At 47.5% G+C, this 47,378-nt stretch carries 40 protein-coding genes and 1 tRNA gene; 20 read left to right on the top strand and 21 right to left on the bottom strand.

All coding sequences use genetic code 11. The annotated features are described in order from the left end of the window. Positions 1 to 223: 223 nt before the first annotated feature. Both RM811_RS13370 and RM811_RS13365 read right to left on the bottom strand, forming a co-directional pair. Complete coding sequence (locus RM811_RS13370; RefSeq protein WP_402525081.1) at positions 224 to 418, bottom strand: hypothetical protein; 195 nt, start codon at positions 416 to 418, stop codon at positions 224 to 226. Positions 419 to 493: 75 nt separating this feature from the next. After that, the gene (locus RM811_RS13365; RefSeq protein WP_402525079.1) at positions 494 to 781 is read right to left on the bottom strand and encodes a hypothetical protein; all 288 of its coding nucleotides are present in this window, start codon (positions 779 to 781) and stop codon (positions 494 to 496) included. 232 nt (positions 782 to 1,013) lie between these two features. On the opposite strand from RM811_RS13365, the gene RM811_RS13360 reads away from it, so the two are divergent. Then, on the top strand, positions 1,014 to 4,109 hold the full coding sequence (locus RM811_RS13360; protein ID WP_402525076.1) for a DUF3427 domain-containing protein: 3,096 nt from the start codon (positions 1,014 to 1,016) through the stop codon (positions 4,107 to 4,109). 46 nt (positions 4,110 to 4,155) lie between these two features. Here the strand turns inward: RM811_RS13360 and RM811_RS13355 are convergent, their stop codons facing one another. The 5 genes from RM811_RS13355 to RM811_RS13335 form a co-directional block, all read right to left on the bottom strand. Then, entirely contained in the window at positions 4,156 to 4,572 is a 417-nt protein-coding gene (locus RM811_RS13355) for a (deoxy)nucleoside triphosphate pyrophosphohydrolase (protein ID WP_402525073.1), read from the bottom strand. A gap of 641 nt (positions 4,573 to 5,213) precedes the next feature. Continuing rightward, positions 5,214 to 5,597, bottom strand: coding sequence for a RidA family protein (locus RM811_RS13350; protein ID WP_402525070.1), 384 nt, complete (start codon positions 5,595 to 5,597; stop codon positions 5,214 to 5,216). A gap of 130 nt (positions 5,598 to 5,727) precedes the next feature. Further along, a complete protein-coding gene (locus RM811_RS13345; RefSeq protein ID WP_402525068.1) occupies positions 5,728 to 7,290 on the bottom strand; it encodes a BCCT family transporter in 1,563 nt (520 codons plus the stop codon). Positions 7,291 to 7,341: 51 nt separating this feature from the next. After that, on the bottom strand, positions 7,342 to 8,361 hold the full coding sequence (locus tag RM811_RS13340) for a membrane dipeptidase (protein WP_402525065.1): 1,020 nt from the start codon (positions 8,359 to 8,361) through the stop codon (positions 7,342 to 7,344). A gap of 14 nt (positions 8,362 to 8,375) precedes the next feature. Continuing rightward, positions 8,376 to 9,821 carry an aldehyde dehydrogenase family protein gene (locus RM811_RS13335; RefSeq protein WP_402525062.1) on the bottom strand — a complete coding sequence of 482 codons (1,446 nt, stop codon included), beginning with the start codon at positions 9,819 to 9,821 and terminating at the stop codon, positions 8,376 to 8,378. Between the two features lie 93 nt (positions 9,822 to 9,914). On the opposite strand from RM811_RS13335, the gene RM811_RS13330 reads away from it, so the two are divergent. From RM811_RS13330 to RM811_RS13320, 3 genes are all read left to right on the top strand, one after another. Beyond that, the gene (locus RM811_RS13330; RefSeq protein ID WP_402525059.1) at positions 9,915 to 10,808 is read left to right on the top strand and encodes a LysR family transcriptional regulator; all 894 of its coding nucleotides are present in this window, start codon (positions 9,915 to 9,917) and stop codon (positions 10,806 to 10,808) included. A 329-nt stretch (positions 10,809 to 11,137) separates the two neighbouring features. Further along, the gene (locus RM811_RS13325; RefSeq protein ID WP_402525057.1) at positions 11,138 to 12,898 is read left to right on the top strand and encodes a hypothetical protein; all 1,761 of its coding nucleotides are present in this window, start codon (positions 11,138 to 11,140) and stop codon (positions 12,896 to 12,898) included. After that, a complete protein-coding gene (locus RM811_RS13320; protein ID WP_402525054.1) occupies positions 12,895 to 13,644 on the top strand; it encodes a DUF3726 domain-containing protein in 750 nt (249 codons plus the stop codon). Before RM811_RS13325 ends, RM811_RS13320 begins: the two co-directional genes overlap by 4 nt. Before the next feature lie 319 nt (positions 13,645 to 13,963). On the opposite strand, the gene RM811_RS13315 is transcribed toward RM811_RS13320, so the two are convergent. Together RM811_RS13315 and RM811_RS13310 are read right to left on the bottom strand one after the other, a co-directional pair. Continuing rightward, a complete protein-coding gene (locus tag RM811_RS13315; RefSeq protein WP_402525052.1) occupies positions 13,964 to 14,125 on the bottom strand; it encodes a transaldolase family protein in 162 nt (53 codons plus the stop codon). Further along, positions 14,125 to 14,316 carry a GIY-YIG nuclease family protein gene (locus tag RM811_RS13310; RefSeq protein WP_402525049.1) on the bottom strand — a complete coding sequence of 64 codons (192 nt, stop codon included), beginning with the start codon at positions 14,314 to 14,316 and terminating at the stop codon, positions 14,125 to 14,127. Before RM811_RS13310 ends, RM811_RS13315 begins: the two co-directional genes overlap by 1 nt. A gap of 520 nt (positions 14,317 to 14,836) precedes the next feature. On the opposite strand from RM811_RS13310, the gene RM811_RS13305 reads away from it, so the two are divergent. Together RM811_RS13305 and RM811_RS13300 are read left to right on the top strand one after the other, a co-directional pair. Beyond that, positions 14,837 to 15,139, top strand: a complete 303-nt coding sequence (locus tag RM811_RS13305; RefSeq protein ID WP_402525047.1) for a response regulator — start codon at positions 14,837 to 14,839, stop codon at positions 15,137 to 15,139. A 475-nt stretch (positions 15,140 to 15,614) separates the two neighbouring features. Continuing rightward, positions 15,615 to 17,477 carry a hypothetical protein gene (locus RM811_RS13300; protein WP_402525045.1) on the top strand — a complete coding sequence of 621 codons (1,863 nt, stop codon included), beginning with the start codon at positions 15,615 to 15,617 and terminating at the stop codon, positions 17,475 to 17,477. A gap of 533 nt (positions 17,478 to 18,010) precedes the next feature. Here the strand turns inward: RM811_RS13300 and ychF are convergent. The 3 genes from ychF to trpR all read right to left on the bottom strand — a co-directional run bounded on the left by ychF (position 18,011) and on the right by trpR (position 20,948). Further along, on the bottom strand, positions 18,011 to 19,102 hold the full coding sequence (gene ychF / locus RM811_RS13295) for a redox-regulated ATPase YchF (protein WP_402525043.1): 1,092 nt from the start codon (positions 19,100 to 19,102) through the stop codon (positions 18,011 to 18,013). 259 nt (positions 19,103 to 19,361) lie between these two features. Beyond that, positions 19,362 to 20,624, bottom strand: coding sequence for an amino acid permease (locus RM811_RS13290; protein WP_402525041.1), 1,263 nt, complete (start codon positions 20,622 to 20,624; stop codon positions 19,362 to 19,364). Positions 20,625 to 20,675: 51 nt separating this feature from the next. Beyond that, positions 20,676 to 20,948, bottom strand: a complete 273-nt coding sequence (gene trpR / locus RM811_RS13285; protein WP_402525039.1) for a trp operon repressor — start codon at positions 20,946 to 20,948, stop codon at positions 20,676 to 20,678. Positions 20,949 to 21,334: 386 nt separating this feature from the next. Between trpR and RM811_RS13280 the strand changes: the two genes are divergently transcribed. Next, the gene (locus tag RM811_RS13280; protein WP_402525037.1) at positions 21,335 to 22,555 is read left to right on the top strand and encodes a hypothetical protein; all 1,221 of its coding nucleotides are present in this window, start codon (positions 21,335 to 21,337) and stop codon (positions 22,553 to 22,555) included. Between the two features lie 245 nt (positions 22,556 to 22,800). On the opposite strand, the gene pth is transcribed toward RM811_RS13280, so the two are convergent. From pth to RM811_RS13240, 8 genes are all read right to left on the bottom strand, one after another. Continuing rightward, positions 22,801 to 23,400, bottom strand: a complete 600-nt coding sequence (gene pth / locus RM811_RS13275) for an aminoacyl-tRNA hydrolase (protein ID WP_402525035.1) — start codon at positions 23,398 to 23,400, stop codon at positions 22,801 to 22,803. Between the two features lie 21 nt (positions 23,401 to 23,421). Then, positions 23,422 to 24,039, bottom strand: a complete 618-nt coding sequence (locus tag RM811_RS13270; protein ID WP_402525033.1) for a 50S ribosomal protein L25/general stress protein Ctc — start codon at positions 24,037 to 24,039, stop codon at positions 23,422 to 23,424. Positions 24,040 to 24,556: 517 nt separating this feature from the next. Next, on the bottom strand, positions 24,557 to 25,390 hold the full coding sequence (locus RM811_RS13265; protein WP_402525030.1) for a hypothetical protein: 834 nt from the start codon (positions 25,388 to 25,390) through the stop codon (positions 24,557 to 24,559). Positions 25,391 to 25,521: 131 nt separating this feature from the next. Further along, a complete protein-coding gene (locus tag RM811_RS13260; RefSeq protein ID WP_402525027.1) occupies positions 25,522 to 26,463 on the bottom strand; it encodes a ribose-phosphate pyrophosphokinase in 942 nt (313 codons plus the stop codon). Between the two features lie 156 nt (positions 26,464 to 26,619). Next, positions 26,620 to 26,694 (bottom strand) — tRNA-Gln (locus tag RM811_RS13255). A 118-nt stretch (positions 26,695 to 26,812) separates the two neighbouring features. After that, positions 26,813 to 27,754, bottom strand: a complete 942-nt coding sequence (ispE, locus tag RM811_RS13250) for a 4-(cytidine 5'-diphospho)-2-C-methyl-D-erythritol kinase (protein ID WP_402525025.1) — start codon at positions 27,752 to 27,754, stop codon at positions 26,813 to 26,815. Between the two features lie 119 nt (positions 27,755 to 27,873). Further along, positions 27,874 to 28,470 carry a lipoprotein insertase outer membrane protein LolB gene (gene lolB, locus RM811_RS13245; protein ID WP_402525022.1) on the bottom strand — a complete coding sequence of 199 codons (597 nt, stop codon included), beginning with the start codon at positions 28,468 to 28,470 and terminating at the stop codon, positions 27,874 to 27,876. 73 nt (positions 28,471 to 28,543) lie between these two features. Continuing rightward, positions 28,544 to 30,388, bottom strand: coding sequence for a tetratricopeptide repeat protein (locus RM811_RS13240; RefSeq protein ID WP_402525019.1), 1,845 nt, complete (start codon positions 30,386 to 30,388; stop codon positions 28,544 to 28,546). A 270-nt stretch (positions 30,389 to 30,658) separates the two neighbouring features. Between RM811_RS13240 and hemA the strand changes: the two genes are divergently transcribed. From hemA to RM811_RS13175, 13 genes are all read left to right on the top strand, one after another. After that, positions 30,659 to 31,993: a glutamyl-tRNA reductase gene (gene hemA / locus RM811_RS13235; RefSeq protein ID WP_402525016.1), complete on the top strand. Its 1,335-nt coding sequence runs from the start codon at positions 30,659 to 30,661 to the stop codon at positions 31,991 to 31,993. Between the two features lie 46 nt (positions 31,994 to 32,039). Then, complete coding sequence (gene prfA / locus RM811_RS13230) at positions 32,040 to 33,125, top strand: peptide chain release factor 1 (protein WP_402525014.1); 1,086 nt, start codon at positions 32,040 to 32,042, stop codon at positions 33,123 to 33,125. Between the two features lies 1 nt (position 33,126). Next, complete coding sequence (prmC, locus tag RM811_RS13225) at positions 33,127 to 33,999, top strand: peptide chain release factor N(5)-glutamine methyltransferase (RefSeq protein WP_402525012.1); 873 nt, start codon at positions 33,127 to 33,129, stop codon at positions 33,997 to 33,999. 214 nt (positions 34,000 to 34,213) lie between these two features. Further along, a complete protein-coding gene (gene nhaA / locus RM811_RS13220) occupies positions 34,214 to 35,389 on the top strand; it encodes a Na+/H+ antiporter NhaA (RefSeq protein WP_402525010.1) in 1,176 nt (391 codons plus the stop codon). A 221-nt stretch (positions 35,390 to 35,610) separates the two neighbouring features. Next, the gene (gene hemH, locus RM811_RS13215) at positions 35,611 to 36,633 is read left to right on the top strand and encodes a ferrochelatase (RefSeq protein ID WP_402525008.1); all 1,023 of its coding nucleotides are present in this window, start codon (positions 35,611 to 35,613) and stop codon (positions 36,631 to 36,633) included. Positions 36,634 to 37,070: 437 nt separating this feature from the next. Next, on the top strand, positions 37,071 to 38,621 hold the full coding sequence (locus RM811_RS13210) for a 2-isopropylmalate synthase (RefSeq protein ID WP_402525083.1): 1,551 nt from the start codon (positions 37,071 to 37,073) through the stop codon (positions 38,619 to 38,621). A gap of 104 nt (positions 38,622 to 38,725) precedes the next feature. Next, positions 38,726 to 39,637 carry a hypothetical protein gene (locus RM811_RS13205; RefSeq protein ID WP_402525005.1) on the top strand — a complete coding sequence of 304 codons (912 nt, stop codon included), beginning with the start codon at positions 38,726 to 38,728 and terminating at the stop codon, positions 39,635 to 39,637. Positions 39,638 to 39,697: 60 nt separating this feature from the next. Then, positions 39,698 to 40,168: a ribosomal protein S18-alanine N-acetyltransferase gene (gene rimI / locus RM811_RS13200; RefSeq protein WP_402525002.1), complete on the top strand. Its 471-nt coding sequence runs from the start codon at positions 39,698 to 39,700 to the stop codon at positions 40,166 to 40,168. 255 nt (positions 40,169 to 40,423) lie between these two features. Beyond that, a complete protein-coding gene (locus tag RM811_RS13195; protein ID WP_402525000.1) occupies positions 40,424 to 41,410 on the top strand; it encodes a hypothetical protein in 987 nt (328 codons plus the stop codon). 598 nt (positions 41,411 to 42,008) lie between these two features. Beyond that, the gene (locus RM811_RS13190) at positions 42,009 to 43,316 is read left to right on the top strand and encodes an NCS2 family permease (RefSeq protein ID WP_402524998.1); all 1,308 of its coding nucleotides are present in this window, start codon (positions 42,009 to 42,011) and stop codon (positions 43,314 to 43,316) included. A 93-nt stretch (positions 43,317 to 43,409) separates the two neighbouring features. Further along, positions 43,410 to 44,507 carry a tRNA (uridine(54)-C5)-methyltransferase TrmA gene (trmA, locus tag RM811_RS13185; RefSeq protein ID WP_402524995.1) on the top strand — a complete coding sequence of 366 codons (1,098 nt, stop codon included), beginning with the start codon at positions 43,410 to 43,412 and terminating at the stop codon, positions 44,505 to 44,507. A gap of 149 nt (positions 44,508 to 44,656) precedes the next feature. Beyond that, the gene (locus RM811_RS13180; RefSeq protein ID WP_402524993.1) at positions 44,657 to 45,769 is read left to right on the top strand and encodes a hypothetical protein; all 1,113 of its coding nucleotides are present in this window, start codon (positions 44,657 to 44,659) and stop codon (positions 45,767 to 45,769) included. A 188-nt stretch (positions 45,770 to 45,957) separates the two neighbouring features. Next, positions 45,958 to 46,629, top strand: coding sequence for a vancomycin high temperature exclusion protein (locus tag RM811_RS13175; protein ID WP_402524991.1), 672 nt, complete (start codon positions 45,958 to 45,960; stop codon positions 46,627 to 46,629). Positions 46,630 to 46,635: 6 nt separating this feature from the next. Here the strand turns inward: RM811_RS13175 and RM811_RS13170 are convergent, their stop codons facing one another. Beyond that, positions 46,636 to 47,343, bottom strand: a complete 708-nt coding sequence (locus tag RM811_RS13170) for a CpsD/CapB family tyrosine-protein kinase (RefSeq protein WP_402524989.1) — start codon at positions 47,341 to 47,343, stop codon at positions 46,636 to 46,638. Positions 47,344 to 47,378 lie beyond the last annotated feature (35 nt).

The following is a 47,378-nucleotide window of genomic DNA, read 5'->3' as shown; positions in this document are numbered from 1 at the left end:
ATAAAATGTCCATTTGCCAGTAGATTGCGGCGCCCGGGAGTACCGTAATTCCGGCTAAACTCTCCGCTGTCATTGTGTACAGGGATTGTACACAATCCATCTGGCAGGGATAGCCAACTATCGGCAGTCACCTCCCTGTGGATGGATCCTGTACAATCCCTGTACAGGATGACAGCGGAGTTGGTTGGTAATAATGGCTATTTTTCCAAATGTGGATTTTATTTCAGGACAAATCCTTATCTGCTCGCTCATCAATTAACCGGTAAATCTCCCATAAATCCTGTGTTGCGCCATACCAGTGAGCAAGTAACTCTTGCTCGTCACCACCACAAATAATATCTGCTGCGCTGACTCCGTAGACTCTATTGGCATACTCATCAGCAATTTTCAGCCAGTGCTTTTTGGTCATCAGCCTCACGATTGATGTCAGAATATTTATAAAAGTATTAGAGAAGATGGGACTAACACTTACGAGGTGACAGGTTTTTATTATTCACAAGGAAGCAAGCACACAGGTTACTTTTTCTGGCGAATCCGTCTCCAGAATTCTATGGCGGCATTCCCCCTGAATATGAAGTTCAAGCGTGTATCGTTGACTCTCCAGGTATTCCCTTTTTTCAGGCGCTTCAAAATCGACCCATAAAACAATCACTCTCCCTCCGCCACGGCAGTAAACAAAGCACGGACACACATCATTTTTATAGCTCTGATCTGCGAAAAAATCCGGAATAACAATACCCGGGTCGAACGCACTCCCAAAAGCTTTCTGATACAACAACACACTTATTATTCCTGCTCAACGCTCCCTGCTCAGTTTATTTTTATCGGCTTCAGGCTAGTTCAAATTTTTCCAGTCGTCCAAGTGAATACCATAGAAATTTATTCCTGGTACTATGCTGCTTTGCAAACAACACCTTTGAGTCCCTCCCCTGTCCATCTCTGAAGAACTTCAGGCAGAAAGCAAACCCTATCCAGAAAACCATCGTACGTTTAAGGTGCCTGCAAACGCCTATATGGCAGCGCTCACCCAGTACATCAGCAGTCGGCTATCGGAGAAACTCAACCATTTTTCAAATCAAGACCAGTTTGAAGACAGTATTAAGCTGGCACAATTAATTGCTGACACAATAGAACCAGGCGCGGAAACATTAAGCTTGCCTCTGAGGAGGATACTTTTTTCCCGGGATGAAACCATCCAGCTACCCCTGTGTGAAGACTTCTCTTTAGCGTCTCCCTCCCTGATCACCAATGATAAAACGGCCAAAACCAACTTTTTCAAAAATCTGAAATTTGAACTGCAAACCACCGACAGCTTCCACTTTATGGTCAGTTTTATTCGAGCTTCAGGGCTACAGCTCCTACTTAATCCGCTGGAGTCCTTTCGTTTGCGTAACAAGCGTGGCCGTATTCTGACCTCGGTTTATATGAACATCACCCAACCGTCGGCACTGAGAAAACTGCTTGAGCAGGAACATATCGAGACAAAAGTGTACGTGACCACCAGAGAATCCTTCCACACCAAGGCTTATCTTTTTGAGCGAAAAAAGCACAGTAACAGCTGTGCATTAATCGGCTCATCAAACCTATCCCAGGCGGCCCTGATCAGTGGTGAAGAATGGAGTGTCAAAGTACCACGTTCCAATTCCTCAGAAATCTATGACCGGGCCATCAGTCGTTTTCAGACGTTATGGGAATCGGAGCAAGCCGTACCACTGACCGAATCATTCATTGAACAATATGAAGCGTATTTAGAAAACCGACAGGTTGATGAAGTCAAAATAAAAAAAACCTTTGATTTTCTGAACCAAAGTCATCAGCAAAAGAGCACTGAGGACGAACTGACCCTAGCGCCCAATAGCATGCAGCAGCAAGCACTGGATAACCTGACCACCACACGGCAAAAAGGCGAAACGCGCGCTGTCGCTATTGCCGCCACCGGAACAGGGAAAACCTTTCTTTCAGCCTTTGATGCCCACCAGTTCAAAGCCAAACGCGTGTTATTTTTAGCTCATCGGGATGAACTGTTAGAAGGCGCTATCGAAACATTCTCAGCAGTGTTTGAGTCCCGGGATCTGTGCGGAAAATTAACCGGTAAAAGCAAGGATACCAACAAACGTTTTCTGTTCAGTACCGTACAAACCCTATCCCGGGAAAACAACCTGCGGAATTTTGCCCCGGATACATTTGACTATATGGTGGTGGACGAGTTTCACCATGCCCAGGCCGATAGTTATCAACGAGTGATTAACCATTTCACCCCTGAGTTCCTGCTGGGTATGACGGCCACCCCGGAACGCATGGATGGACGAGACGTATTAAAACTCTGTCACTACAACATCGTCTGTGATATCCGTTTGAGAGAGGCTCTGGCACTGGGGTTATTGGCCCCCTTCCATTATTTCGGTGTCGCTGACGAAACCGTCGATTATGACCAGATTGAAAGGCAATCCGGCGGTCAATTTGTTGAAGCCAAACTGGTCAATCGTCTCAATACCATTGAACGCGTTGATTACATCATCGAACAAATGAACAAGTACGGCTTTCATGGGCAGCAGCGTTGCACTCTGGGTTTCTGTGTCAACCGTGACCATGCTGCTTTTATGAACCAGTCTTTCAATGACAAAGGGATTACCAGTACGGTATTAACCGGTCTTTCAGATCCCCGGGAACGCCAGGCCGAAATTAGAAACTTGCAAGATCCCGATCACCCGTTAGAAGCCATTTTTACCGTGGATATCTTCAATGAAGGTGTCGACATACCCCGGTTGAATTTATTGCTATTTCTGAGGCCAACGGAATCGTCAACGATCTTCATTCAACAGCTTGGCCGTGGATTGAGAAAATCAGAAGGCAAAGAGTACGTTACCGTGCTTGATTTCATTGGGAACCATCAAAACTCCTACATGGTGCCTTTGGCGCTGAGTGGTGAAAGTGGCCGCAGAGACTTTGATAAAGATACCCTCAAACGGGCGGTTAGCCATGAATTTGCTGACCTGCCTGCTGGCTGTTACGTAGAGTTGGATGAAATCACCAAAGACAAAATTCTGACAAAACTCGACAGCATCCGCCTGGACAAGACTGAATACCTGAAGCAACTGTATGCACAGTTCAAAAAAGATCTGGGCAGCTCGCCGGAAATACTGGACTTTTTTACTGCAGAAAACGCCCCAAATCCAAACTTCTTTTTCTCAAAATTTGGTTCCCTGTATAACACCAAAATCAAATGTTATGACCAGGAAGGAAACCCGGCAGAGCTACAGGAAAATCCGTACCTGCAACAGGTGGCAGAGAGGCTGGAGGCCATGTGCCCGATAAAATGGCCTTATGAATTCATCCTGTTGCTGATGGCAGTTGAGCAACAACGGACCATAATCAGTGTGCTGGATATTGAGCAGCAGTTAACCCGTTACTTTAATCAGACCATCGACAGCCACCAGCATAAGCCTTTGATTCTATCAGCCATGGCATCGTTGACTTTACCTCATCGTAATATGCCATGGGCTTTCGGCTCTGTGGAAAAGGAAGCGTTCCATGTAGACCAGAAATTCATCAAGCTGGTACAAACTAGCAAATTCGCGAAGAATCACATCAGTGATCGTGTCAGTTACGGACTGAAACTCTTCCGGCGACACTTCAAACCGGCAGCTTTCCTGGGTAACGGAGAGCGCTTTATTCTCTACCAAAATTACACCCGGAATGATATTCAGTTTCTGTCGGAAGATACCGCCATGCGTGGTTCATGGCGCGAAGGGGTAAAACGGGTTGACCATGACTACTTTCTTTTTATTAACCTGAACAAGGATAAGGCTGTCGATGCCCACCTCCACTACAAAGACTACTTTATGGACCCTCGCACCTTCCATTGGCAGAGTCAGAATCAGACTTCACACAGCTCCAGTGTTGGCCAGCATTTCGTGCACCACAAAAAGCAAAACTACCGCATTCATCTTTTTGTGCGAAAACAGGTGAAGCAATACAACATCACCCTGCCGTTTATGTATTTGGGATCGGTGGATTACGTTAGCAGCTCCGGAGACAAACCCATGAGCGTAGTCTGGAAACTGCACGACGCTGTACCTTTAGATATTTTTGAAGATCTGACCGAATAAAGACTGAATCTGTGCCTGGCTCTAAGAAAGTAGCCAGGCAATGGATTCAGGCTGATACGGTGATTTCAGTTTGTGCTGCCATTATATGCTGAACCGCTGGAATATCGGCCGGAGCCCAAACCAGGCTCTGCAAACTCGTTACCGGCAACCAGAGCAACGCAGCATGCTCAGCCGGGACGGGTTTATCCGCGACAATCCTGGCGTGGTAGGTACGCAGATTGATGATCACGTTGCCATAGTCGTAGCTGGTATCCTCCACTAAATCGAACACTTCTATATCACAGCCCAACTCTTCCTGAATTTCACGACGCAGTGTTTCTTTTGGCTGTTCACCTTCTTCAATCTTCCCGCCGGGAAACTCCCAGAGATTAGGCAAACTCATCGTATTTGAGCGCAGGGCACAGAGAATGTCATTGGCTTCGTTATGAATAATGGCTCCTGCCACTTTAATGGTTTTCTTCACTTTGGCATGCTCCTACCTAAAAGGGGCTGAATATTGAAAGTGATTGGGCATGGTGTAATCTGCATTTTTTTACAACACTCCAGATTTATTTGCCAAACTTCAGAACTCACGATGAAGTAAGGAAAGTGGCATTGCAAAAAGTACCGGTTGATTCTCTACACTATCATTCCGTACAGGGATTGTACGGAATCCACCGGGCAGGGTTAGCCAGTTGCCAGAGCGTTCACATCCCTTTGAAATGGATCCTGTACAATCTCGGTAATTGCTCCTGCATACTCTATCTCCTGCATCCATGCAGTCGCCTGTACAGGTTGACAGCGGAGTTGGTCGGTAAATGTTTATGCTACTTCCCTTACCGGTATATTCTCCTCTGCGACTTCCCTAAGACAAGAGCTAAAGTTGCTCAAAAAATACCTTCTGTCCGAATTTGAAAAAGAGGGGCTGCTTAGTTGGGGGATTGATCCTATAGCTTTTCTTACTATGAAAAAAGCGGGAGGTGGTGCCTTACAGGCATCACCTTATTGAAAATTGAAGTCATTTATTTCTTGGAGTCCTTGCCATACTCTCCTGATGATGCCGTGTGTCCGCGCCCACCAAACCCTTGAACCAGCTGCTCTTGATGATCTAAATGTACTCTTGATTTAAGCCGCCCAAGGCACCGCTGCGTACGCAATAATCTCGCACAGCATCTCCTCACGGGCCAAACCCGCAACAATCATGACTGCCCGATTTGGAAAAGGTGCTTCAAAGTATTCAGCGTATACCTTGTTGAATACCGGAAGTTGATCACGGTGAGTAACATAAATCAGAACCTGTGTCACATCCGCCATGGATAACTCAGCGGATTCGATTGTATGTTTGAAGTTATTCATGGTCTGCCGAGCCTGAGCTTCAATACCACCTTCAACAACATGACCTTCCGCGTTAATTGGAATTTGTGCTGTAGACAGTTGGCCGTTAGCAATCACAGCCCATTCTAGAGGAGCTTGTGAGGCAAACAGTTGAGTTTTTACAGATCTTTTCATGGTATTTACTTTATAGGTTTGAGTTTGAGTTTGGGTTTTCTGGTTTCTTGAAAGTCAGGTCTTTCTTGAAAAATATAATTTCTAGTGCAGGGGAGCAGATCGTATTGAGATTTGCTCCCGAAGATTGGTTTTAGAGTCCCTGTTCGTTAGCCATTTTTCTTGCGATTTGTGGTGCATTCCACAGGGATGGTAAGAGAACCAGTGAGACAGGAACAGCAGTCACAACGATAAACGACTGCAGAGCAGAGATACCGCCGGAGCCGATGGAGATTAGCAGAGCTGCGGTGATACCCATCATAATGCCCCAGAAAACGCGAACCGGCGTTTGTGGATGATCGGTTCCGGTCATCACCATGGAAACGGCGTAGGTCATGGAGTCCCCGGTGGTTGCCACAAAGATCGTTGTCAGAATCAAAAATAGCACTGAGATAACAAAACCCATGGGCAGCTGTTCGGTGATGGCGAGCAGTGCAGCTGGCATGTTGAAACCGGTGAACGCTTCAGAGATGACGCCCGGGTTGGCAATTTCGAAGGCTAGCCCACTACCACCAACAATGGTGAACCAGAAAGTGGTAATAATGGGTGCGATAATCGATATCATCAAAACCATTTCCCGAATAGTACGGCCACGGGAAATTCGTGCGACGAACATAGCCATCAGCGGGCCATAACCCAGGAACCAACCCCAGAAAAAGACTGTCCACCAGTCCAGCCAGCCTGGATTAGCACGGAACGTTGCCATGGGAATAAACTGATCCAGATAAATGCCAAATGATTGCAGATAACTATCAAAGATAAAGGCAGTTGGGCCAAATATCAGGATAAACAATATCAGGATAACAGCGAGGATGGTGTTAGCAGAGCTGAGCATTTGAATGCCACGGGTTAACCCACTGACAGCGGATATCGTATAAATGCCTACAAGAGCGACAAGGATGGTGACTTGAGTTGCGTAGGTATCAGGAATGCCAAACAGCTTTTCCAGGCCAAAGCTGACCTGTAAACCCAGAAAACCAATAGGGCCGACAGTCCCGGCCACTACCCCTAATACGCAGCTAGTGTCCACGATAATACCTAACCAGCCTTTCATGACTCTATCGCCAAAGACTGGGTATAAAAGAGTACGTGGCTTCAGGGGCAGCCCTTTCTCGTAGTGCAGGTACATCAGCACGATACCGGTCAGACTACCCAAAATCGCCCAGGCAAGGAATCCCCAGTGCATGAAACTTTGTGCAAGGGCATTGTAGGCGGCATCGATAGTACCGGTTTCACCCCCGAACAGGGGCGGTGGTGAAATGAAGTGGGCCATGGGTTCAGCAGCAGCCCAGAACACACCACCACCGGCCAGCAGTGTACACATGATGATTGAAACCCACTTGAATCGACTTATCTCGGGTGTTTTCAAACCACCAAGGACAACTTTACCGGTACGGCCAAAAGTCAGAGCGAGACCGATAAAGAACGTAAGCAATAATAAAATCTGCCAGTAGGCACCAAACAGTTTGGTGGAAGTAGCAAAAGCGGTGTTAACCCAAGATGATATGAGATTTATGTCGTACATTGCCAGAATGGCAAATAAGCCAACGCCACCACCACTCAATACAAATACCGGCATATCAACGCCGGATAACAAGCTGGTTCGTGACGTATTCACTTCATCCGAAGGTGGCATGACATGGGTTGTCTTTATCATAAATTAAGCTCCTGATAAATCTTTATAGTTATTGGAATCAGGGGGCCGCTATCAGTGTGCGACCTTTTGTTCAGAGTTTGCTGGCAAAGCGTCCTCCAGAAAGTTTAGCCAGTTTAATCCCATAATTCGGGCGACATCATCCGCAGTAAAACCCCGGGCAAGGAGCCCGGTGGTTATATTGGGAAAGTCACGGCTGTCTTTAAACCAGGGCAGTGACTGCGGCCAGCTGGCATTATTTTTGGAGCCTTCGCCATAATCCATTGCTTTTGACCAGCGTCCGTTGCGCATCCATTCCAGAATATCAACCGGTTGGTCCTGGCATAGATCAGTACCTATGCCGATCTGTGTAACCCCCATCAGTTCTGCTGTGCGTGCGACCATGTCGCAGAAGTCATCGAGCGTACAATCAGAGCCATTTTTCAGATGAAATGGATAAAGGCTGAAGCCCAGCAGCCCACCGGAATCACCCAGTTCTTTCAGGACGGTGTCAGACTTGTTGCGCTTGGCTGCATGAAAACTTGTGGGGTTGGCGTGAGATATAACAATGGGACGCTCTGATATTTCAATGGCCTCCAGAGTGCTGCGTTCACCGCTGTGGCTCATGTCTACCACCATGCCTACACGATTCATCTCGGCAATGGCCTGCCGCCCGAATCGGGTCACGCCACTGTCTTCTGCTTCATAGCAGCCACAGGCTAACAGGCTCTGGTTGTTATAAGTTAGTTGCATGATCATCAGGTTCAGTTCACGCATGATTTCAATCATGCCAATGTCGTCTTCTATGGAAGAGCAGTTTTGTGCGCCGAACATAACGCCTACCTTACCCAGCTCCTTGGCACGGCGAATATCCGACGTACCCTTCACGGGCATAATCAGATCCCCGTTGTTTTCGAAGTGACGATTCCATTGTGCTATTCGCAATAAGGTTTCACGAATCTGTTCATGGTAAACGATGGTGGCGTGCACCATCGTTACGCCACCTGCATGCAGCTGTTCAAAGATTTCCCGGTTCCAGTTAGAGTACTGGAGCCCATCAATGACAATCAGCTCGTTATGCAGTGTTTGACTCATAAACCTGCTCCCTGTTAAGCCCGGATGTAGGTGGTTTTCACAATGGTGTAGAACTCTTTGGCATAGGTTCCCTGTTCACGAGATCCGAAACTGGAATCCTTGCGGCCGCCAAACGGTACGTGATAGTCGGTACCGGCAGTTGGCAGGTTGACCATTACGCAACCGGTTTTGGCATTACGTTTGAAGTCAGAAGCATATTTCAGGGATGTGGTGCAGATGCCACCTGTCAGACCAAAATTGGTGTCGTTTAAAGTGGCCAGTGCTTCGGCATAATCTTTCACTTTGATAACACAGGCTATGGGGGCAAAAGCCTCTTCACGGTTGATGGTCATGTTGTTGGTTGTGTCGGTGAACAGTGCCGGTTGCATATAGTAGCCTTCGGTCTCTTCGGTCAGTACTTCACCGCCATAAATGAGAGTGCCGCCTTCTTTTTTGGCAAGCTCAAGATAGACAAGGTTCTGTTCCATCTGACGGGCATCGGCCACTGCGCCAATGTGAACGCCTTCTTTTAGAGGGTGACCGATCACCAGCTGCTTCATGCGATCAATAACGGCTTCGACAAAACGGTCGTGAATAGCTTCTGTTACTATCAGGCGGGAAGATGCTGTGCATTTTTGGCCTGTGCCTCCGAAGGCACCGCTAACTGCACACTCAACAGCGATGTCGAGATCAGCGTCGTCCAATACCACCAGAGCGTTTTTGCTACCCATTTCCAGCTGGCATTTCACCAGGTTTGCAGCCGTTGCAGCGGCCACCTTGCGGCCAGTTTCCAGAGAACCAGTAAACGTCAGGGCATTGATGTCGCGGGAGTTAATCAGGGTGTCGCCTACTTCAGCACCCGGCCCCATCACCAGATTGAAGGTGCCTGCAGGTAAATCCTGACGGGAGATTATTTCAGTCAAAGCCCAGGCAGAGGCGGGAACCTGATTGGCCGGTTTCCAGACCACGGCATTACCGAAAGCCAGGGCCGGAGCAATTTTCCAGGCTCCGGTTGCGGTTGGAAAATTCCAGGGGGTGATAATGCCAACAACACCCACCGGCTCACGACGTGTTTCAATCTCAACACCCGGACGAACAGAATCCGCAGTCTCACCCATCTGGCGTAAGACTTCAGCCGCATAATAACGAAAGAACTGGCCGGAACGGTAAGTTTCACCGACACCTTCTGCCAGGGTCTTACCTTCTTCCCGGGCCAGAATGGCACCCAGTTCATCTTTACGGGCAATCAGTTCATCACCAATCGCCATCAGCACTGAGTAGCGTTGTTCAAGACCGCTCTTTTCCCACTCAAGCTGCCCGGCCTTGGCGGCAGTAATCGCTGCATGGGTTTGTTCCTGATCGGCCTGGGCGTAATGGCCTACAACGTCAGTGATGTCAGCGGGACTGATATTTGCAATAGGTTTTTTATTTCCCGCTACCCACTGGCCCGAAATATAATTTTTGAAAACTGAGTCGGACATAGTCACCTCCACAAAATTGCTGCTTGTATCATAAAAGCGATCAACTAATAATAAAAATTAATAAATTATATTATCTGATAAGAGTTACTTATTATGCCTCTGAACTTCAAAATCACACAGTTACGTCATTTTATCTGGGTTGCAGAACTGAAAGGGTTTCATGCCGCAGCAAAAAAAGCTCACCGATCACAACCGGCCATCTCCTTATCGGTTCAGGATTTGGAAAATAAACTGGGTGAATCATTGTTTGAAAAACGTAATGCTCGTACAGCAAAAACAGAGCTGACGCCGTTCGGTTGTGAATTTATACCTAAAGCGAAGGATCTGGTTGCTCATCATGACCGGCTGGCACAAGATATGGCGTTATTAGCCAGACATAAAACCGGCCATTTGCGTCTTGCCTGCGTACCATCAATTGCCAGTCAGGTACTACCTGAAATTCTGGTACGATTTGTGGCTGAGGCACCTGACTTGCATATCAGTTTTTATGATGATAATTCCAATGCCGTATTAAAAATGGTGGAAAAACAGCAAGTCGATTTTGGTATCTGTAATCAATTTCCTCCTAATGAACATGCAGACAAGCAGTTCACTCCTATCTGGAAAGACCATATTGGTGTTGTCTGCCCGAAGGACCACGCAATCGCTAAAAAGGATAATTTGCACTGGCAGGAATTGTGTGAGCATCGTCTGATTAATAATGGAACATCACAGTTATTGCAAAATACCGAAGCAGCATCCTTGTTGCAGGATTCACAGTTCTACATATCTAATATGATTTCGCTGGTCGCTATGCTGGAGGCTGGCATGGGTATTACCACTTTGCCACGCTATGCGTTTCCTGATGGTAATAAAAAACTGTGTTTTGTGCCTTTAACCTCACCGGATATTTTGCGGTGCACTGGTATTGTACAGCTCAGTCATAAGTCCCTGAGTCCTCCCGCTCAGGCCCTGATCAATGTCATTCTGGACGTTGTTGGTAGCTGACGTTAGTTGCCTGATAGATAATCGAGCCTATTAAGCTGCATGTTTCTGACGGATATGGCGAAAAAGCAATACTGCATCAAGCTTCGATAAGTTTATCTTATCAAGATATATAACCTTTTGATTTGAGTATCCCTGCCGCTTTCGACGATGATAGCTCCGTAAGATGGCTCGATAATTATCAGTAAAAATGACTTCTCTATTACGTCCTTGTGTCCGCTATAGCATAAGGATGCACAGATACAGGACTAAAAATTCATCGCACATCCACGTCTATAAGGATTGATACCGGATTTCAGCATTATATTCGCCGATAATTGAGGATAATAACAATGATTACATCTGCATATATTCATGCTTCTTTGCGAGGCGATAATACTCTGCCATTACGTCCAGTTAGCCAGGTCATGGATCTGGAACGTCTTGGAGCCATGCACCAAAGTCGTTTGAGTTTTATGCGGTCACTGATTCGTAAAATTATGCGGGAACGCTGGCAGATTGCTCTTTCCCGCTTTGAACTGGATCAGGATGGATATGGTACTGTCATTTATCAGGTGAAAGCACCCCATGGGCTGTTCAGCTTCGTTTTATTCTCGACCCACCTAAGCCCGGAAGCGCGTAACGATCGTGTCATTGCCGAACAGTGGGATTTGACCATGGCACTGGTGGCTGGTGAGATCGATGATCACTATCTGGAAACACTGCGGCAAAATGTTCCGAGGCAGGAAGCAGGTCGTGTGGATGCCCGTGTTTTTGTTTTATCTCGTGCCAACCGGAGCGTCCGCAACTTCGATTACGTTGTTAATACGCTGGCAGCAGGACAGCAACCTGATGTGCAGAAAATTGCTGACGTTGGTTACCTCTACAGAACAACGGCCGTTTATGGCAGTGGCAAACTGGGGATGGCGGATTGGGAAAAAGTACAATCCCGCTGGCCGGATTTTGCCCGCCCATTCTCCGCCGAGATGTTTGTTTGCTTTATGTTGCGAGACTTTAGCCTGTTCCAGGCAGAACATATCGCGCGCCACCGGTCTCCCGAAACGTTTACCACCATGGACTCCGATATTAAACGATATGTTGGTATTGGTAACTCCACTGGATTGGGCATGGCACCCTTCTTGATCCACCATCCGCTGCTGATCAATCAGTGGATAGAAATGCGTGAACTGGCACTAGCACGGGTCAGAGTACTGGGAAATATTGATGCTCAAGTGCAGCGAAAGTTCAGGGAACTGCTTGATCGCTGCATGCTTCATACCCGGCAGATCGTTACTGAAGATGTATGGCAAGGGGCTAATAATAAGCAGGTGATAAAAGATCTGAAGGGATTGTATCAACAGGTGGGTGATCCTGTTGATAACTGGGATGCCCTGATTCACTGGAGTGAACAGCACTGTTCATTACAGGGACAGGAGTTGCTGGTGTCTGTTTTGTTGGAGTTATATCCGGAACTGGTGGACGAACTTGAAGATTATTGCTCAGCGGAAGAATTTTTGGACCTTGACCCATTAATGCCGGTACAGACTCTGAAAGCTGTTATTGAAGAGCGTTACGATTGGGCCTTGAAGTTTGATTTTCGTGCGGAAGGTGCCCGGGATATTTTCTGGTATCGCTCGGAAGAAAAAATGGAGCCTCGCCTGGGTAACGCTTTGGAAGAAAAGGGCAAAGAAAAACAAATGGCTTTGGGGGTGGGTTATGCGGTGCGTAAATGTTATGACCAGCTGATCGGCTATATTGCCGAATTTCCTGATCATAATACTGCGCGGTTGATGGTGGCGCAGCCGAAGCTGCGAGGTATTGTACGTCGGATTCAAAGCATGAACCGCTGTCTTTACGGCGATATTCAGGCCAACCTGTTGCATCGGGATATTTTGCCCATGCACCTTCTACGTGCCAAGCTGGCTTTCTTTGGAGTCAGTAAATTTGATCCGCGCTCTCGCTTGTGGGTGCGTAATACCATGTACCAGGGAGCACCATTGCTGGAGGATATTGGCAAAGCGTTTAACGACAACTGGTTTATGCCACTGACTCCGCAACAAGCTACGGGAGTTATAAAAGTTACAGAAGCGACAGAAGAAGGCGCTGCGCTATGAATATTTCAATGAATGAACTGAAAACCGGACTGTATCGCTGCTTTGAAGCCAGTGGCTATTTTGTGGGTAACTATGAAGACGCTGCCAACATGATTTTGTGGCTGGAAAAGCATGGATTGTCCGGGCTGCGCGAGCTTAAACAGGCGCTGGGTTATATTAGATCCGACCGCGATAAAGCAATGAGCGTCGTAGTGTATGAGGACAGCACTTCGGCGATCATCGACAGTAATGGCCGTAGTGCACTGAACTGTATTGCCGCTTCGGTGGACCTGGCACACGGAAAAGCACTGGAAGCAGGTATTTCAACAATCACAGTACATAATTGTCACAACCGTATGTTTATCCTTAAAGCCCTGACTGATTGTGGTCGCCGAGGTATCAGTGTTGCGGCTTATTGGCAGAATGGCAGCACAACAGTGACAGAACATACTGCCGCCATTAAAGCAGGTGCACGCTATCCGAGTTATAGCGAATCCACAACAGATATGTCATCGAACGATGCGGGTGACAAACAAAGCATCACGATTATCTGTAGTTCCAGGGTCGACTTCACAACCTCTTTGCAATATTCATCTGGCAATCATAATAGCCGTTATATTAGTGCAGAACAGGTTGCTGTAAATAAAGAATACACGGTTGATCATGGTATCGAAATAGACAGTGAGCTCTGGGCCGAAATCAAGCGTATCGGTGCGGACGTATTGGTAGAAAGTAGCGCTCGTTCGCGCCAAGGCGCAGGAGATTAGCGGGATTAGTTTTGTTTGTTGGGATATTTTGGGTATCCGTATTTGATGATTGGTAAGGGACCTATTTGATCCCTTATTTTTATATCAGCTGGTGTTGATCCGAATAGTCTACGAATGTATATGCTTGTGGTTGATTATCTCGTACAAATTCAAAGATTATTTATTCTTGGCGGAACCACCTTTTGCTTTACCATATTAAATTTTCTAGAATTTTTTCAAGTTTGGTTTGGTCTAAAGCAAAAAGCCTGATGCCTTCGGCAAGTTTTTCCGTAGCCATGGCATCATCATTATGATGCCCAGCGGAAGTAGGCTTCTGAAATTACCTCGGGCTTTTTATCAGTTGTACTGGTGAATTACGTAGTTTATGAGCAAGAGGCTGATGGCTTTGGCTTAACTCATCCAATAAAGGAGAGGCTAACGTCAGGCAGTCACAGCCAGCCAGTTGTCGTATTTCATCTATATTCCTGAAGCTGGCTCCCATCACTGCTGCTTTGTAGCCGTATTGCTTGTAATAATTGTAAATGCAAGTATAAATGCAGTCGGTACACCAGTCGCCGCTGATAGTTCTTGGGCTCTTTCGTCTGGAGAACGCTCCGTTTTTCCAACCTGTACCATATCCAATATTTTCGGTATTGATGGATTTATCATCACATACACAAATCCTTTGCCCATACTCCAAACCCGAATACCCAAAGATCTAAATATAGTAATTTTTAGCAGTATTCATGACTATTTTGATCAGTTATTCTGATGATATGATAAAAACAACGACTGATCTGGAGTGGTGCAGGTTATGGATAGACTAAGAAAATGGGAAATGTCAGTTTCCGTAGATCAAGACTTACCTATCATACTCGGTGAGTATCAAGTCAACAGCTTCAAGACGAAATGCAACCATTGTGGCCAGGATATAAAACACGGATTACTAAGAGGTGTCCTGACCAAATCAGATTCTGAACTTCATCTTGACGGTGATGGTGCATGCTTCAGATGTAAAGTTCTAACACATTACGACCTAACTCTGTCTTTGGATAATGAGTCAGGCAGCATTGTTAAAGAATGCTTTATCGAGGGTAAGCCTCACCAGGATAAGTTAGCTCCATGAATCTTCGTCAGGCCAAGAAAAACTGGGGTCAAGTCTTGATTCTTGAATTCTCTCCTGAGCCCAGTTTTCTGATATTTTAAACGACTAATGACTTTCAAAAGGAAAGACCTGACCCCAGCTTTCCCTATTGAGCTGATAAAGCATGAATCCGTGGATCTGGTGTTAACGGATATATTGATGCCGGAAATGGAAGGTAATGCCCTGGCCGCAAAATTGAGTACTCTCTGCCCGGGGTTACCCATTATCGGAATGACGGGCGGTGGCCGCACGGGTGATCCGGAGCGAGTGAAAACAGTTTGCCTGCCCAAAATGTTCTGTACCATCCTGAGCAAGCCTTTTTTGGAAGAAGAACTTTACAGTGCGATTAATCGGCATATAAAGATAGGCTGATTACTTCAGAGGCACACATTCACGTGCCTTTATAACTCGCTTTAAAAGCGCTTCTCAGGAATTACCCCAGAATAAAATCGACATTTTATTTTTCCTCAGCCCTGAATCCGGGACTGCCGTAACCGATACCGCAAAAATCTGAGCTAATTTCTGAAAATAAAACAATCATACGAATAGTATTTCGTCGAAAGCAGTATAACTGCTCATAGCTCGAAACTTCAGTGGTTTTGATCGTACTAAATTTGATGTCTGGAGTTTTTCTTTTTTTCTTAAATTACTTTTATAAATATCCGTGTATGGAAAGCTCCAAACTCGAGCTGTATAACAAGTCATACGACGTATTATACAGCAATCACAAGTTTGACCCACCACCTACCTTCTACAGTGTAGTTCTATCAAGGAAGACTTTTAGTCTACACTCGTGTGGGCGATTGAAATCTCAGATGTTCTTTCATCATAAAGCTACGAATTCAAGATGAAAGCAAACCAAAGTCACTACCACTTAATTGACGCTAAAAAACCGAAGAGAATTCAAATAATGTATGATCTCAGTACCTCCTTAAATACGGATTCACGTGGGTTATCTGGCAGGCCTGACCAACCCCAACAACCCCAAGTTAAAAGCACTTCTCAGGGGCGCAATGTTTACGCTGTAAATAATCAAGAGGTGATATCTACTGTCCACCCCGGAGTTAAAGCGGAAAGATCGGAAACCAGCTCTGAGCAGGGAACTTATGCCTCAGCATCCACAGGTCGCTGGAGACTGATATCAGACATGGTCATTAACAAAGTCGCCTCCCCGCTTGCTGCCACAGCAAAACGCTATTTATCAAATGTCAGCAGAAACATTGCTGGAATTGCGAACCAGGTAATACAGTGTCCCGAGACACTCTGTTGTAAATTAGTGATAATTGGTGGATGCCTGATGGCTTATGGAACCAAGCTGGCTAACAGCGAAGATGCATGCCTTCCAATTGCTCTGACTGACATGACCTATCAATATCTGTCGCGTCAGTATCAAGGCGACAAAATAAGTATACTCAGAGCGACTTCTGCTAACATTGGTGAGACTGCTAATCATATCTTTTGCGATAATTATCGTAATATAGATACGGTCATAACAATAAACGAACGTGACTATAAAATCAGTGTTTACGTACCTAAGGTTGATTTAGATAATGCGAGCACTTTTTCATTTGATGCATCCGATGATGTACCAGAAGAAATTATAAAAGCAATTACAAAACAGTATGGACGTATGATACATGACTGGGCAAACAATAATAATCCTTACTCTCCATATTTCTCGGACGGTATTAAGTTATTCGACTGCCCAGGCGGTGATGATTGCGATAGAGACGACATCCCATTACAAATGGCTTTTACGGCAACCAGAAAAAGGCAAAAAAACACAATACCTGTAATAACCACATCGCCAGTTTGTACATCTTCAGAAACGGCTCAAATTAAAATAGACGGCCAACCATGTGGCAGAATCTGGTTTCCAAAATTATTCTATTCTCATGAAACCCCCTATACAAAACCAAGATATAGAGCGGCACTTAAAAACGCCGAGAATGGAATTAAAAACAATCTAATTAGTGATAATCGAAATAGTATTAACGACAAATGCACTCCGTACCTGTCAGAAAAAGCAACAACACCGGCACAATCTGAGGGTGCCACGACTATACCCATGCTGAGTAGTAGTGATCCAGACATAACCACTATGAATAATACTCAGCCAGCCATGACCTTGATGAATGTTACTGGATCAGACATGTCTGTGGATGAGTTCAGTGTAGAATTTGGGACAGATCAACCGGTACTATCTTCTGAGTCAGAGGCGTCAACACAACAGGATATATCTGCCCAGGTAGCCAGGACCACGATGAGTGGTATTGAACCAGACATAGCGACGATGAATAGCGCTTCGATGAATAGCGCTTCGACGAATAATACTCAGACAGCCATGACCTCGATGAATGTTGCTGGATCAGACATGTCTGTGGATGAGTTCAGTGTAGAATTTGGGACAGATCAACCGGTACTATCTTCTGAGTCAGAGGCGTCAATACAACAGGATATATCTGCCTATTACCCTTCAAAGAATGCTGATAGCAGCCCCATTGCCGGCATGAGTAATACATTAGGTCTTGCACTAGGGGTTGTCGGTGGGGTGTTTATAACGTTAGGCACTTTAGGGATCGGTGCGTGTTATGCGAAGAGACACTATAACCAGAACCGTGGTGAAGGCAAGCTTGAAGCTGAAACCGGTTCCCATGCCATGGCAGAACTTAGTCCTCTGAATCCAACACGAGAAGAGGTTCTGGAATAAGTCAAAGTAAGTGTTCAACCCCCCCCCTTATACCCAAGCGAATTCAAGATGCAGGGTTTGACATCTGAAAATGAAAACTGTCGTCAATCCTGCTGATCAACGAAGCACCCATTTCGGGTAAAGTTTCATCGAGGAAATGATTTATTTTTTGTCGAAATTCCTTCGCTGTTGCGAAGCATTCATAATAAACAGAACAGTACATCCATAAAAACTCCCCTATTTATCGTATTGATAAATTTAATCGCCGTAAAAGGTTGACTCACCAACAGTTTCCTGTAGTTCGCCACCCCTCTGACTCAGATCCGTAATGCATACGGCTTTACGACAAATCAAACTCACCGTCGCATATTGGGATATGCGTCAGGTACCCATAAATCTAAAACACAGTGCAGGCAGATATTCACCAGTAATGGCAAGAATAACTACCTCCCATGGTATTCCTGCCACGATTTTAGAGTATTGGTTGTGATACCGACCCTGTTTTGCTTTGGTGTGGAGAGTTAGAAATGTGTAAGTTATTCCGGAACAACTCCTTAAACATTGAACAGGAAGTGCATTACATCCCCATCATGAACAATGTAAGCCTTACCTTCTACCCGCAGACGTCCTGCTTCCTTCGCGCCCTGCTCACCATTGTATTTGATAAAATCATCATAGCTGGTGACTTCAGCACGAATAAAACCACGCTCAAAATCAGTATGGATAACGCCCGCAGCCTGTGGTGCAGTCGCTCCCACTTTAACTGTCCAGGCTCTGACCTCTTTTACACCCGCAGTAAAATAGGTCTGTAGGCTGAGCAGCTCATAACCCGCACGGATGACACGATCCAGACCTGGCTCTTCCATGCCCAGATCGGCCAGAAACTCTATCCGCTCGTCATCTTCCAACTCAGCGATTTCAGATTCCAGCTTGTTGCAGATCGGCACAACAACGGCACCTTCCTGCTCGGCAATTTCCCGGACAGTATCCAGGTATTCGTTATCCTCAAAACCCTCTTCATCCACATTGGCAATATACATCGTGGGCTTGATGGTCAGCAGGTGAAATACCGGGACCAGTTTTCGCTCATCGTCACTCATGTCCAGGGAGCGAACCGCGTTCCCTGCTTCGAGATGAGGAATAATGCGCTCCAGCATGGCTTTCTGGACCACCGCATCCTTGTCTCCACCTTTGGCAGAACGGACCACACGCTGCAGCTGTTTTTCGCAGCTTTCCAGATCAGCCAGCACCAGTTCCATATTGATAATTTCAATATCAGATCGGGGGTCAATCTTGTTTGCCACGTGAATGACATTGTCATTCACAAAGCAGCGAACAACATGAGCAATGGCATCCGTTTCACGGATATTAGCCAGAAACTTGTTACCAAGCCCTTCGCCCTTGGAAGCACCCTCTACAAGACCCGCGATATCCACAAACTCCATCGTGGTAGGCAATACTCGCTGAGGCTTAACAATGGCAGCCAGTTTATCCAGACGCGGATCTGGCATGGCCACAATACCGGCGTTAGGCTCAATGGTGCAGAAAGGGAAATTTTCCGCACCAATTCCCGCCTTGGTTAAGGCATTAAATAACGTTGACTTACCAACGTTTGGCAGTCCAACGATGCCACATTTGAAACCCATAGCGCTTCTGCTCGCTCCTGAAGATATTTGTTTACTGTGAAAATGCTGCTTGCAACCTCTCTTTCAACCTCAAGAAGCCTGAGAGGTTCAAAATCAGGCAGCATTTCCAGCCCAAGGCTGTTTGGGGCGAATTATAAAGACTGGAGGAAAAAATTTCAGATAATTTTATGGACAAATTTATAAGTAGAACGCTTGAATCTCATCCTTCAAGCGCTCACACACATTCATATTTTCAGTAAAAACTGAAGGGTGGATTGGATTAACCGAATTTTGGCAAAGCACCCAACAGGTCCAGCCCGGCAAGTACCATGGCAACAATACCGAACATAAAGATCAATGCCATTCTCAGCTTACCACCCGGGACCTGATAACCACCTTCTCCCCTTTGACGCCCAACCCAGGCCATCACAACCGGAGAGAGAATACAGAAAACCACCAGCACCAGTCCGGCAAACCCGATGGCAGTAATAAAGCCATCAGGCAGGAATACGCCCAACAAGGTGGGTGGAATAAAGGTAATAGCTGCCGTTTTTAAACGTCCGCCAAAACTGCCATCAAAACCAAACAGGTCAGCAATATAGTCAAACAGACAGAGCGCTACACCAAGGAATGAGCTGGCCACCGCCATATTGGCAAACCACTGCAGTACAGAGGCAACATTTGCATTCAGACCAGAGCCAGAGAGTGCTCCCAACATATCGCCAATATTACCACCCGCAGCGATAATGGCTGGAAATGCGTCCCTCGGCAGATTGCCAAAGAAGCTGAACTGCCATAGCGCATAAAATGCCAAAGCCAGCAACGAACCCACACGCAGTGCAAACCTTACTTTCCGGCCATCTTTATTAAGATAACGGGTAATACTGGGCACAGCGGTTTGCATACCGAAGCTAACGGTCAGAAAGCCCAGCGCACCGAAAGAGAAAGGAAATGCCTCAGAAAATGATAAGCCTGGCATCAGGTAATCTGGAGACGCATTACCCAACAGAGCACTGACACTCCACAGGAACGTAATGACCATACCGCCAATAAGGAGGGTGCTGACTTTATCCACCGCCCGGGTGCCGGTCATCACAATGGCTGAAAGCACCAGCGCAAAAATAAAGCTGGCCATGGGAGGGGACAACGAAACGCCATCCACCGCCTCCAGCGAGTAAGTAATAATTGAACTGCCACCGGATATGTAGGCATAAGTCAGGATATAGCAGAGAAAGGCCACTGAGGCACCATTGACAACACGACCAACAGAACCAATGGTTCCCTCTGCAATAGAGTCAAAGCTGACGCCCAGCGGCAAGCGCAGGTTGGCTTCCAGCAGATAAATCGCAGCGCTGTACATGCAATACCAGGTAAAAACCATCAGCAGCATAGAGTAGCCAAACCAGAGACCACTGGTGGCTACTGGCAGTGAAAACATACCAGCACCAATGGCGGTGCTGGCAACAATCACTGTTCCCCCAAGAACTGAACCCTGCTTCCCGGCAGAATCCGCAGAACTTTCCGTTATAACTGCTTCTGACATTATTATTCCTACTACTTTATGAAACTCTTTTTAAAACAAAACACCGGCTATTTAGATTTTTTCAATCATTGCCATTTCAGTACCCGGTAACGTTTTCAGATAATTTGAACAGCGGGTAACCTTGGTGATACTGACCCCAAGCCGCCTGGCAATCTCTCGCTGAGACTCCTCTCCCGAAAGCAGGGCCCGCATTATGGCCAACCTTGAGCCAATAGCTTCTCGCTCTTCCTGAGTCAGTAACACCCTCATTACATCATGAAGTGCTTCCACATCCTGCTGGCCATGCAGCAGCTTGATCACCTGAAACCATAGTTCAGTCTTCATACCTTGCTCAATTTATCCAAGCGGCCTGTACTGGCGTAACAGTACGACAGTACAACTATTAACGATATTACGGAAAACACTAACAGCAATCATTGAAATAACCAGAACCCATATTTATTCATCAAGAGAATTTTCCACAAAAAAAATTGTCAAAACGTTCAACATGCAGCACTCAAATACTGCATGACGATGGTTCGTCACCCTCAGGCCATGAAAGAAAAGCACTTTTAAAAACTTTGTGCCTTTGTGTCTTTGTGGTTCAACGCTTTTCTTTCACGGCAAAATTAAAAACGATTTAATCCCCGGTTAACACCGTATCGAATCTTTTTGAACCCTCAAGACACAACGTCTTAACAACCAAGGTCGGAAAGTCTGTGAATCAATTAATGAAGCTCGTATTTTTAAAGATGACTCTCGTATTGGCAGCTTTTCCCTGGCTGGCCTCCGGTGAAGAAAATTCACCGCCAACAGAACAGCCTATAGAGACAGCCGAGCCAGATTTCTCATATTTCGAAGCTACCGGGTACCGTCTTGAAAAACACTCAGACGCCCCACCAGTCGTGGCCATCCATTTTGACCACTGCGCAGGATCTCCCTTAGCCAGAGAAAAGAGAATAACCAAAGGCATTCTCATCGGCAGAGAACATATCCTTGCTCCGGCAGATGATTTTATTGATCCCTGCTCACCACCAATCTCTCTACAAGAAGCACTACCGGAAGCCGCTATACAAACATCAAACAATTACTACTGCCATGATCAACGTATTAAAAAAATATCGCACCTGTCTCTGATACCTGAGCCCAAGCCAGAAACAGAACCCGATGAAGCCAAACAACGAGCCAGACCGGCTATTCCAAACATCATCAGGGTATTGAATGAATTAAATTTTGATGGAACCCACACAATAGATGCTCTTTTATGTCACCACTCAGAAAATGGAATTATCAGCCCCCGGCCAGTCCTTGCTGTCCTTTCACTGAGCAAGCGGGGAATTGGCTCATTGCCTGCAGATATAACAGGCGCTGAAATCGCGCAAAGGCAAGATGATTCAAATGACGATTATTCAGTTGACTCTACCTCTCTACTGCTCAGAAACCAGCTTCATTTTCATAACAATGCCACTGGAGCAAAACCCGACCAGGACAGCATGTATCAGCTTATTGAAGCAACCAGACAGCTACAACTTACCGGGGAAGACAGCGGTCATCAGAAGTTTGACGTCCAGCCTGACGCATTCATTAGCCGTCAGGGTGACAGGCATATTCTTCACGCACTGGTCAGTGACTGGGAGCTCATTGATCAATTCCCATCATTAACCAACCTTCCTGATTACGCCCAGAGGCACCCGTACAGCAATATGGTCTGGAAAGCATCAAGCCCATTTACCGGCACAATCAGTCACTCTTTGGGCATGAAAAGCATTCCCGGTTTGATTGGTGCCGCTGGTGGAGTTCTGGCTACCGTAGAAATTGCAGGATCAGCCACATTGATTTATCTGATAGCCAGTACACTGTCATCCTCAATCCCCATATATGCAATCATACAAGTTGGACTAGGGCTTATTGCTACAAACGGCCTATACCGCTGGTCAACTTCTGAATATTAGACTTGCATACCCGCCCTCTCCCGGGGTGGGCATCCCGCAATAAACAAGTTAATTGCAAATAGGCAGCACGATAAAAACAACAGGATTTGATAAACATGGAACAAGGCATGCGGGTATTGAGTTTGCAGACCTGATAACGCCCTGCTTCGGAGGGGAAACAACTTAAAAAAGAGGAATACTGGCCTGTACCCGAACTAAATACATCTATTAAGTAATCAGAGTTATTAAAACGATAGTTTCATTCTTCAGGCAGAAAAAGTATGCAGTTCCTGCACAGCTTTGGATCGCTTACCATTCAAAGCTTCAGGTGTGACGCGGATAGCCTCATCAATAACGGCATCTATTTTTTGCCGTTCAGCAACAGAGGGCTTGGTCAACACATAGTTAACCACATCTTTACTATTTCCAGGGTGACCAATCCCAAGGCGGAGACGCAGGAATTCACGGCTGTTTCCAAGAGATGAAATGATATCTCTCAGGCCGTTATGACCACCATGACCACCACCCTGCTTCAACCGGCCAGCACCAGCAGGCAGATCCAGTTCATCATGGACAACAAGAATGGATTCAGGAGGGATTTTGAAGAAAGTTGCCATAGCCCCAACAGCCTGACCACTTAGATTCATAAAAGTTGTGGGGTTGAGCAGGCGAACTTCCTGTCCGCCTGTTTGTATCCGAGCCGCCATTCCGAAAAACTTTTTTTCCGGCTGCAAGATTGCACCATGGCTTCTTGCCAGCTGCTCAACATACCAGAAGCCGGCATTATGACGGGTATCTTCATATTGTGCTCCAGGATTTCCCAGCCCCACAATCAGTCGAATCGACTGCTCCGAAGATTTTGCCATAATGCCATCGCCTCCTTATGCTTACTCTTCGCCAGTTTCTTCAGCAGACGCTTCGGACTCTTCGTCAGAAGCACCACGAAGAGCCTGAACGCTGGCAATATCCAGATCCTGACCGTGAGCAAGAACTTCAACGCCCGCAGGAATAGTCAGATCGCTCAAATGAACGTGACCACCTACTTCAACAGCAGCCATGTCAACTTCGATGAACTCTGGCAGGTCACCTGGCAGACACTTGATTTCGATTTCTACACGATTATGTACGATAGCACCACCCGCCTTCACACCAACACACTCTTCTTCATTGATGAAGTGCAGAGGAGCATGAGTAGTGATCTCATGGTCTGCATCAACACGCAGGAAGTCCATATGCATAGCGAACTCTTTAGCCGGGTGACGCTGCAGATCTTTCAGGATAGCCTGCTGCTTGGCGCCATCAACCGTCAGGGTCAGAATCTGAGAGTAGAAAGCTTCAACTTCCAGAGCCTTACGGATAGCTTTGCCTTCCAGAGTAATCTGAACAGGCTCTGCTTCACCGCCGTAGATGATAGCTGGCACCAGATCAGCACGACGGAGGCGGCGGCTCGCACCCTTCCCAATATCCTTACGTGCTGTGGCGTTTAATACGATTGCTTCAGACATGCTTATCTCCAATAACTCCATCGCCGCCTTGCGACCGGGCGCGACAGATCTCTTCAAAAATAGTTTTCAGAAGAATTTTAAATAGAACCCCACAAAGGGATTCAAAGGTGCGACATCATACCGGCATGACGTAAAAATGCAAAATAAGTTTCCCGAAGCTTGCTGAGTACTTGTAACTCTTGATTAAAACCGCAACGAGCGCAACATTCGTTGTTATGATCCAGGGCTCAAGCTGCCTTTATGCAAGTCCTAAACACAATCATTACTTTGAAAACAGAGAAATGATTGTATTATTGCGACCAAAAGACCCGCGCAGGGCAAGTGTAGCAAGGCTTGTTGCATTCGTTGTATTTTTTTTCAACTGTCTCACTTCTAACGCAAAACACTCGCACGAAAATCTCAACAACCGGTATTTACAATCATTATTTTTACCGGTGGATGGCTTTCAGCACTGCTTTCCACCGTTCTCCGTTGAAGTTTTTCTCATTACTGCTGCGCAATCTGATCGGTATAATACTCAAAATTCAATAATATCATCACACAGCAGATCTTCTTCATAATGCAATGAACTCTTCGTTGAAGCAGGTGACTGTGTACTCTCTCCGGAACAGAACAGACCATCAATCATCTTATCCATATTCACAGGATTACTACCGCCGGGTTCCTGATGCGAACCGGAAGAAATTGCAATCTCTTTTTGAGCTGCTTCTGAACCCGTTGTCAATAAATATTCCTCCATGTTCGCCTCCTCCATTTTTTTCAGCTTCTTATCGAACAGGGCAATCACACTATTAAAATCATTTTCTCCACTGTCAAGTGAGCGATTCAAGCACCTTGATGAACCCTGACTCCCACCGGAACCTATGATATTTGATTCATGAGAGGCTAATGCCTCCTTCCATTCGGGTGTCCAACCGACGTTTAAACCCATGACACTTGCTCCTGCCCCTTCAGGCACAACCTCAATGTCTCGACGCCGAAACGAACACAAGGATAAGCACAAAGACCAATAGGAGGGCTCTGCTTCATCGCTCCTTCCCGTTATCCCGAGCAACTTACCTGACTTTTCTTCCCTGACTTTTCTACCTCTGTTATTTTTACCAAATACCCTATCACTCTCAGATTTTCCAGTAATCGATAGATACTGAGCACCTTTATGACCTGCTACTCTTGGCTCCATACTTTCACCATCTGTGAAATCACTAGTCACCGATAAAAAAATCAGCATCCGATTGGCACGACCTAAACATAGCCTCACGTTAATGGTCTTACCAAAGTGACTCCGCGGCAATTTTCTTTCACGGCAAAAAAAACTATATTCTGGAAGATGAAAAATCCATGCAAAGGACAATGATGGACCCTGGTATGTAATTCAGTAATCCCCCAAAACCACACTTTCCACAGTGCCTCTTCCAATAACTCAGAAATGCAAAAAGCGGATGGAGATTTTATCTCCATCCGCTTTTTTGTCACCCTTCAAAATTACTGAAACATCGCACTGATCGATTCAGCATTGCTGATACGGCGAACAGACTCCGCCAGCAGCGGCGACATATCCAGCTGACGTATCTTTTCAAGTGCCTGCGCAGCAGGGCTCAGAGGAATTGTATTGGTAACCACCAGCTCATCCAACTCGGAATTGGCAACATTCTCCAGTGCACGACCGGAAAGAATCGGATGTGTGCAGTAAGCGTAAACAGCCTTTGCCCCCTTATTTTTCAGAGCTAATGCTGCCTGACAGAGTGTGCCGGCAGTATCCACCATGTCATCAACAAGGATACAGGTCCGCCCGGAAACATCACCGATGATGTTCATGACCTCGCTCTTATTGGCTTCAGGACGACGTTTGTCAATGATAGCCAGGTCAGTGTTCAGGCGTTTGGCAACCGCACGAGCCCTGACTACACCACCATGGTCAGGTGAAACCACCATCACATCACTGAAATTTTGACGTTCAATATCATCCAGCAGAATAGGAGAGCCATAAACGTTATCCACAGGAATATCGAAGAAACCCTGAATCTGGTCGGCGTGCAGATCAACAGTGAGCACCCGGTCAATGCCGACACCGGCAATCATATCAGCCACCACCTTGGCACTAATGGCAACACGGCTGGAGCGTGGTCGACGATCCTGACGGGCATAACCAAAGTAAGGCAGCACCGCAGTAACACGTACTGCAGAAGAACGACGCATGGCATCCGCCATCACCAGCAATTCCATCAGGTTGTCATTGGTCGGTGCACAGGTTGACTGGATGATAAACACATCCCGACCACGGACATTCTCCTGAATTTCAACAGCACATTCGCCATCACTGAAGCGGCCAATGTAAGCCTTACCAAGAGGGATATGCAGGTGATTGACAACTTTATGAACCAAATCCGGATTTGAGTTGCCGGCAAACACCATCATTTTCGACACGGGAAATTACCTTGCTTAGAGACTGGATGTAGGTGGAAAAATCGATTACCAAGAGGGGTGTCAGACAGCGGACTGTCTGCAAATTCAGCATAAGCCGTCACAAGGGAATGGCTTCCGGTATAACGAGGCACACGCATGGAACTCTGCATGAAGAGCTGGCTGGGGTGGAGGGATTCGAACCCCCGCATGTCAGGATCAAAACCTGATGCCTTACCGCTTGGCGACACCCCAGTAAATATCTCTATCAATCCGTGCACAATCCAGGCCGACTTATCGTAGTTAACATCAAACAGCCATGGGCAAAACAGCCATGAGCGAAAAAAAACATGAGCGAAAAAAACCGCAAGTGCTACCCCGTTACGGGGTAACCTGCATGCTGCAAAGCTGTATGCAGCGGCGAACGATTAATACCGCGCGCCACAAAGCTGTGTAGCTTTGATGTGTCATCCGCAATCTCAGGACGAGAAACGTTAAGAGACAGTTCAACCTGTGCCGCTAACGCCTGTTCGCGACTGGCAAACCGGGCAAATACTGATGCCCCCGAACCACTCATCATGGCTCGCCCGATGCTCGAATCTGCGAGATTATCCAACAGCGAGAGTGTTTTTTCAACCTCGGGATACAGCGCGCGAACCAGAGGCTCGAAATCATTTCGCCGCTGCGGATCAGAACTGTTATCAAGAGTGTGGTCAAAAGCGGCGCAAACTTTAATGGGCAATGAATCCCTTGTCAAATCCCTATGCCCATACATTGAGGCGGTATTAACCTGCACATCCGGAATAACAATAAGGTACCAGTATTCATCGGGATTTACCGGTGTCAGAATCTCACCCACCCCTTCGGCAAAAGCACTGTGTCCACGAACAAATACTGGAATATCTGCTCCCAGGCGCAAACCAAAGGCAGCCAACTGGTCAATGGTAAGATCCAATCCCCATAATGCATTCAACCCTAACAGGGTAGTGGCTGCATTGGAGCTACCACCACCCAGACCGCCCCCCATGGGCAATTGTTTATCCAGCCGGATCTGCACCCCCTGATGACAACCGGTTTCCCACTGCAAAAGCCGTGCAGCTTTGACAATCAAATTATCCTCAGGCGCGACCCCTTTAAGGTCGGATGCCAGAGTAATATCCGAATGGGTATCACCCGGCATAAAAGTCAGCTGATCACCAAAGTCCAGAAATTGAAAAAGCGTTTGCAGGTTGTGATAACCATCAGGTCGACGACCAATGATATGAAGAAAAAGATTTAGCTTGGCCGGGGCTGGCAATACCAGTTCTGTCAACATCCACAAAACTCCAGAGAACGTTTTTATGCTAGATAGCGCTGCAATAATGACCTGAAAAAAACACCAGGCCAGACTTTCTTGTCTGGAGCCCTGATGCGTATATAAGATTAACCAGGATTTTAAAACTGCCAGTTATTAACCACCAGACTTAACCGCACATCACCCTTGCTCACGACAAGACGAGTCGGCAGCCGCTGACCTTTACCCAATCCGTACTGCTGATACACGATATCCCAGCCTGCCTGTTTAATTTTCTCAGGATAGCCAAGGTCATTCAGCGTTATCCGGGCATCACCACCCGGGGCAGGAAGTCCTTTGATCCAAAACCTTAGATGACTGACAGGAAACTGCCAGCCAGTCAGGGAATAAAGCAGCAGTTCGGGTGAAGGTCCATAACGGGTTTCATCCGATGCAGTGACCGATACCCCTTGATGGTCACCGCTAATACGCGCAATAGATGCACCAAAAGGCCCATCCAGAAACAGTTTGTATCGATCACTCTGCTGTCGCCAGTCAACCGACATGGTACCTGAGCGGTCAGGAACCTTGAGATTAAGTCGCCCGGTCATCTGCCACGTCTGCAGCCGGTTCAGGCGTTTTTGATTAGCCTGCCAGCGCTGCTCTCTTTCTTCGTAGCTGACCTGCCCACCCGTATCAACTGACCGGGTAGCGCAACCAGAGAGGACAAAGAGAATAAAAACAAATGCGAGCCGCACAGCGGAAAAGGGGTTCTCGTTTTTTATACAAAAAGAGTTTATACAAAAAGACATACCAATAAATATCCAACCATTATTTTGCCGTACTTACGGTTTCCGACTGATCATCAAAGTGAGATTCAGTCAGGCGATCCATCGTGTCCTTCAGAATCTGGCTGTCCGGACTTTTCTTTAATGCCTCTGCCCACAATCCACGGGCGGCCTCACGATCTCCCTTAACCCAGAGAACCTCTCCAAGGTGCGCGGCTATCTCAGCATCGGGGATCTGGGTGTATGCCATCCTCAAGTACTTTTCTGCCTGTTCATAGTTCCCAAGACGAAATTGTACCCAACCCATACTGTCCATAATGGCCGGGTCCTCCTGGTTTAACTCATAGGCACGATAGATAAGAGATTCTGCCTCTTCAAAACGATCGGTCCTGTCAGCCAGGGTATAACCCAGTGCATTGAGTGCTGCTGCATTATCCGGCTCAACCTTGAGAATTTCCCGCAGGTCCTTCTCCAAACCTGCCAGATCATCCAATTTCTCATGAACCATTGCCCGGGAATAAAGCAGATTAACTGATTCCGGATTAGTTTTCAGCGCCCGCTCAAATAGCACCAGTGCCTGTTCCAGCTGGAGGTCATTGACCAGAAGCTCTCCTTCCAGCAAAAAAAGCGACTCCATTCGTGCCGGGTTACGATTTCTTGCTTCTCCCACATGAGTGAGCGCTTCATCCAGCTTGCCCTGCTCTACCAGCATCTGGCTCATCGCTACCTGCGCAGCCATAAACTCTTTGCCCGGGCCGACCAAAAGATAATATTCTTTTGCAGCGGAATACTTTTCCTGTTTCTCATTCAAACGACCAAGGTAATAGTGGGCAGTATTATTTCTCTCACCAATAGCCAGCAAACGCTGAAAGTATTGCTCCGCATCTTGCTCCATATCATTTTCCAGGGTGATCAGCGCCAACGATAATACGATGTCACTTTCCCCGGGAGCCTGCTCAAGCAAGATTTCAAACTGTTTCCGGGCTTGATCCAGTTTATCCGTATGAACGAGAGCCCTGGCAAGAAGAAGACGCAGTCGATTTCTATCCGGATGGCGCTCAACCGCTTCAGAGAGCATTTTCTCAGCCTCATCATCACGCTTCAACTTATTAAGAGCTCGCCCTTTCACCATTATGGCAGGAACAAAATCACGATCCTGTTTCAATAACTGATTAGCAATAGACAGGGCTGACGTATATTCCCCGGCCTGCTGCAGAAGAATGGCCTTACCCAGCTTTATCACCCGAAAGTCTGGATATTCCCGTACAAGCCCGTTGAACTGCCTGATAAGATCGCTTCGAACCGTCTCCCCATTTGCCCCACTCAAGCCACCCGCTGCACTGGCAAGTACATCAAAACCCGGGGATCCACCCAGAGAAATCTGATTCTCCATCTGTACAAAAGCTTTATCGAACTGACCGGCATAAACCAGCTCAATAGCCGACCCATGCAATGCATCCAGATTGTCCGGCTGTAATTCCACCCATAACAATGATGCATCCAGCGCCGCCTGTCTTGCACCAACAAAAACTGCAACCTGATAAGCACGCTGAGCAACCCCGGCATCCCGGGTTTTATGGGCCTGCTTCAGGTAATTCCCCAGCGCCAGGTCGTAGCGCTGCCGCTGACCGCCTACTTCAGCTACCAGCAGGTCATAAAGCGTCTCAGCCTCAAATGGGATAACTGGCTCTTCTTCCTGAACTGGTTGATTCTCAACAACACTCTCAACAACATCAGCAATAACAACCGCAGCACTTTCCTGCTGAACATTCTGACTGGCGCAACCAAAAAGAAAAAAAGCAAAGACAACAGGAAGGGATTTACCGTTTTTTATCAGAGACCCAGCCCTTTTTATAACAGTTTCAGCCCTGATGGTCATTCTGGTCATGGATGGTATACCCTTTCCCCTTACCTGGTTGATAGATGCAGTCACTGTAAATAACATTTCATGATAAAAGCCATGAAGAGAGTTTGCAGTTGCCAGCTTTCCATTGCAGAATTGATCGGCCGAAACGCCGATCAATCCAGCAGGCAATCCAGCAACCTCCTGAAAGATGCTCTCTCCCCACGTTGGCCAGAGTCTGAATCTATCGACTGGGATTGAGGGTTCGGAAGCCAATCTATAGTAGCAGTGAACCAGGACAGCAGCAGAGGTCTGATGGGGTATATTACCGCCGGTATCAATCACAGGACAGCACCAATCTCTTTGAGGGAACAGGTTGCCTTTTCTGCTGACCAGCTACCCGATGCACTTCAAAATGCCAGGGCATACACTGGCATTGAAGAAATTGCCATTCTGTCTACCTGTAACCGAACCGAAATCTATTGTGCACTCCATAATTCTGAAGTTGAGGCTATTGAGCTGTGCTACGGCAAACTGATTGACTGGCTGACCCATTATCATCAAATCAATAGTCATCAAATCAATAGTCATCAAATCAACAGCCAACTGCTGACAGAGTACACTTACTGTTTTCACGACGAGGAGGCTGTACGCCACCTGATGCGTGTCGCCTGTGGACTCGACTCAATGGTTCTTGGTGAACCCCAGATTCTGGGCCAATTGAAGTCGGCCTATGCCAGCGCCCAGGAAGCAGACACTGTAGGCCCGGCACTGAATCGCCTGTTTCAGCACAGCTTCACCACGGCCAAACAGATTCGGACTGAAACCGCTATTAATGAGCAGCCTGTATCCGTTGCTTATGCAGCAACCCGGCTGGCAAAACAGATTTTCTCCGACCTCAGTGAAAATACTGCTTTACTGATTGGTGCTGGTGAAACCATTGAGCTCACTGCCCGCCACCTGTGTCAGCAAGGAGTATCCAAACTCATTGTGGCCAACCGGACTCTCGAACGGGCCAGACTGCTAACGGATCGTTTCGGAGGTCGACCGGTACTGCTCTCTGATTTGTCGCAGATACTGCATGAAAGCGATATCGTGATCAGCTCTACTGCCAGCCCAATACCCGTTCTTGGAAAAGGTGCTGTTGAGCGGGCGTTGAAGCAGAGAAAGCATAAGCCCATGTTTATGGTGGATATTGCCGTTCCACGGGACATTGAGCCAGAGGTCAGTGAGCTGCCGGATGTTTTCCTCTATACCGTTGATGACTTGCAGGATGTCATTGAAGACAACCTGCAACAAAGAAAAGAGGCTGCCCGCAAGGCTGAACGAATGATAGAGGCTGACACTTTTGAATTTATGACACGCATGCGCTCCCTTAATGCCGTGAACCTTTTACGCAACTATCGCCAAAGTACGGAAACCATACGTGATCAGGAACTGGAAAAGGCGATGCAATGGCTGGCAAGAGGCGCTAACCCGGAAGAAGTACTGCAACAGTTTGCCCGCTCTCTCACCAACAAACTGATGCATCAGCCCAGCGTGCAGCTAAAGAATGCAGCAGCCCTGGGGCAGCAGGAAAAACTGGAATGGGCAGAAAAACTTCTGGGTCTGGGTATCAGCCAGAAAACAGATTCAACTCAGGACGCCTGATGGCGCTCTGAGTCCACATTTATATATAGAAACCTTTGCAGACATCATGAAAGAGTCCATCCTCGTTAAACTGGAAACCCTCAGCGAACGCTTTGAAGAGATTTCCGCACTGCTCAGTGATCCAGGTGTTATTGGCAACCAAAATCAGTTCCGCAAACTGTCTCAGGAATATGCTGAGCTCGAACCCGTAGTAACAGCCTTCAAAGAGTACGACCAGGTGCGCAGCGACAAAGCTGAAGCTGAAGCCATGATGGCCGAAGGTGACCCGGATATGGTCGAGCTGGCCCTTGAAGAGCTTAAAAGCTGTGAAGAACAACTGCCTGAAATGGAAAAAAGTCTGGAAGTCCTGTTACTTCCCAAAGACCCAAGGGATGGCCTGAACACCTTTCTGGAAATTCGCGCAGGCACCGGCGGTGATGAAGCGGCTATTTTCGCCGGTGACCTGTTCAGAATGTATTCCAGATATGCAGAGAAACGCGGCTGGCGCATTGAAGTGATCAGTACCAACGCTGGGGAACATGGCGGCTATAAGGAAATCATCACCCGGGTCATTGGCAGCGACGTCTACGGACGCATGAAATTTGAATCCGGTGCACACCGGGTGCAGAGGGTGCCGGAAACCGAATCACAGGGAAGGATACATACCTCTGCCTGCACGGTGGCCGTTATGCCGGAACCCGATGAGCAACAGGCCATCGAGATTCGCAGGGAAGACCTGAAAATTGATACCTACCGCTCTTCCGGTGCCGGCGGTCAGCATGTCAACACCACGGATTCTGCCATCAGAATTACCCACCTGCCGACCGGTATCGTTGTGGAGTGTCAGGATGAACGCTCCCAGCATAAGAACAAAGCCAAAGCCCTGTCCTGGCTTTCAGCAAAGCTACAGGACGCCCAGGATTCTGCCGCCGCGAAGGAACTCAGTGACACCCGAAGAAGTCTGGTGGGCAGCGGTGACCGGTCAGAGCGCATCAGAACCTACAACTACCCTCAGGGCCGGGTTTCTGATCATCGTATTAACCTGACACTTTATAAACTTCTGGAAATTGTTGAAGGCGAACTGGACCCCATTATTGAGCCACTGCTGCAGGAACATCAGGCAGAACAACTGACCAACCTGGCTGGAGAATAACATGAGCAGCTCCCGAATTGACTCATCTCTGACAGACGCATCCCGTATGCTTTCTGCCAGCCCCACTCCGGGATTGGATGCAGAGCTGCTGCTGGCCCATGTTCTCAGCAAACCACTCAGTTATTTCTACACCTGGCCGGAAGCGTTGCTAACCCAAGAGCAGCTGAGCAGCTTTCAGACTCTGGTTGAACGACGCCAGGCAGGTGTTCCAGTGGCTTACCTGACGGGCTATCGGGAATTCTGGAGCCTGCAGTTAAAAGTTACTGAGGCAACATTGATACCAAGGCCTGATACCGAACTACTGGTTGAATTGGCATTGACCATTGGCCTGGACTTTCCACAAAACCAGAGCGACGCGTCACCAATCAGAGTTGCTGACCTCGGCACAGGAACTGGCGCCATAGCCCTTGCTTTGGCAAAGGAGCAACCTGACTGGGAAGTCACTGCCATCGAAAAAAGCCCTGAAGCGCTCGATGTTGCCAGAGAGAATGCCACCAGCAACGGCATCAGCAATGTTGATTTCCTTGAAGGGTCCTGGTGCTCCCCGCTGGTTGAAAACTCAATGGATATGATGGTCAGCAACCCTCCTTACATCCGCGATGACGACCCTCATCTCAAGGAGGGAGATGTTCGCTATGAGCCTCTGACAGCACTTATCTCCGGAAGTGATGGGCTGAATGACATCCGCTCCATTGCCAGAGAATCACTTCAGGTTCTAAAGCCAGGAGGCTGGCTGCTAATGGAGCATGGCTACGACCAGGCCAAAGATGTCCAAAACATCCTTTCTCTGGCAGGTTTCATCCAAATTCGAACCGATACAGATCTGGCAGGACATGATCGCGTCACTCTTGCACAAAAGCACATAACCCAATAAGAACGCGATGCACTACAGGCTGAATTTGATCGGCCACCATAAGTAATAGCCCTTAATACCAAGCGGCATGCAGTACCTATAAACTGAGTGTCATTTTTTTGCCCGTTATGTCACTGTATGCTTTCAATCAGAAAATCAGACATAACAATTCCTACGGGTACATTATTGTAATTGATGGGTTATGGGCGGTTAGCTAAGGGGACTTGGAGAAAACATGCTTGCCAGACGATTTCATCGCTTTTTTCAGCAGGACTATGCCATCGGCATACTGCTTTTTATCTCCGCCGCATTGGCGATGCTATCTGCAAATACCTTTTTTGCCGAGTACTATGACCTTCTGCTATCAACACCCATGCGTATTACCATAGGCGCTCTGGACATTCATAAGCCATTCCTGCTGTGGATTAACGATGGCCTGATGGCCATCTTCTTTCTGCTGATCGGTCTTGAAGTAAAGCAGGAAGTTCTCGAAGGCGAACTCAGCTCTCCTGCCCAGATCATACTTCCCGGCATCGGCGCCATTGGCGGGATGCTGGTTCCGGCACTGTTTTATGTGGCGTTCAACTACACAGACCCTGTTGCGATCAAAGGATGGGCGATTCCTGCAGCCACAGACATCGCCTTTGCTGTGGGCATACTTGCCCTGCTCGGTAAACGGGTACCCGCATCATTGATGATCTTCCTGTTGGCCCTGGCTATTATTGATGACCTGGGCGCCATTATCATTATCGCCATTTTCTATACAGAAGACCTTTCTCTGACCTCAATGGGCATTGCTAGCGTACTGCTCGCGGTTCTGGCCTTCTTCAATTATCGGGGTGTCACCAGAATCGGACCCTATATGGTTGTAGGCACACTACTCTGGATCTGTGTATTGAAGTCGGGCGTTCATGCCACCCTCGCCGGGGTTCTGCTGGCCTTTACCATTCCACTGAAAGTCGTTGACCGCCAGGGGCGCTCACCACTCAAAGCTCTGCAGCATAACCTTCACAGCCCTGTTAACTATATTATCTTGCCGATCTTTGCCTTTGCCAATGCGGGCCTGGAACTTAATGCCGAGCAGGTTAGAAGCCTGTTGACGCCTATTCCACTGGGCATCGTGACCGGACTGTTCCTTGGCAAGCAGATTGGCGTCTTCAGCTTCTGCTGGCTGGCGGTTAAATCTGGCCTTGCTAAACTGCCCACTAACTCCAACTGGATACAGATGTACGGCCTTTCCATTCTTTGCGGAATTGGTTTTACCATGAGCCTGTTTATCAGCTCGCTGGCATTTGAAAACGTGAGCACCAGCTATCTGGTTTCAGACCGAATTGGTGTCTTGACGGGTTCTATTCTGTCTGCAGTTTTTGGCTTCGCCATCCTCTACCATGCTGGACGCAAGCGGGTCTGATACTGCAACCGCAACCCCATTAACTTCTGGCCTTCTTCGCTAAGGCCAGAAGCACTTACCCACAAGAAAAAGGAACCATTACCACCATAGCCTGCCCAAAAGCTGTTAAACTCGCTTTCAATTTATCAATTCTGAAGTACCCCACCCACACAGCCCAACCTGAACACTGCAAAGGATTTGGCGGTACTTCTGCACAAATCATACAGAGAGTTCATCAGCCTATGGAAAACAGAGGCGTTTTGCTGGTTAACCTGGGGTCACCGGACAGCACATCTGTTAACGATGTTCGACGATATCTCAATGAGTTTTTAATGGATAAGCATGTGATTGACCTGCCATGGATCATTCGCAGACTCCTCCTCAGCCTGTTTATTCTCCCTTCTCGCCCAGCCAGATCAGCTAAAGCCTACCAGGCTATATGGACTGAGCAAGGCTCCCCCCTGATAGTAAACAGTGAGAAGTGTACCGGGCAGCTTAGAAATAAGACCAGAATACCTGTTGAACTGGCCATGCGCTATGGTAAGCCAGACATGGCAGAAGCCTTAAGAAGGCTGGCAAAACAACCCGGGATTGAAGAGATTCTGCTCTTTCCTCTTTATCCTCATTACGCGATGTCATCCGTTAAAACAGTGATTGAGCGGACCACCAGCCTGATGCAGGAAATGGGGATAACAATCCCACTGCGCGTCCACCCTGTTTTCTACGACCATGACCGTTATATTGAAGCCCTGGTAGAAAGTGCCAGGCCATGGCTGGAAAAAAATTATGACCACCTGATTTTTAGCTACCACGGCGTACCTGAACGACACGTGATCAAAGATGACCCTACCGGTAACCACTGCCTGAAAGACAAAAGCTGCTGCCAGAAAACATCTATCGCTCATAAAACCTGCTATCGCCATCAGGTTTATCAGACAACGGAAGCTTTTGTAGAGAAGGCTGGCATTCCTATTGATAAATACAGCGTTGGCTTTCAATCCAGACTTGGAAAAGCCAAATGGCTTGAGCCCAATACCCTGGATGTTATCAAACAACTGGCTGAGCAAGGCACCAAAAAAGTATTGGTAATTTGCCCCTCTTTTGTTTCGGACTGCCTGGAAACACTGGAAGAAATCGGCATTCGCGCCAAAGTGGAGTTTATTGAAGCCGGCGGTGAATCACTGGAATTGATCCCCTGCCTGAATGACCACCCCGCCTGGATAAACCTGCTGCAGCAGTGGACAGAAAAACCTCTAACTTATTGACTCTGTGATGTTACGGGCATTAAACATGCCCATAATCCGCAAACCATCTTGTATCCATTAAAATCTGCACTTATAGTACAACTACCTGGCCTACCTACGTAAAACAACCCTCCATCAAGAGAAGCCTCAAGAGAAGGGCGCAATGAATAACGTGATGAACTGGCAAAAACAACAGAGCTGTACAAAAACTTCCGATACGACGGGCTTTATCTGCCTGTTAAAACTCTTCTTTGCTCCTGCTCGCCTGCTACTCCTACTACTGCCTTAGGGCATATTAATTACTCCCCCCCAATACATGGCCTGAAGGCCCAACAGCAAGTATGTCGATCTAATAAGTCGCCTTGCTGGATAACATGGCTGTGCGCTCAGAACACATCAGCAGCAGCTTCAATAAAAATTCGATCAGCCTTTCGGATAGCAAAGGCAAGGGATATACCATGAACAACAATCAGATCATCATTTTCGATACCACCTTGCGTGATGGCGAGCAAAGCCCTGGTGCAGCAATGACCCGGGATGAGAAGTTACGCATTGCCAGGACACTGGAAAAACTGCGCGTGGATGTTATTGAGGCCGGTTTTGCCATGGCCAGTCCCGGTGATTTTGAGGCGGTTAAAGCGATTGCCGCCAACATCACCGAGAGCGTAGTCTGCAGCCTTTCCCGCGCACTGGAAAAAGACATTGACCGGGCAGCAGAAGCATTAAAGCCCGCCAAAAGAGGTCGAATTCATACCTTTATCGCCACCTCCCCAATCCACATGCAACATAAGCTGTGCATGGATCCGGAAGATGTTATCAAGCAGGCTGTTTTTGCTGTTAAAAGGGCTCGAAACCAGATTGATGATGTGGAGTTTTCCTGTGAAGATGCAGGGCGATCAGAAATAGACTTCCTGTGCCGTATTATTGAGGCTGCTATTGATGCTGGTGCCAGAACCATCAATATCCCTGACACTGTCGGTTATGCATTGCCCCATCAATTTGGTGAAACCATCAAAACCCTGATGGAACGCATCCCCAATGCTGACAAAGCTATTTTCTCTGTGCACTGTCACAATGACCTCGGCCTGGCAGTGGCCAACTCTCTGTCAGCTGTCGTTAATGGCGCCCGCCAGGTCGAATGCACGATCAATGGCCTGGGCGAGAGAGCTGGCAACGCCTCTCTCGAGGAAATTGTCATGGCACTCAAGACCCGTGCTGACACCCTGGGTGTTACCACCGGTATTGATACCACACAGATTGTGCCAGTCTCACGACTGGTTTCATCCATTACCGGCTTCCCCGTTCAACCCAACAAGGCCATTGTTGGTGCAAATGCGTTTGCCCACGAATCCGGAATCCACCAGGACGGTGTGCTGAAACACCGTGAAACCTATGAGATTATGCGAGCCGAAGATGTTGGCTGGAATACCAACCGCCTGGTGCTCGGCAAACTTTCTGGTCGTAACGCGTTCAAAACCCGAATGGAAGAACTGGGCATATCCTTCAATAGTCAGGAAGAGCTGAACGATACCTTCCAGCGCTTCAAGGTTTTAGCGGATAAAAAATCGGAAATTTATGACGATGACCTACAGGCTCTGGTCAGCGACGTCAGAAGTTCCAGCGAGCTGATCGAGAAATATAAACTGATCGACCTCAATGCCGGCTCAAAAATTGGAGAGACTCCGGAAGCCACCATCACCATTGAAATCAATGGTGAAAAGCAGGAGGTAACCAGTGGTGGTAGTGGCCCCGTGGATGCGATTTTCAAAGCAATTGAAAAGTCGGCAAACTCTCAGGCCAAACTGGCACTTTATAATGTCAGTGCGATTACAACCGGGACCGACTCCCAGGGTAAAGTATCGGTTCGCCTTGAGAAGAATGGCCGGATTGTCAACGGCTCTGGCGCTGACACAGATATCGTTATTGCCTCTGCCAAAGCATATGTCCATGCCCTCAACCTGCTGGAAACGGTTACAACCAAGGCTAACCCGCAAACCGGAACTGTTTGATACTTGCGGTCTGATTAAAATGCCAACAGGATCTTTCAGTGATACTATTGGCGTTTTAATTTTCTATCTGCTCTTCTTATGAAGAGCAAACACCGAGAGCGAGCATGCAGGGCGAAACCACTGATCACCCTTCACAATCTGCCGATGAGCTGGCTGTCGACACCCCAGCTCTGAGAAATCAGAGTGCCCACTTGGAAAAACTGAGACAAGGTTATCTGGAAGCCATGGGTATACAGACCTGGTTTCCCAGATACCAACTGACCAACGCCCTCCCACCAAGACCCTTTGACTGGATTGAAGAGGATGCCAGGGCACTTACCGATGCCGAACCAACCACTTCTATATCAGCAAGCCATGCAGCGCTTAGCCAACGGAATGCACAGAAGCCGTCTCAACCAGGCTACTCACCAACAAAGCCAGCTGACATCCTTGGGCAGTTTATGTCGTCCTCAACCGCCGTGGAGGAAACCAAACCCGCAGAGCAGCCAGCCCCCCAACCCGATAAACAACTAAGCGGCTCCATCAGCAAATTCCGTCTGGTGATCCAACCGATTAGCGATGAGTGTCTGGTGATTGCAGAGATGCCACACTCCGGGCTCAATCAATTCAGTCGCTATCATCAACGACTATTAAATGACATCCTGCGAGCACTGAAACTAAACCCTGATAACTTCGGGCCTTTCCGTGAGTTTGTCTGGCCAATGGCTGACAACCGGGGATTGCTAAGTCAGCTTAGCCAGGATGACTACGCGGCTGCCGATGCTATCGGTGCTTATTTAAGCAATCAATATGGCTTATCCCGCAGGAAGTTTGTTCTTTTACTGGGACAATCTGCAGCCAGGTTTGTGCTTGACCCGGAAAAAAGCTTTGAACAACTCCGCGGCATTCAACAGGGAACACACACCAACCAGTGGTTTGCTGTTACTTATGGCTTGAATGAGCTTATGAAACAATCGACACTCAAAAGGGAAGCATGGCAGGATCTATCACCCCTGTTATCAATAACCTCCGATTAGAAACCAGGCCATGGTCAACTACTGACTAAAGCTCAGCACCTTTACACATTGCAACTAATCATGACATCAACAACCCTTATCTTTCGAACCATGCACGACACCGACCTTGAACAGGTCAATGCTGTAGAACAGCGGTCAGCAGAACATCCCTGGCGTAAAGCGCATTTCGCTGACAGCATGAAGTCAGGCTACCTCTGCGAGTTGGCAGAAGCTAACGGCACACCTGTTGGACACTCCGTCATGATGGCGGCTGCCGGAGAAGCCAGCATTCTTATCCTGACTGTCGATAAGAAACATCAGGGGAAGGGCATTGGCAGACAACTCCTGCAACACATGATGCTCAAAGCGAGTCAATCCGGGTGTGAAACAATTTTGCTGGAAGTACGCCAATCAAACCACAAAGCATTCAACCTTTACCTCCATGAAGGGTTCAGCGAAATTGGCATAAGAAGCAACTATTACCCCATGGGTAACAACCGGGAAGATGCCATTGTCATGGCAATGGAACTTTATTCTGATGATTTTGATTGAATGCCACTTTTTTTATTGAATGCTGATTGAATGGCATTTTCCACCGCACCGAAGCCAAAACAACCTAATAAACGACCAATACATCGTATTAGCGCAACAATGCTTCGACTTGCCGACGCCCTAGCCTGACAGCCTTCAAAATCAACTCAAAAATCGATAAAAAAAACTACAAAATACGAGCTTTCCCCCCCTGCACAGTCTGAAATTGACAGGTATAATCCCGTCCCTGTCTTAGTCATAGCAAGGTCTTAAGCGTTGATTATCTTCACCGTCACCAACAAAACCACCGCCCAAGTCTATGTCGGGTCAACCCGAAACGACCTGGTAGACCAATGGGAAAAAATGGTGGCCGCAGCCAAGCAAAACCTTGACTACCCCTTATATCAGGAAATTCGCGTACACGGCCGGGACGGCTTTGTTGTTGAAGTGTGGGATGACGTTGACGATCGTAATGAACTCAACGCACTGGAGCAGGAAGCGCTTGAAATGCTGAATGCCCGAAACCTGAAAGGTTACAAAACCAGCACGGTTAAAATTCAACCCAAAAAGAAAACCCGGGCCCGCAAATCCAGTCTTGAGAAAAAGCTGCCTGGCATCTTGTCAGAGTCTGACAGTGATATCGATGACTTTGACGAGCCGTCTGTGGGATCCAAAAATCAGACTAACGAAAAGCCTGCACCGACCCAGCAGCCCGGCATCGAAAAACCTAAAGCCGCAACACATGCTGCAGGTATAAGGCCAGCGGAAATCAAGCTGGAAATCCCTATTGCTGTGACAGCAGAAAATACAGCTGCCAACCTGAAAGAACAGCTTGCCGCCAAACAGGAAAATGGCTCCCAGGTAAATGCGGTTGTTCAAATGAACAACATCTGCCTGAGCGACGATATTTCCACTCAGCTTGAAGCTATCCAGGCCGCAGCCAATGCAGTCCTGTCCGGCGACAACAGTGCGATTGAAATCCTCAACAGCAAACCTGCCAGACCAGCACTTGCAGAGGTTGAAGTTGTAGTTGAGGCAATAGCACAGCCCGAGCCTGTGGAAAATATTGAGCCTGAGATTATTATCGGGTTTGATCCAAAGGAAAGGCGAATCCGCGATGCCATTGAGCGACACAGAAGGGTCAGGGCTCAGAAGACATCTGACAATCAGGCCTATGAGCGCCAACAAATTGAAATGCTGCTGACCGAACTCAACACCAGAGCCATAAGCATGAATAGCCAGAACATTTGTGCCGCAGCCTGAAAACCCCCCTTCAACACCCTCAAAGAAGCATAGCTTTGAGAGGGTGTTCGTATTTCACACCCATCTATACTTGGGTTATGAATAATACCAACAGCCAATCCGAAAGACACTTCCGTACGGAGCTTGCCCTCAGGCTCAACCGAACATGTTACGCACTTCAAAAGCTCGAGCAGAGAATGATACTGACCGGTCATCGCAGCGACCAAATCGCATCACAGATGAAAAAGGTTCGCCAGAACATCCTGGATCAGCTCAACCATAAGGCTTAATTAAAAGCATCAGCCTCTTATAACCACCCCGCCACTTAGCGAATTACCCAGCCATTAGTTAATCACAACTTCTGTGGATAACTCTGTTAATGCACACAGGAAAACCCCTCACACGCCGTATTACATAGCCAGAGACGCTTGGAGGTCACTTTTTGACCAGAAAAGTTTTTTGCTATTTAAATATGATAAATGCATAAACACCTATTCAAATAAAACTAATAAGTCTATATATTTAATCGTTTTTCTGGCCGATCGAACAGGCAAAATATTAGAACGCCTCTTCAGATCGAATGAACACACAGTGCTGATATAAAGACGAAAGGTAACCTATGTCCAGCAGGGATCTATTAGAGAATTATTTCGACCTGGAAGCCCATGGTACGAATATCAAAACCGAGATGATTGCCGGTTTCACCACGTTTATGACCATGGCGTACATTCTTGTGGTCAACCCGCTGATCCTTAAAGATGCTGGTATGGACTTCGGGGCTGTTTTCACAGCAACCGCGATATCCGCCATTATCGGTACACTGGTTATGGCGCTTTGGGCGAAACTGCCCTTTGCGCTCGCCCCGGGGATGGGACTCAACGCCTTCTTCGCTTACGGTGTTGTTCTGGGTATGGGCTACTCCTGGCAGATGGCACTGACGGCTGTTTTCCTGGAAGGTATTATTTTTCTGCTCCTGACCGCTTTCAACATTCGTGAGGCGATCGTTAACAGCGTACCTTTGAGCCTGAAAAAAGCCGTTTCCTGCGGTATTGGCTTATTCATCGCTTTCATTGGTCTACAGAATGCCGGCATTGTTGAAGCCAACCCGGCAACACTGGTGACAGTGGGTTCACTGACTGATCCCAAGCCACTGCTGGCGTTGATCGGTATTCTGGTTACTGGCGTTTTGCTGGTGAAAGGTGTGCGCGGTGCACTGCTGATCGGTATCGTTGCAACCACCATTATTGGCTTCCCTCTGGGTGTGACGTCCATGCCGGATTTCAGCAACGGTCTGACACCTCCGGATATTTCGCCCATTTTATTCCAGTTCCAGTGGGATCAGGTGTTCACCACCGATATGGCCATCATCCTGTTCACCTTCCTGTTTGTTGATATGTTTGACACCGTGGGCACTCTGGTGGGCGTATCTACCAAAGCCAACATGCTGAATGAAAAAGGCGAAGTACCCAACTGCAAGCAGGCACTGTTTGCCGATGCCGTAGCCACCACTGCCGGTGCCTGCCTGGGTACCAGTACAGTGACCACTTTTGTGGAAAGCGCCACCGGTGTCTCTGAAGGCGGTCGTTCTGGTCTGACCGCTCTGGTTGTCGCAGGTCTATTTCTGGTTGCCCTGTTCCTGTCTCCCTTATTCCTGATGGTACCCGGTGCTGCCACCACACCAGCACTGGTTCTGGTGGGACTGTTTATGATGTCGCCTATTCAGGACATCGATCTGGATGATTACAGCGAGTCGATCCCGGCGTTTCTAACCCTGTTGTTCATGCCTCTTACCTACAGCATTGCAGAAGGAATTATTGTTGGCATGCTCGCCTATATCATTCTTAAACTGCTGAGCGGTCACTACCGACAGGTTTCCGTTGCCACCTATGTCGTAGGCGCACTGTGTATGGCCAAGATTGTCATGTAATCATTTTTGGATATGAGCGTTTCAGATCCCACGCTTCACCTGCCTACTATTACGGCCCATAATACGGGCCGTTTTTTATTGATAGCAAATACTATGTCCCTACCAACAGTTCAGCCCGAAAGGTATGAAGCGCAACTGGCAGAAAAAGCCAGCCGTATTCGCAGCGAATTTGCCGAGTTTGATATTCCTGAACTGGCGCTTTTTCGCTCACAGCCCGAACATTATCGGATGCGAGCAGAATTTCATGTCTGGCATGAAGGCGATCATAGCTGCTATCGGATGTTTGACCCACAGACCAAACAACCCTTTGAGGTCACCTCATTTCCCAGTGGTTCAGAAACGATCAATAGACTGATGATGCCACTCATGGAGGCCATCACTGCCAGTCACCATTTGCGGAAACGACTTTTCCAGGTGGAGTTTCTCACTACCCAGACCGGAGAAGCACTGATATCACTACTCTATCACCGTCAACTGGATGATCACTGGAAGCAGGAGGCCAGCGAACTGCAGGAACGGTTTGGCATTGGCATTATCGGACGCGCCCGTAAGCAGAAACGGGTGCTGGATAAAGATTATGTCACCGAAACGCTGACCGTTGATGGGAAGTCATTCCGTTACACCCAGGTAGAAAACAGTTTTACCCAGCCCAACGCCGGTGTTAATGAGCATATGCTTTCCTGGGCCAGTCGCGCCTCGCAAGACATTGCCTCAGACAGCAACAGCGACTTGCTAGAGCTCTACTGTGGCAATGGTAACTTTACCTGTGTGCTTGCAGGCCACTTTGAACAAGTACTGGCCACCGAAATTGCAAAAACCTCAGTACATTCTGCCCGGGAAAACTTCAAACTGAACGATGTGGACAATGTAGAAATCGCCCGTCTTTCCAGTGAGGAATTTACTCAAGCCATAAATAAAGAGCGAGAGTTCCGCCGTCTGAGTGACATCGACCTGGACAGTTATCATTTCTCAACGATCCTGATTGATCCGCCCCGGGCAGGTCTTGATGAAGGAACAGAAAAACTGGTGCAGAATTTCGACAATATTCTGTACATTTCCTGCAATCCTGAAACCCTGAAGCAAAACCTGTCAACTATCTGCCAGACCCATAAAGTCGAAAAAACCGCCCTTTTTGACCAGTTCCCATACACTCATCACGTTGAAATGGGCGTTCATCTGATTAGGAAATAATCAGTTTTACAACCTCCGGTGGCAATCCTACTTTCAAACTTAGGAAGTAAAAGTTTTAAGGATGTTCACCGGGGTAGTATCAAGTGAAAAACTACAAGCTAAAGAATCTGCCAGCAGCAATTATTTTTTCCTTTCTGTGGCTCTTTTTTATGCCCGTTTCACACAGCAGTGAAACCGGCTATATAAAAACAGCCATTCTCTTCGTTGCCTACGATCAGGGCGAAAGTAACGCCTTTATTCGTATTCAGGAAAGGTTAAAAAGCGCCAATATTCCTTACCGGATACTGGCCATGGGCCGTGCCGCAGAGGTCTTCAAGGATAATCCGGCGCTGATCCAGATAGATGAACTGACCCACAATGATGCTCTTTTTGATAACCGTGACCAGCCATTAAACCAGAATCTGGTGTATCACCTGCCCGAAATGATTTCGGCCAAAATTGTCTATACCGGTATGACGAGCCGGGCACAGGCCCAGATTGCCAACATCTGGGACAGAAGAGGCGCTAAAGTCATCGCCTTCTACGATAATTTTGAGCCTGTTGATTCCATCAATTACGTACAGCCTTTTCTGGAAGAACTCAGTCATATTGATGAATTCCACGTACCCGGCAAAACAACGGCAGTTAGTTTTCAGGATGTTGCCAGGTCCAAAGGAGCGAAGGTCAAAGTGACCGGACAGCCCTCTCTGGAAGACTGGGACAGGGTCTATGAGGAAACAGACATCTGGTTATTGCGTGATACCCTCAACATTCACCCGGAGCAGCCTGTGGTGTTGTTTGCCGGTGATTACAGCAACAGTTATCCCAACGCCTTCCAAACCTTTATTGAAGCCACAAGAATGCTTCCGGATGTCCTTTTTCTGGTGACTTACCACCCCGGGTTTGATGGCGGCCTTGAGCAGAGAATCATCGAATCCATGGCCGGTGGAAATGTCCATCTGCTTCATCATGGCACTTACTCAACAGCAACGTTAAGTACGATAGCTTCAGCCGTTATCGTGCATAAGTCATCCGTTGCCCAGCAGGCTATTTACAGAGGCAAGCCGGTTATCTACGTTACTGATCAGAACTATCAAAATCTGATGCTGACAGAACACCTTGCCATCCGGGCCTCAACGCCCAAGCCTCTGGCAGTCATGATCAAGGCTCATATACTGGGTTACAGGCCACCAGCAATTGCTGAAAAACTGGGAATACCCGATGCTCCCAGCAAAACAATATCCAGGCTGATGATTGATGAATTAGGACGAAAGTCTGATTAAACGGCCATGAGCGGCTCTGTACGAAGACTCTCTATAAAGAGATGGCCGCTCATCCTCTACCATGAACGTGACTTCCAAGCTGGCAGCAGCATTTCCTATAAAAAGCACAATAATTACTATCCAGCGACTTTATGATAGCCTCGCAATATGGTCTACTCATAGGATAATTGGATTTACGTTGAAGGTTGATGATGGGTGTCCCACTGCCCCATTTAATGATGATTTCCCGGCTGGCCGCTCTCTCTGCGGCTTCTCTGCTGGTGTTTACTGCACTGTGTAACTACCTGGTCGCAAGAACAACCAATGAATCTCTTTACTCAAATATCAGCACCCTTCCCTACAATCAGGTAGGGGTTTTACTGGGCACCAGTAAATACTCCCGTGTTGGTGGTTTTAATGACCATTACCGGCTTCGGCTGGACGCAGCCTACCGCCTCTATACGGCCGGTAAAATTGATTACATTCTGATCAGCGGTGATAACAGCACACGCTTTTACGATGAGCCAAGTACCATCAGGCGAGACCTTCTTAAAAAAGGCATTCCTTCGGAGCGGATATACCGGGACTATGCCGGCTTCAGAACGCTTGACTCGATCCTGAGAGCACATCATGTCTTTGAATTAGACAGTTTCACCATTATTTCACAGGCCCCACACAATAAGCGGGCACTCTACATCGCCCTGAATAATGATATCGATGCAATAGCCTACAACGCTGGCGAGGGTTATAACTCGGATATCAGCAATAAAACCAGGGAGATTCTTGCCAGAGTGCTGGCCGTACTGGAAGTTCATCTCCTGAACACCGGCCCTAAATTTCTTGGCCCTCCTATTGAAATTGGCGTTACCCCACCCACTTGATCATCGCTATAGATCAATATTAAAAAATGGGGATTTCTTGATATAACGCCTGATTTTACTCATGGCATTAGGAAGCCAGTTATCCAGCCGGTGTGTTTCCCGGCAGATTTCATCCGCAAGGCGAGGATTACGGTAATCGTTAAAAACCACACCAACCAGCGACACATCATTATGAGTTAGCCTGTCAAGCGCTGCTTTAAACTGCGTCTGACGTGTAACTCCCGCCATAACCATCAGAATAGTGCCATCCACCATCGCACAAATGGATTCTGCTGGAATATTATTACGGTTCCTGGCATTCACTGGCGAGGTATCAAAAATAACCGCATCATAATTATCCAGCCAGTGCTGCATGAGTTTGCTCATATTTGCCAGATTTCGAAATAGTAATACATCCGTATCACAGGGGGCGGGCAATATATCCAGATTCACATCATCTGTACGCATAATACAGCCATCGGCAGACTTTGAATTAGGTAACCAGTCGGTGTGAATATGGCCAGAGATATCACCCAACTCAGGATGCAGCATATTCACTTCTACCAATAGCGTCCGCTTACCATCCACTTCACTTCGCTGACTTAATGCGTAGGCCAGCGTACTGCAGCCCTCTTCTGAATTAGCAGACGTGATGGCAACAGATCGCATCCCCTTACCGATACTGTTGTTGTATATCTCTTCTATTTCCAGATAGTTAATGGGTAGCTTAATCATGGTCTAAGCCATCCCAGATTAGTCAGCATCATAAG

Source organism: Endozoicomonas sp. (genome assembly GCF_031844845.1).
Classification (GTDB): Bacteria; Pseudomonadota; Gammaproteobacteria; order Pseudomonadales; family Endozoicomonadaceae; genus Endozoicomonas.
This window is presented reverse-complemented; position numbering and strand designations above follow the sequence as displayed.

Bases quoted from the DNA above. Each gene is read 5' to 3' on its own strand.
- hemA (WP_402525016.1), top strand. From the start codon at position 30,659: ATGGGGTATATTACCGCCGGTATCAATCACAGGACAGCACCAATCTCT.
- RM811_RS13305 (WP_402525047.1), top strand. From the start codon at position 14,837: ATGACTTTCAAAAGGAAAGACCTGACCCCAGCTTTCCCTATTGAGCTG.
- RM811_RS13240 (WP_402525019.1), bottom strand. From the start codon at position 30,388: ATGACCAGAATGACCATCAGGGCTGAAACTGTTATAAAAAGGGCTGGG.
- ychF (WP_402525043.1), bottom strand. From the start codon at position 19,102: ATGGGTTTCAAATGTGGCATCGTTGGACTGCCAAACGTTGGTAAGTCA.
- trmA (WP_402524995.1), top strand. From the start codon at position 43,410: ATGTCCCTACCAACAGTTCAGCCCGAAAGGTATGAAGCGCAACTGGCA.
- RM811_RS13290 (WP_402525041.1), bottom strand. From the start codon at position 20,624: ATGTCAGAAGCAGTTATAACGGAAAGTTCTGCGGATTCTGCCGGGAAG.
- RM811_RS13175 (WP_402524991.1), top strand. From the start codon at position 45,958: ATGATGGGTGTCCCACTGCCCCATTTAATGATGATTTCCCGGCTGGCC.
- RM811_RS13170 (WP_402524989.1), bottom strand. From the start codon at position 47,343: ATGATTAAGCTACCCATTAACTATCTGGAAATAGAAGAGATATACAAC.
- RM811_RS13350 (WP_402525070.1), bottom strand. From the start codon at position 5,597: ATGAAAAGATCTGTAAAAACTCAACTGTTTGCCTCACAAGCTCCTCTA.
- RM811_RS13330 (WP_402525059.1), top strand. From the start codon at position 9,915: ATGCCTCTGAACTTCAAAATCACACAGTTACGTCATTTTATCTGGGTT.
- RM811_RS13345 (WP_402525068.1), bottom strand. From the start codon at position 7,290: ATGATAAAGACAACCCATGTCATGCCACCTTCGGATGAAGTGAATACG.
- hemH (WP_402525008.1), top strand. From the start codon at position 35,611: ATGGAAAACAGAGGCGTTTTGCTGGTTAACCTGGGGTCACCGGACAGC.
- RM811_RS13325 (WP_402525057.1), top strand. From the start codon at position 11,138: ATGATTACATCTGCATATATTCATGCTTCTTTGCGAGGCGATAATACT.
- nhaA (WP_402525010.1), top strand. From the start codon at position 34,214: ATGCTTGCCAGACGATTTCATCGCTTTTTTCAGCAGGACTATGCCATC.
- RM811_RS13335 (WP_402525062.1), bottom strand. From the start codon at position 9,821: ATGTCCGACTCAGTTTTCAAAAATTATATTTCGGGCCAGTGGGTAGCG.
- RM811_RS13320 (WP_402525054.1), top strand. From the start codon at position 12,895: ATGAATATTTCAATGAATGAACTGAAAACCGGACTGTATCGCTGCTTT.
- prfA (WP_402525014.1), top strand. From the start codon at position 32,040: ATGAAAGAGTCCATCCTCGTTAAACTGGAAACCCTCAGCGAACGCTTT.
- prmC (WP_402525012.1), top strand. From the start codon at position 33,127: ATGAGCAGCTCCCGAATTGACTCATCTCTGACAGACGCATCCCGTATG.
- RM811_RS13360 (WP_402525076.1), top strand. From the start codon at position 1,014: ATGGCAGCGCTCACCCAGTACATCAGCAGTCGGCTATCGGAGAAACTC.
- RM811_RS13210 (WP_402525083.1), top strand. From the start codon at position 37,071: ATGAACAACAATCAGATCATCATTTTCGATACCACCTTGCGTGATGGC.
- trpR (WP_402525039.1), bottom strand. From the start codon at position 20,948: ATGAAGACTGAACTATGGTTTCAGGTGATCAAGCTGCTGCATGGCCAG.
- RM811_RS13315 (WP_402525052.1), bottom strand. From the start codon at position 14,125: ATGGGAGCCAGCTTCAGGAATATAGATGAAATACGACAACTGGCTGGC.
- RM811_RS13270 (WP_402525033.1), bottom strand. From the start codon at position 24,039: ATGTCTGAAGCAATCGTATTAAACGCCACAGCACGTAAGGATATTGGG.
- RM811_RS13205 (WP_402525005.1), top strand. From the start codon at position 38,726: ATGCAGGGCGAAACCACTGATCACCCTTCACAATCTGCCGATGAGCTG.
- ispE (WP_402525025.1), bottom strand. From the start codon at position 27,754: ATGTTGACAGAACTGGTATTGCCAGCCCCGGCCAAGCTAAATCTTTTT.
- RM811_RS13340 (WP_402525065.1), bottom strand. From the start codon at position 8,361: ATGAGTCAAACACTGCATAACGAGCTGATTGTCATTGATGGGCTCCAG.
- RM811_RS13280 (WP_402525037.1), top strand. From the start codon at position 21,335: ATGAAGCTCGTATTTTTAAAGATGACTCTCGTATTGGCAGCTTTTCCC.
- RM811_RS13180 (WP_402524993.1), top strand. From the start codon at position 44,657: ATGCCCGTTTCACACAGCAGTGAAACCGGCTATATAAAAACAGCCATT.
- RM811_RS13190 (WP_402524998.1), top strand. From the start codon at position 42,009: ATGTCCAGCAGGGATCTATTAGAGAATTATTTCGACCTGGAAGCCCAT.
- RM811_RS13300 (WP_402525045.1), top strand. From the start codon at position 15,615: ATGAAAGCAAACCAAAGTCACTACCACTTAATTGACGCTAAAAAACCG.
- RM811_RS13310 (WP_402525049.1), bottom strand. From the start codon at position 14,316: ATGGGCAAAGGATTTGTGTATGTGATGATAAATCCATCAATACCGAAA.
- pth (WP_402525035.1), bottom strand. From the start codon at position 23,400: ATGGCAAAATCTTCGGAGCAGTCGATTCGACTGATTGTGGGGCTGGGA.
- rimI (WP_402525002.1), top strand. From the start codon at position 39,698: ATGACATCAACAACCCTTATCTTTCGAACCATGCACGACACCGACCTT.